The organism is Citrobacter sp. CtB7.12, assembly GCF_001297795.1.
Lineage (GTDB): Bacteria > Pseudomonadota > Gammaproteobacteria > Enterobacterales > Enterobacteriaceae > Citrobacter_A > Citrobacter_A amalonaticus.
The window spans coordinates 230,687-288,357 of sequence record NZ_LIFT01000004.1 but is presented as its reverse complement, the minus strand read 5'-3'; the positions used below and the strand labels follow the sequence as shown (position 1 = coordinate 288,357).

51 protein-coding genes and 1 riboswitch (2 of these 52 running past the window's edge) are annotated in these 57,671 nt (G+C 54.5%); of the genes, 20 read left to right on the top strand and 31 right to left on the bottom strand.

The window, feature by feature from the left end; genetic code table 11:
• Window positions 1-361, bottom strand: the 5' portion of a protein-coding gene (locus AOY24_RS08035) for a recombinase family protein (RefSeq protein WP_072185379.1). It extends 1,202 nt beyond the left edge of the window; only the first 361 of its 1,563 coding nucleotides appear in the window; it begins with the start codon at window positions 359-361; the stop codon falls past the left edge of the window.
• Between the two features lie 40 nt (window positions 362-401).
• Between AOY24_RS08035 and ppdD the strand changes: the two genes are divergently transcribed.
• From ppdD to hofC, 3 genes are read left to right on the top strand one after another with little or no spacing between them, the layout of a single operon-like run.
• Window positions 402-803: a prepilin peptidase-dependent pilin gene (gene ppdD / locus AOY24_RS08030; protein ID WP_044329319.1), complete on the top strand. Its 402-nt coding sequence runs from the start codon at window positions 402-404 to the stop codon at window positions 801-803.
• Window positions 804-812: 9 nt separating this feature from the next.
• Window positions 813-2,198: a type II secretion system protein GspE gene (gene gspE / locus AOY24_RS08025; protein ID WP_054176451.1), complete on the top strand. Its 1,386-nt coding sequence runs from the start codon at window positions 813-815 to the stop codon at window positions 2,196-2,198.
• Window positions 2,188-3,390: a protein transport protein HofC gene (gene hofC / locus AOY24_RS08020; RefSeq protein ID WP_042997923.1), complete on the top strand. Its 1,203-nt coding sequence runs from the start codon at window positions 2,188-2,190 to the stop codon at window positions 3,388-3,390. Before gspE ends, hofC begins: the two co-directional genes overlap by 11 nt.
• Window positions 3,391-3,446: 56 nt before the next feature.
• Here the strand turns inward: hofC and AOY24_RS08015 are convergent, their stop codons facing one another.
• Entirely contained in the window at window positions 3,447-4,490 is a 1,044-nt protein-coding gene (locus AOY24_RS08015; RefSeq protein WP_042997924.1) for a GMP reductase, read from the bottom strand.
• Window positions 4,491-4,715: 225 nt separating this feature from the next.
• Here AOY24_RS08015 and coaE point away from each other — a divergent pair, with 225 nt between their 5' ends.
• Genes coaE through yacG form a run of 3 tightly spaced genes read left to right on the top strand, consistent with a single transcriptional unit; the run spans window position 4,716 to window position 6,283 of the window.
• Window positions 4,716-5,336, top strand: coding sequence for a dephospho-CoA kinase (gene coaE / locus AOY24_RS08010; protein WP_044267409.1), 621 nt, complete (start codon window positions 4,716-4,718; stop codon window positions 5,334-5,336).
• Window positions 5,336-6,079, top strand: a complete 744-nt coding sequence (gene zapD / locus AOY24_RS08005) for a cell division protein ZapD (RefSeq protein WP_042997926.1) — start codon at window positions 5,336-5,338, stop codon at window positions 6,077-6,079. Before coaE ends, zapD begins: the two co-directional genes overlap by 1 nt.
• A gap of 9 nt (window positions 6,080-6,088) precedes the next feature.
• Entirely contained in the window at window positions 6,089-6,283 is a 195-nt protein-coding gene (gene yacG, locus AOY24_RS08000; protein WP_042997927.1) for a DNA gyrase inhibitor YacG, read from the top strand.
• Between the two features lie 69 nt (window positions 6,284-6,352).
• Here the strand turns inward: yacG and mutT are convergent, their stop codons facing one another.
• The 23 genes from mutT to leuO form a co-directional block, all read right to left on the bottom strand.
• Entirely contained in the window at window positions 6,353-6,745 is a 393-nt protein-coding gene (mutT, locus tag AOY24_RS07995; RefSeq protein WP_044255459.1) for an 8-oxo-dGTP diphosphatase MutT, read from the bottom strand.
• Window positions 6,746-6,808: 63 nt separating this feature from the next.
• Complete coding sequence (secA, locus tag AOY24_RS07990; RefSeq protein ID WP_042997929.1) at window positions 6,809-9,514, bottom strand: preprotein translocase subunit SecA; 2,706 nt, start codon at window positions 9,512-9,514, stop codon at window positions 6,809-6,811.
• A 63-nt stretch (window positions 9,515-9,577) separates the two neighbouring features.
• Complete coding sequence (gene secM / locus AOY24_RS07985; RefSeq protein WP_042997930.1) at window positions 9,578-10,084, bottom strand: secA translation cis-regulator SecM; 507 nt, start codon at window positions 10,082-10,084, stop codon at window positions 9,578-9,580.
• A gap of 276 nt (window positions 10,085-10,360) precedes the next feature.
• The gene (lpxC, locus tag AOY24_RS07980) at window positions 10,361-11,278 is read right to left on the bottom strand and encodes a UDP-3-O-acyl-N-acetylglucosamine deacetylase (protein ID WP_000595473.1); all 918 of its coding nucleotides are present in this window, start codon (window positions 11,276-11,278) and stop codon (window positions 10,361-10,363) included.
• 100 nt (window positions 11,279-11,378) lie between these two features.
• Window positions 11,379-12,530, bottom strand: a complete 1,152-nt coding sequence (gene ftsZ, locus AOY24_RS07975) for a cell division protein FtsZ (protein ID WP_004857884.1) — start codon at window positions 12,528-12,530, stop codon at window positions 11,379-11,381.
• Between the two features lie 61 nt (window positions 12,531-12,591).
• The gene (gene ftsA / locus AOY24_RS07970; RefSeq protein ID WP_003018755.1) at window positions 12,592-13,854 is read right to left on the bottom strand and encodes a cell division protein FtsA; all 1,263 of its coding nucleotides are present in this window, start codon (window positions 13,852-13,854) and stop codon (window positions 12,592-12,594) included.
• Entirely contained in the window at window positions 13,851-14,681 is an 831-nt protein-coding gene (gene ftsQ / locus AOY24_RS07965) for a cell division protein FtsQ (RefSeq protein WP_042997932.1), read from the bottom strand. Before ftsQ ends, ftsA begins: the two co-directional genes overlap by 4 nt.
• Before the next feature lies 1 nt (window position 14,682).
• Window positions 14,683-15,603, bottom strand: a complete 921-nt coding sequence (locus AOY24_RS07960) for a D-alanine--D-alanine ligase (protein ID WP_054176450.1) — start codon at window positions 15,601-15,603, stop codon at window positions 14,683-14,685.
• Window positions 15,596-17,071, bottom strand: a complete 1,476-nt coding sequence (gene murC / locus AOY24_RS07955; protein WP_042997934.1) for a UDP-N-acetylmuramate--L-alanine ligase — start codon at window positions 17,069-17,071, stop codon at window positions 15,596-15,598. Before murC ends, AOY24_RS07960 begins: the two co-directional genes overlap by 8 nt.
• Before the next feature lie 52 nt (window positions 17,072-17,123).
• The gene (gene murG, locus AOY24_RS07950; protein ID WP_042997935.1) at window positions 17,124-18,191 is read right to left on the bottom strand and encodes an undecaprenyldiphospho-muramoylpentapeptide beta-N-acetylglucosaminyltransferase; all 1,068 of its coding nucleotides are present in this window, start codon (window positions 18,189-18,191) and stop codon (window positions 17,124-17,126) included.
• A complete protein-coding gene (gene ftsW / locus AOY24_RS07945) occupies window positions 18,188-19,432 on the bottom strand; it encodes a cell division protein FtsW (RefSeq protein ID WP_042997936.1) in 1,245 nt (414 codons plus the stop codon). Before ftsW ends, murG begins: the two co-directional genes overlap by 4 nt.
• The gene (murD, locus tag AOY24_RS07940) at window positions 19,432-20,748 is read right to left on the bottom strand and encodes a UDP-N-acetylmuramoyl-L-alanine--D-glutamate ligase (protein WP_042997937.1); all 1,317 of its coding nucleotides are present in this window, start codon (window positions 20,746-20,748) and stop codon (window positions 19,432-19,434) included. The genes ftsW and murD overlap by 1 nt, the downstream gene beginning before the upstream one ends.
• Before the next feature lie 2 nt (window positions 20,749-20,750).
• Complete coding sequence (gene mraY, locus AOY24_RS07935; RefSeq protein WP_042997938.1) at window positions 20,751-21,833, bottom strand: phospho-N-acetylmuramoyl-pentapeptide-transferase; 1,083 nt, start codon at window positions 21,831-21,833, stop codon at window positions 20,751-20,753.
• A complete protein-coding gene (gene murF, locus AOY24_RS07930) occupies window positions 21,827-23,185 on the bottom strand; it encodes a UDP-N-acetylmuramoyl-tripeptide--D-alanyl-D-alanine ligase (RefSeq protein ID WP_054176449.1) in 1,359 nt (452 codons plus the stop codon). Before murF ends, mraY begins: the two co-directional genes overlap by 7 nt.
• A complete protein-coding gene (murE, locus tag AOY24_RS07925) occupies window positions 23,182-24,669 on the bottom strand; it encodes a UDP-N-acetylmuramoyl-L-alanyl-D-glutamate--2,6-diaminopimelate ligase (protein ID WP_054176448.1) in 1,488 nt (495 codons plus the stop codon). The genes murF and murE overlap by 4 nt, the downstream gene beginning before the upstream one ends.
• Entirely contained in the window at window positions 24,656-26,422 is a 1,767-nt protein-coding gene (ftsI, locus tag AOY24_RS07920; protein ID WP_042997941.1) for a peptidoglycan glycosyltransferase FtsI, read from the bottom strand. The genes murE and ftsI overlap by 14 nt, the downstream gene beginning before the upstream one ends.
• 15 nt (window positions 26,423-26,437) lie before the next feature.
• Window positions 26,438-26,803 (bottom strand): cell division protein FtsL, encoded by a 366-nt coding sequence (gene ftsL / locus AOY24_RS07915; RefSeq protein ID WP_012904474.1) that lies wholly within the window; start codon window positions 26,801-26,803, stop codon window positions 26,438-26,440.
• Window positions 26,800-27,741, bottom strand: a complete 942-nt coding sequence (gene rsmH / locus AOY24_RS07910; RefSeq protein ID WP_044255494.1) for a 16S rRNA (cytosine(1402)-N(4))-methyltransferase RsmH — start codon at window positions 27,739-27,741, stop codon at window positions 26,800-26,802. The genes ftsL and rsmH overlap by 4 nt, the downstream gene beginning before the upstream one ends.
• A gap of 1 nt (window position 27,742) precedes the next feature.
• A complete protein-coding gene (gene mraZ, locus AOY24_RS07905; RefSeq protein WP_044255498.1) occupies window positions 27,743-28,201 on the bottom strand; it encodes a division/cell wall cluster transcriptional repressor MraZ in 459 nt (152 codons plus the stop codon).
• 611 nt (window positions 28,202-28,812) lie between these two features.
• Window positions 28,813-29,817, bottom strand: a complete 1,005-nt coding sequence (cra, locus tag AOY24_RS07900) for a catabolite repressor/activator (protein WP_042997944.1) — start codon at window positions 29,815-29,817, stop codon at window positions 28,813-28,815.
• 180 nt (window positions 29,818-29,997) lie between these two features.
• A complete protein-coding gene (ilvN, locus tag AOY24_RS07895) occupies window positions 29,998-30,489 on the bottom strand; it encodes an acetolactate synthase small subunit (RefSeq protein ID WP_042997945.1) in 492 nt (163 codons plus the stop codon).
• A gap of 2 nt (window positions 30,490-30,491) precedes the next feature.
• Window positions 30,492-32,216, bottom strand: coding sequence for an acetolactate synthase 3 large subunit (gene ilvI, locus AOY24_RS07890; RefSeq protein ID WP_061070525.1), 1,725 nt, complete (start codon window positions 32,214-32,216; stop codon window positions 30,492-30,494).
• 318 nt (window positions 32,217-32,534) lie between these two features.
• Window positions 32,535-33,485 carry a transcriptional regulator LeuO gene (gene leuO / locus AOY24_RS07885; protein WP_042997947.1) on the bottom strand — a complete coding sequence of 317 codons (951 nt, stop codon included), beginning with the start codon at window positions 33,483-33,485 and terminating at the stop codon, window positions 32,535-32,537.
• 658 nt (window positions 33,486-34,143) lie between these two features.
• Between leuO and leuL the strand changes: the two genes are divergently transcribed.
• From leuL to leuD, 5 genes are all read left to right on the top strand, one after another.
• On the top strand, window positions 34,144-34,230 hold the full coding sequence (gene leuL, locus AOY24_RS24830) for a leu operon leader peptide (RefSeq protein ID WP_042323878.1): 87 nt from the start codon (window positions 34,144-34,146) through the stop codon (window positions 34,228-34,230).
• Between the two features lie 89 nt (window positions 34,231-34,319).
• On the top strand, window positions 34,320-35,891 hold the full coding sequence (gene leuA / locus AOY24_RS07880; RefSeq protein WP_044255506.1) for a 2-isopropylmalate synthase: 1,572 nt from the start codon (window positions 34,320-34,322) through the stop codon (window positions 35,889-35,891).
• Window positions 35,891-36,982 (top strand): 3-isopropylmalate dehydrogenase, encoded by a 1,092-nt coding sequence (gene leuB / locus AOY24_RS07875; RefSeq protein WP_054176447.1) that lies wholly within the window; start codon window positions 35,891-35,893, stop codon window positions 36,980-36,982. Before leuA ends, leuB begins: the two co-directional genes overlap by 1 nt.
• 2 nt (window positions 36,983-36,984) lie before the next feature.
• On the top strand, window positions 36,985-38,385 hold the full coding sequence (gene leuC / locus AOY24_RS07870; RefSeq protein ID WP_042997950.1) for a 3-isopropylmalate dehydratase large subunit: 1,401 nt from the start codon (window positions 36,985-36,987) through the stop codon (window positions 38,383-38,385).
• A gap of 10 nt (window positions 38,386-38,395) precedes the next feature.
• Window positions 38,396-39,001, top strand: a complete 606-nt coding sequence (gene leuD, locus AOY24_RS07865) for a 3-isopropylmalate dehydratase small subunit (RefSeq protein WP_044255511.1) — start codon at window positions 38,396-38,398, stop codon at window positions 38,999-39,001.
• A gap of 88 nt (window positions 39,002-39,089) precedes the next feature.
• Here leuD and AOY24_RS07860 read toward each other — a convergent pair whose 3' ends face one another.
• Both AOY24_RS07860 and sgrT read right to left on the bottom strand, forming a co-directional pair.
• Window positions 39,090-40,268 carry a sugar efflux transporter gene (locus AOY24_RS07860; protein WP_042997952.1) on the bottom strand — a complete coding sequence of 393 codons (1,179 nt, stop codon included), beginning with the start codon at window positions 40,266-40,268 and terminating at the stop codon, window positions 39,090-39,092.
• 109 nt (window positions 40,269-40,377) lie between these two features.
• Window positions 40,378-40,500, bottom strand: coding sequence for a glucose uptake inhibitor SgrT (gene sgrT, locus AOY24_RS07855; protein WP_042323887.1), 123 nt, complete (start codon window positions 40,498-40,500; stop codon window positions 40,378-40,380).
• A gap of 95 nt (window positions 40,501-40,595) precedes the next feature.
• On the opposite strand from sgrT, the gene sgrR reads away from it, so the two are divergent.
• The 4 genes from sgrR (at window position 40,596) to thiQ (ending at window position 45,788) form a co-directional block, all read left to right on the top strand.
• Window positions 40,596-42,251, top strand: a complete 1,656-nt coding sequence (gene sgrR, locus AOY24_RS07850) for an HTH-type transcriptional regulator SgrR (RefSeq protein WP_044255516.1) — start codon at window positions 40,596-40,598, stop codon at window positions 42,249-42,251.
• Between the two features lie 33 nt (window positions 42,252-42,284).
• Window positions 42,285-42,504: riboswitch (TPP riboswitch) on the top strand.
• A 32-nt stretch (window positions 42,505-42,536) separates the two neighbouring features.
• Window positions 42,537-43,520, top strand: coding sequence for a thiamine ABC transporter substrate binding subunit (gene thiB, locus AOY24_RS07845; protein WP_042997954.1), 984 nt, complete (start codon window positions 42,537-42,539; stop codon window positions 43,518-43,520).
• A complete protein-coding gene (gene thiP, locus AOY24_RS07840; RefSeq protein WP_042997955.1) occupies window positions 43,496-45,106 on the top strand; it encodes a thiamine/thiamine pyrophosphate ABC transporter permease ThiP in 1,611 nt (536 codons plus the stop codon). Before thiB ends, thiP begins: the two co-directional genes overlap by 25 nt.
• The gene (thiQ, locus tag AOY24_RS07835; protein ID WP_044255522.1) at window positions 45,090-45,788 is read left to right on the top strand and encodes a thiamine ABC transporter ATP-binding protein ThiQ; all 699 of its coding nucleotides are present in this window, start codon (window positions 45,090-45,092) and stop codon (window positions 45,786-45,788) included. The genes thiP and thiQ overlap by 17 nt, the downstream gene beginning before the upstream one ends.
• Window positions 45,789-45,828: 40 nt before the next feature.
• Here the strand turns inward: thiQ and AOY24_RS07830 are convergent, their stop codons facing one another.
• From AOY24_RS07830 to araC, 4 genes are all read right to left on the bottom strand, one after another.
• A complete protein-coding gene (locus AOY24_RS07830; protein WP_042997957.1) occupies window positions 45,829-46,596 on the bottom strand; it encodes a DedA family protein in 768 nt (255 codons plus the stop codon).
• A 164-nt stretch (window positions 46,597-46,760) separates the two neighbouring features.
• Window positions 46,761-47,183 (bottom strand): hypothetical protein, encoded by a 423-nt coding sequence (locus AOY24_RS07825; protein ID WP_046401625.1) that lies wholly within the window; start codon window positions 47,181-47,183, stop codon window positions 46,761-46,763.
• 2 nt (window positions 47,184-47,185) lie between these two features.
• Window positions 47,186-48,037: a hypothetical protein gene (locus AOY24_RS07820; RefSeq protein ID WP_054176446.1), complete on the bottom strand. Its 852-nt coding sequence runs from the start codon at window positions 48,035-48,037 to the stop codon at window positions 47,186-47,188.
• Between the two features lie 97 nt (window positions 48,038-48,134).
• Window positions 48,135-48,980 (bottom strand): arabinose operon transcriptional regulator AraC, encoded by an 846-nt coding sequence (araC, locus tag AOY24_RS07815; RefSeq protein ID WP_044255526.1) that lies wholly within the window; start codon window positions 48,978-48,980, stop codon window positions 48,135-48,137.
• Between the two features lie 340 nt (window positions 48,981-49,320).
• Between araC and araB the strand changes: the two genes are divergently transcribed.
• From araB to rapA, 5 genes are all read left to right on the top strand, one after another.
• Window positions 49,321-51,030 carry a ribulokinase gene (araB, locus tag AOY24_RS07810; protein ID WP_054176445.1) on the top strand — a complete coding sequence of 570 codons (1,710 nt, stop codon included), beginning with the start codon at window positions 49,321-49,323 and terminating at the stop codon, window positions 51,028-51,030.
• A 10-nt stretch (window positions 51,031-51,040) separates the two neighbouring features.
• Window positions 51,041-52,543, top strand: coding sequence for an L-arabinose isomerase (gene araA / locus AOY24_RS07805; RefSeq protein ID WP_042997960.1), 1,503 nt, complete (start codon window positions 51,041-51,043; stop codon window positions 52,541-52,543).
• 96 nt (window positions 52,544-52,639) lie between these two features.
• Entirely contained in the window at window positions 52,640-53,335 is a 696-nt protein-coding gene (gene araD, locus AOY24_RS07800) for an L-ribulose-5-phosphate 4-epimerase (RefSeq protein WP_044255532.1), read from the top strand.
• A gap of 84 nt (window positions 53,336-53,419) precedes the next feature.
• The gene (gene polB / locus AOY24_RS07795; protein ID WP_054176444.1) at window positions 53,420-55,771 is read left to right on the top strand and encodes a DNA polymerase II; all 2,352 of its coding nucleotides are present in this window, start codon (window positions 53,420-53,422) and stop codon (window positions 55,769-55,771) included.
• Window positions 55,772-55,905: 134 nt separating this feature from the next.
• Window positions 55,906-57,671 carry the 5' portion of an RNA polymerase-associated protein RapA gene (rapA, locus tag AOY24_RS07790; RefSeq protein WP_054176443.1) on the top strand. The gene runs 1,141 nt beyond the window's last position, so the window shows 1,766 of its 2,907 coding nt (coding positions 1-1,766); the start codon lies at window positions 55,906-55,908; its stop codon lies off the right edge, out of view.

The window sequence follows — 57,671 nt, the reverse complement described above, 5'->3', positions numbered from 1 at the left end:
GGATATCGCATCCTGCATTAATCAGACTCAAGAACAACCCTGCTGCTCGGTTCGGTGCGGCTCTACTAAAACGGTCAAGGTTTTCAATGACTAATACGGAATTAGTGATCTTCTTCTGTAACACATCATCTATAAAGGTTTTCAGTACAGAACCATCTTCGATATTTTTTCCGCTATACGCAGACACACCTTCAGCATACAACCAACTTATGTCCCCCAACTCATAGCCACGGTTATGTTGAGAATCATCGTATGCAGCAACGTAATCTCGCAGCATTTCTTGCTGTCTCGACATACCATAGCCATCTTTAGCTTGTCCTCTCGAACTGACGCGAGCATAGCAATACACCGCTTTTTTCATTTAATTTTCCTAAGATCACAACAGTAATAAGCAGTATATCATGGTGGTGATCGGCATTATTGCCATCCTCAGCGCCATCGGCATTCCGGCCTATCAGAACTATCTGCGCAAAGCGGCGCTAACGGATATGCTGCAAACCTTTGTCCCCTACCGCACTGCTGTAGAACTCTGCGCCCTGGAGCATGGTGGCACAGACACCTGCGACGCAAGCGTCAACGGGATTCCCTCTCCCACAACAACGCGCTATGTCTCAGGAATGAGCGTCGAAAATGGAGTGGTTTCGCTTACTGGCCAGGAAAGTCTGAACGGGCTTAGCGTCATCATGACCCCTGGGTGGGACAAAGCAGAAGGCATTACGGGCTGGACGCGTAACTGCAACATCCAGAATGACAGCGCGTTAAAACAGGCCTGCGAAGACGTCTTTCGCTTCGATAGCCATTAAGGAAGCGCCATGAACACGACGCAACTCAGCGCGCTGTGCCAGCGCTACCAGGGGATATTACTTGATGCCAATAACGATGTGGTACACATTGCCGTCGAAGATGCCCCTTCTCATGAACTGCTGGACGCCCTGCATTTTGCCACGACTCGCCGCATTGAGATTGCCTGCTGGACGCGCCAGCAAATGGAGCAACACCAGCATCACGCCTCACCCGCGCTGCCGTCCGTGGTGCCTGAGAGCAGCGTCAGCGCGGCGGTTTTACTGGATAACACATTACAAAGTGCGCTGGCGAAACGGGCCTCAGATATCCACATAGAGCCTGCAGAGCATCACGTCCGTCTCCGCTTACGCGTGGACGGCGTGCTACATAGCTTACCCAATATCGCCAAAGAGACCGGTATCGCCCTGACAGCACGTTTGAAAGTGTTAAGCCATCTGGATATCGCGGAACACCGCTTGCCGCAGGACGGGCAATTTACCATTGAGTTGAACGGCGCTGCCGTCTCGTTTCGTATCGCCACCCTTCCCTGTCGTTATGGCGAAAAGGTAGTGCTACGGTTGCTGCATCAGGTAAATCAGGCACTGGATGCCTGCACGCTGGGTATGCACGACACGCAACTCTCTACCTTCCTCCACGCCCTGCAACAACCTCAGGGGCTGATCCTCGTCACTGGCCCCACGGGTAGCGGTAAAACGGTAACGCTTTATAGCGCGCTGCAAACGCGAAACGCACCGGAGGTGAATCTGTGCAGTGTTGAGGATCCGGTGGAGATTCCCCTCGACGGTATCAATCAGACGCAGATCCATCCCCGTGCCGGGCTGACCTTTCAGGGCGTCTTGCGGGCACTGCTACGCCAGGATCCGGATGTCATCATGGTAGGTGAGATCCGCGACGGCGAAACCGCAGAAATTGCTATTAAGGCCGCACAGACCGGGCATCTGGTGCTTTCCACGCTGCATACCAACTCAACCTGCGAAGCGCTGGTACGCTTACAGCAGATGGGGGTGGCGCGCTGGATGCTCTCTTCCGCGTTAACCTTAGTGGTCGCGCAACGGCTGGTCAGAAAACTGTGTCCGCACTGTCGACGGCTGAGTGACGATCCCCTTCGCTTACCGCCCGCATGGTACCCAACGCCGCTACCCCGCTGGCAGGCGGTTGGCTGCGAACACTGCTATCACGGCTTCTATGGTCGTGCAGCGTTGTTTGAATTACTTGCGATCACCGCTGAACTGCGTCATCAGATTGCCAACGACGCCTCAGCCGCAACGCTGGAAGCCCATGCAAAACAGGCAGGAATGAGCACGCTCTTTGAAAGCGGATGCCGCGCCGTCGATCAAGGGCTGACGACGTTTGAGGAACTGGTGCGCATTCTGGGTATGCCAGATGATCACTAAAAAGCTGTGGTACTGGCAGGGAATGAATCACGATGGCCTGCCCGGAGAGGGAACCCGTTGGGCGGAAAACCGACTCGTGTTGATGCAGGAACTTGAACAGCATCAGATAATACCTTTGCGCGTGAAATCCTTACGCGTAAAGCGTGCGCTCTGGCGCCATGACAAATCCACGGAAGTGATTCACCAGCTCGCTACGCTGCTAAAAGCGGGGCTAACGTTGTCTGAAGGGCTGGAATTGCTTGCCGGACAGCAACCAAGCAAGCAGTGGCAAGCCCTGTTAGGGAGCCTTGCAAACGAACTGGAACACGGTACGCCGCTCTCCAGCGCGCTGGCGCAGTGGCCTGACGTGTTTCCACCGCTGTATCAGGCGATGATACGCACCGGAGAGTTAACCGGGAAACTGGATGAATGCTGCTTTGAACTCGCCCGGCAGCAGAAGGCGCAAAAACAGTTAACCGATAAGGTCAAAAAAGCACTGCGCTACCCCATCATTATTTTAACGATGGCGGTCATGGTGGTGGTGGCGATGCTCCACTTTGTCCTGCCTGAATTTGCCGCCATTTACCGGACCTTTAACACGCCGCTACCTGCTCTCACTCAGGGGATCATCGCGTTTGCCGACTGGAGTCATCGCTGGAGTGGGCTGATTGTCCTGATGCTCGTCATGCTAATTGCAACCAACAGCCTGCTGAGCCGAAAGCCCGGCTGGCAAATGCTGCGCCAGAGAGGATTACTCCGCATGCCCGTGATGGGCCAGTTGATAAGGGGTCAGAAGCTCACACAAATTTTTACCATCCTCGCGCTAACGCAGACGGCGGGGATCGCATTTTTACCCGCGCTTGAGAGTGTGAAAGAGACGATTCAGTGCCCTTACTGGGCACTGCGCCTGGCCCAGGTACAGCACGATATCAGTACCGGCGTGCCCGTCTGGCAGGCACTCAAAAATGCGGAAGAATTTAGCCCATTATGTCTGCAACTGGTCAGGACCGGAGAAGCCTCTGGCTCGCTGGATATCATGTTGCGCAGCCTTGCCCGTCATCATGATGAACATACTCAGGCGATGGCTGACAACCTGGCGGCACTACTGGAACCCGCGCTGCTGGTGATTACAGGGCTTATCATCGGCACACTGGTCGTGGCGATGTATTTACCGATTTTCCATCTGGGCGATGCGATGAGTGGCGTGGGATAACGAAGGAAGTCGACAGCAGAACTGGCGCTCAATGCAGCGCCAGTTCCTGAGGAGGGTTACAGGCTATTGAAAACGCGGTTTTCTTGTTCCTGAACCCGGATAAACGTCGTACGTTTGGTCAGCTCTTTCAAACGAGAGGCACCGACGTAGGTACAGGCTGAACGCAGGCCGCCGAGAATATCACGCGCGGTGTTCTCCACCGGGCCACGCAGCGGCAGCTTGACGGTTTTCCCTTCCGCAGCGCGATACTGCGCAACGCCGCCGACATGACGGGTCATGGCGGATTCAGAGCTCATGCCGTAGAACAGCATGAATTTTTCGCCGTTTTCTTCAACGATTTTACCGCCACTCTCTTCGTGACCGGCCAGCATACCGCCAAGCATCACGAAATCAGCGCCGCCACCGAATGCTTTCGCCACATCACCAGGCATGGTACAACCGCCATCGCTGACAATCATTCCACCCAGACCGTGCGCCGCATCAGCACACTCGATCACCGCAGACAGTTGCGGATAACCAACACCGGTTTTCACACGCGTAGTGCAGACAGAGCCCGGACCAATACCAACTTTAACGATATCCGCGCCAGACAGAACCAGTTCCTCACACATTTCGCCCGTGACCACGTTACCGGCGCAGATGGTTTTGGTCGGCCAGGCTTCACGCGCTTTCGACACGAACTGAACAAAGTGTTCGGAGTAGCCATTGGCAACATCGATGCAGACAAAGTTCAGTGCCGGATCCAACGCCAGAATCTGTTTGGTCTTCTCGAAATCCGCATCGGACGTACCAGTAGAGACCATGACGTGCTTGAGTACATCGGCTGATGCCGAGCTCACAAAAGCCGTCCAGTCTTCAACGGTGTAATGCTTATGAACGGCGGTCAGCACATCGAAAGAGGCAAGAGCCGTTGCCATCGCAAATGTCCCGACGGTATCCATGTTGGCAGCAATAATAGGTACGCCGGACCAGGTCTGACCTGAATGTTTAAAGGTGAATTGACGTTCCAGCTCAACATCGGAACGACTTTTAAGGGTAGAACGCTTAGGGCGGATAAGAACGTCTTTAAAACCTAACTTCAGATCTTCTTCAATACGCATGTGCGGATTCCTGGGGTTAAGGGCTATTAGTATGAGAGCGCAACTCCAGTGACGCTATCATACGCACTAATCAATGCCGCGCAAGACTGCGAAATTCTCTTTTTTTACGCTACAATCCCATAAATTTACCTGGCGAATAGCGGGCACGCCCAGAGTCATCATCGCCAGTGTACGTTCAACTTTCAACCAATTGATTATCATAATGAATTCCCGGGAACCGAGCTTATGAGGTATACAGTAGCCTTAACTGGCGGCATTGGCAGTGGTAAAAGCACCGTTGCGAATGCCTTTGCTGACCTCGGAATTCAGATAATTGACGCCGATATTATTGCCCGCCAGGTGGTCGAACCGGGCAAGCCTGCGCTGGATGCGATTGCGGCGCATTTTGGCCCTGAACTGATTGCCGCAGACGGCACGCTGCATCGTCGACTGCTTCGCGAACGGATTTTTGCTGATCCGCAAGAGAAGGCCTGGCTCAGTGCCTTGCTTCATCCGCTCATCCAGCAGGAGACCCAACGTCAGTTGCAACAGGCGACGTCTGCATATGTGCTGTGGGTGGTGCCATTACTGGTTGAAAACGGCCTTTATCGCCAGGCCAATCGCGTGCTCGTGGTGGATGTCACCCCCGAGACGCAGCTTGCCCGGACCATGCAGCGCGATGACGTTACGCGCGCACACGTTGAACAGATTCTCGCTGCTCAGGCGACGCGTGAAGCACGCCTTGCCGTGGCAGACGATGTTATTGATAATAATGGCGCACCAGATTCCATCATGTCGGATGTCGCCCGCCTGCACGCACGTTATCTCCAGCTTGCGTCGCAGTTTGTCTCACAGGAAAAACCGTAATGCACACCCAGGTCCTTTTTGAACACCCTCTCAATGAGAAGATGCGCACGTGGTTGCGCATTGAGTTTTTGGTTCAACAACTCTCTGCACGCTTACCGATTGCAGAGAGTTCAGATGCTCTGCATTTCTTTCGCAATGCCGGAGATTTGTTGGACGTATTCGAACGTGGTGAAGTGCGTACAGAATTACTGAAAGAGCTTGAGCGCCAGCAGCGTAAACTTCAGGCATGGACAGAAGTCCCGGGCGTCGACCAGAGCCGTATTGATGCTCTGCGCCAGCAGTTAAAAACGGCCGGCAGTATTTTGATTTCCGCGCCGCGCATGGGACAATTTTTACGTGAGGATCGGCTGATTGCCCTGGTCCGCCAGCGTCTGAGTATTCCCGGCGGTTGTTGCAGCTTTGATTTACCGACGCTGCATATCTGGCTGCATATGCCACAGGCACAGCGCGATGCGCAGGTCGATAGCTGGCTTGCCAGCCTGCACCCGCTGACTCAGGCGCTGACTCTGATCCTTGATTTAATTCGTAACTCGGCACCGTTTCGTAAACAAACCAGCCTGAACGGCTTTTATCAGGACAACGGGGAAGACGCAGACTTACTGCGCCTGCAGTTGCCGTTGGGTTTACAGCTTTATCCGCAAATTTCCGGCCACAAGAGCCGTTTTGCGATCCGTTTTATGCCGCTCGATAGCGACAATGGCGTGGTGCCTGAGCGCCTCGATTTCGAACTGGCCTGCTGTTAAGGAGTTAAGATGTCTGAGACGATCACCGTAAATTGCCCCACCTGTGGCAAAACGGTTGTATGGGGTGAAGTCAGTCCATTCCGTCCGTTTTGTTCCAAACGTTGTCAGTTGATCGATTTAGGTGAATGGGCCGCTGAAGAGAAACGCATTGCCAGCAGCAGCGATCTTTCCGACAGCGACGACTGGAGCGAAACGAAAGAGTAAACAGAGTCGGTCTGGGGGATCATACGCCCCCACCGCGCGTTACCGGATGTCGGCGTCGCCTCATCCGGCCTACAGGTTTTGTTTTAACTTCGCAATCACGGGCGCATTCGCCGGAGGGAAATCCTCCGCCTGCAACATCCCGGCGGCAATCCATTTTCCAGGCTGCCCCTCTTTTCCCCACGGTTCACCTTTCCAGCTTTCCACCAGCCAGAACCACAGCGTGATATGCCTGTCCGGAAACTGATACTCCAGCTTCTCGAAAAGCGTGGCACCTACCGGCGTAATGCCCACCTCTTCCTGTAGCTCGCGGCTCAGCGCCTGCTCCGGCGTCTCTCCCGCCTCAATCTTTCCGCCTGGAAATTCCAGTTTATTCGCCATATGCGCGTCGGCCGCACGCTGGGTGATAAAGATTTCGTTATACGGATTACGAATAATCCCGACCGCGATGTTCAGTTTTTTCATATTGTCGTACCCATAAAAAAGGCGCAGTTTCCTGCGCCTTCAGACATCGTTATTATGCAGATCTTAGCTCAGACGGCCGTGGCACTGTTTGTATTTTTTACCAGAACCACACGGGCACGGATCGTTACGACCTACTTTACGCTCGCCCGTTTGTGCCGCCAGATCGGCCGCCGCAGCGCTGTCGTCGTCCTGATGGCTGAGCTGTTGCATCTGCGCTAAACGCTCCGCCTCTTCACGACGCTGCTGCTCCATGGCTTCAACTTCTTCCGGCATGCGAACCTGAACTTTGCTCAGCGTACTGATCACTTCGTATTTCAGTGATTCCAGCATAGAGGCAAACATCGAGAAGGATTCGCGCTTATATTCCTGCTTCGGATCTTTCTGCGCATAGCCACGCAGATGGATGCCCTGACGCAGGTAATCCATCGCCGCCAGGTGCTCTTTCCACAGGGAATCAAGCGTTTGCAGCATGACGCCTTTTTCGAAGTGACGCATCATCTCTGCGCCAACCACTTCTTCTTTGCGCTGATACACGTCGATGGCCTGCGCCAGAATACGCTCACGCAGTGTCTCTTCATGCAGTTCTGGTTCTTTATCCAGCCATTCTGCGATCGGCATCTCCAGATCGAAGTCATTTTTCAGGCGTTCCTGCAGACCCGGGATATCCCACATTTCTTCCAGAGACTGCGGCGGAATGTAAGCATCAATCGTGGCTTTGAACACGTCTTCACGAATGCTGTTGATAGTTTCACTAACGTCGCTTACATCCAACAGTTCGTTACGCTGGGTATAGATCGCACGACGCTGATCGTTGGCAACATCATCGTATTCCAGCAGTTGCTTACGAATATCGAAGTTGCGGCTTTCCACTTTACGCTGCGCGTTAGCAATCGCTTTGGTGACCCACGGGTGCTCAATGGCCTCGCCCGGTTTCATCCCCAGTTTACGCATCATGCCGGACACGCGGTCAGAGGCAAAAATACGCATCAACGCATCTTCCATTGACAGGTAGAAACGCGAAGAACCCGCATCACCCTGACGACCGGAACGACCACGCAACTGGTTATCGATACGGCGAGATTCATGACGCTCAGTACCGATGATGTGCAGACCACCGGACGCCAGCACCGCTTCGTGGCGAACCTGCCAGTCGGCTTTAATCTGTGCAATCTGTTCTGGCGTTGGGTTTTCCAGCGCGGCCACTTCAGCCTGCCAGCTACCGCCCAGCACAATATCGGTACCACGACCAGCCATGTTGGTGGCGATGGTCACCGCCGCCGGGTAGCCCGCCTGCGCGACGATGGCCGCTTCGTTGGCGTGGAATTTTGCGTTCAGAACGTTGTGCTTGATGCCCGCTTTGGTCAGTTCGTTAGAAACCACTTCGGATTTCTCAATGGAGATAGTCCCCACCAGTACCGGCTGACCATTGGCGGTACGCTCTTTAATATCTTCAATAATGGCCTGAATTTTTTCCGCTTCGGTCATGTAGACCAGATCCGGCATATCTTTACGGATCATCGGACGGTTGGTCGGCACCACTACGGTATCCAGTTTATAGATTGAGCTAAATTCGAACGCTTCGGTATCTGCCGTACCGGTCATACCGGCCAGTTTTTCATACAGACGGAAGTAGTTCTGGAAGGTGATCGAGGCCAGCGTCTGGTTCTCGTTCTGGATATCCACGCCCTCTTTCGCTTCAACAGCCTGGTGCAGACCATCAGACCAGCGACGGCCCTGCATGGTACGACCGGTGTGTTCGTCAACGATGATAACTTCGCCGTCTTTTACGATGTAGTCAACGTCGCGGGTGAACAGCGCGTGCGCGCGCAGCGCTGCGGTCACGTGGTGCATCAGCATAATGTTGCCCGGAGAGTACAGAGACTCGCCTTCATCCATGATGCCTTCTTTCACCAGCAGTTCTTCAATCAGTACCAGACCACGTTCAGTCAGGTTAACCTGGCGCGCTTTTTCATCCACAGAGAAGTGACCTTCACCCTGGAAGCTGTCAGAATCTTCTTTTTCCTGACGAATCAGGTGCGGGATGATTTTGTTCACTTTCTTGTACATTTCCGAGCTGTCTTCAGCCGGGCCGGAAATGATCAGCGGCGTACGCGCCTCATCGATGAGGATGGAGTCGACCTCATCCACCAGCGCATAGTGCAGTTTACGCTGTACGCGTTCTTCAGGGCTGAACGCCATGTTGTCACGCAGGTAGTCAAAGCCATATTCGTTATTGGTGCCATAAGTAATGTCGGCGGCGTAGGCTTCGCGCTTGGCTGGCGCAGGCATACCCGGCAGGTTGATCCCGACGGTCATACCGAGGAATTCGAACAGCGGACGGTTGTTTTCGGCGTCACGCTGCGCCAGATAGTCGTTCACGGTAACCACGTGAACACCTTTGCCGCTTAGTGCGTTCAGGTAAGCTGGCAGCGTTGCAGTCAGGGTTTTACCTTCACCGGTACGCATTTCCGCGATGCAGCGATCGTTAAGGACCATCCCACCGAGCAACTGAACGTCGAAGTGACGCATGCCGAAAACGCGCTTACTGGCTTCACGTACGACAGCAAACGCTTCCGGGATCAGACTCTCCACGCTTTCGCCTTTTTCCAGACGCGCACGGAATTCACCGGTTTTCGCTTTCAGTTCGTCATCGGAGAGTTTTTCCATCTCCGGTTCCATGGCATTGATCACTGCAACCGCTTTACGCATACGACGTAACGTACGATCGTTACGGCTACCGAATACTTTCGTTAATAATTTGATTAGCATATTGAAATCTCAAACGCCCCGCGATGTGGGGTCATAATAATGTATTGAAGTTTATTGGGTTTTTTAGCTGAGGCGTTGAGGGCCGGCACGGATCCCCTGCGCCTGGCTGATCCAGGCGGGAACGGTGAATACGGCCTGAGGCGTAAAATGGGCATACGTTACGCGCGACACACTTGCCGGAGGCGTACCTTCCTGCGTCAGCATCGCGCTGAGCGTGTTCAGTAAGGCTAAATGGTGTGCCTGAAGCGGTAACGGTTCTTCAGCAACGGGCAGCGCCTGCGGTGCCATTGCGAAGGAAAGATGACGGATGACCGTACGAATAGCATGCTGATGCCAGTAATCGACGGTGAAATTGGGGCGACGATTGCTCGCTTCCAGCAGCGCCAGTTGGCTGAAATTAACTCTAACGCGCTGTTCATGGCTACTGGCTGTCGCCTTTGCCGGCGTTGTTGGCTCAACGGTATTTCCGAGCGCGGGCAAGCCAAAACTTGCCGCGACCATCCCAAATAAGAGATGCGGCCAGAAGTAGCGTCTACCTAACTGTCGCCAGCGCGTCAGTATTCCACTCACGTTATTGCCATCCCAATCGTGTTATTCAAAACGTTTTTTGCGCACAAATCTTATCATTAATGCGCAGGCACTACAGCAGTATTGATGAGAAGTTACAGGCAAAAGTGCTTAAGAAAGCAGCGTTCGCACGGCATCGCGATTCAGTACGCGAAAGAACACAACCGAAAGGCACTTTTGCCAACAGGCAGGGAAGAAAATGTCAAAAAAAACGACTGGCTTACCTGGCCGGAGAGAGTGCCAGATTAACCAGTCGAATTTATGCGACAACCTGTGTCGTTATGCCAGTACGGTAGAAGGCGCTTTGAAAGCCAACGGCAGTTCTGCGTCGTCCTGGAAGGTCACATATTCCCAGGCTTCCTGTTTTGCCAGAACAGCCTGTAGCAGTTTGTTATTCAGCGCATGTCCGGATTTGTACGCGGTAAATGCACCGATAATGTTGTGACCACACATGAACAGGTCGCCAATGGCGTCGAGCATTTTGTGACGAACGAATTCATCTTCAAAACGCAGGCCGTCTTCGTTCAGTACGCGATAATCGTCAACAACGATGGCACAATCGAAGCTGCCGCCCAGGCACAAGCCACGGGACTGCAGATATTCGATATCACGCATGAAACCGAAAGTACGCGCGCGGCTGATCTGGCGCATGAACGCATCAGCAGAGAAATTCATCGCATAGCGCTGAGTGCTGGAGTCGATCGCCGGATGGTTAAAGTCGATGGTGAAATCCAACGTAAAACCATTGTACGGTCTGAACTCAGCCCACTTGTCGCCATCTTCGACCCGAACGGTCTCTTTGATGCGAACAAATTTCTTGGCACTGTTCAGTTCTTCAATACCGGCATCAAGCAGCAGGTAGACGAACGGAGCAGCACTGCCATCCATGATCGGGATTTCCGGAGCATCGACTTCGATAACAATGTTATCGATACCCAAACCCGCCAGAGCAGCGTTAAGGTGCTCAACGGTTGAAATCCGTACATCATGCTCATTAACCAGACATGTACAGAGCATGGTATCACGCACAGATTTGGCATCGGCCGGGAAATCTACCGGTGGATTCAAGTCGGTGCGACGATAGATGACCCCGGTGTTGGCCGGCGCAGGGCGTAATGTCAGGGTGACTTTCTTGCCGGTATGTAAACCGACACCAGTCGCCTGAACGATACGTTTAAGTGTCCTTTGTTTGATCATCGTATAATCTCGCCAAATTACCTATCCAACCGAAGTGTACTATACATTCGGTGGGCCAGTTTAGCACAAAGAGCCTCGAATCCCAAATTCCAGCCAATTCTTAATCGGCTTGCTTGCGCAGGAACGCAGGGATATCCAGATAATCCGGCTCTTTCGCGGTTTGCGGCGTATTATCGTTCACCACTTTCGCGACCGGTTTCTGCTCTTGCGTCAACGGCGCCATGCCATGCTGCTGGTAACGATCCATCACCGGCTGCTGCACCTGTTTGTTGGTGACCAGGGTGATTTCAGGACGCTTGTCCATACCGATACCGGTAGCAACAACGGTCACGCGCAGCTCGTCGTTCATATCCGGGTCCAGAGAGGTACCAATCACCACGGTCGCGTTATCCGATGCAAAGGCACGGATGGTGTTACCCACGGTTTCGAACTCATCCAGACGCAGGTCGAAGCCCGCCGTGATGTTGACCAGTACGCCACGCGCGCCAGACAGATCGATATCTTCCAGCAGCGGAGAAGAGATCGCCATTTCAGCAGCTTCTTCTGCACGGTCTTCACCGCTCGCCACACCAGAGCCCATCATCGCGTAGCCCATTTCGGACATTACGGTGCGCACGTCAGCAAAGTCGACGTTCATCAGGCCCGGACGGGTAATCAGTTCCGCGATGCCCTGAACAGCGCCTTTCAGCACGTCGTTCGCCGCGCCAAACGCGTCGAGCAGGGAGATACCACGACCCAGCACTTTCAGCAGTTTGTCGTTCGGGATGGTGATCAGCGAGTCCACATGCTTGGACAGCTCAGTGATCCCCTGCTCCGCGAAAGCCATACGCTTTTTGCCTTCAAAATTGAAAGGCTTGGTCACGACCGCAACGGTCAGGATCCCTAAATCTTTAGCTACTTCAGCAACCACTGGCGCTGCACCGGTACCGGTACCGCCGCCCATGCCTGCTGCGATAAACACCATGTCTGCACCGTCAAGCGCTGCACGCAGAGCTTCACGATCTTCGTCTGCTGCATTGCGACCGACTTCCGGGTTCGCACCCGCACCCAGACCTTTGGTAATACCACTACCGATCTGAATAGTCTGGCCAACCGCCGTCTTGCGCAACGCCTGAGCGTCGGTATTTACCGCGAAGAATTCAACACCCTCAATGCGCTCGCGCACCATGTGTTCAACGGCGTTACCGCCGCCGCCACCGACGCCGATGACTTTAATCACCGCGTCGTTGGTCAGTTCCATAGGTTCAAACATAGTTTCTCTCTCCGTTGTGCCTGTCGCCTGAGGCCGTAATTTTCGCCGGCCTCATAAAAAATTAAAACTCTTTTCGCAGCCAGCTATTAAGACGTTTAATCCAAGAGCCAACTGAAGCCGTAACACGCTTTTCTACTTCAGCTTCACCACTTAAGTGGGACTCTTTCCCGTAGTGAAGCAGCCCCACCGCCGTTGAGTAATACGGCTCCTGAGCGTAATCCGTCAGACCGGTAATATTCAGCGGCGCGCCGATACGCACTTGCGTATGGAACACGCGCTGGGCACAGGCGGCAAGACCTTCAATTTGCGCCGCGCCACCGGTCAGTACAATCCCCGCCGCCAGATGATGTTTCACACCCTGCTGGCGAAGCTGTTCCTGTAATTGCAATATCTCTTCGTTGACCAGGTTGAGCAGTTCGGTATAACGCGGCTCAATCACCTCTGCCAGCGTCTGTCGTTGCAGACTGCGCGGCGGACGCCCGCCCACGCTTGGCACTTCAACGCTTTCGTCTTTCCCGACGATGGATCCCAGCGCGCAGCCGTGGCGAACTTTAATCGCTTCGGCGTCGCTCGGCGGCGTACCGAAGGCATACGCGATGTCGCTGGTGACCACATTCCCTGCATAAGGGATCACTTTGGTGTGGCGCAACGCCCCGCCAGTATAAACGGCGATGTCCATTGTACCACCACCAATATCGACGACGCAGACGCCCAGTTCACGTTCATCTTCCGTCAAGACGGAATAACTGGCCGCCAGTCCGGCGAATATCAGTTGGTCAACTTTCAGGCCACAACGTTCCACAGCTTTAACAATGTTCTTCGCCATATCGTTGTGGCAGGTGATCAAATGCACTTTTGCCTGCATACGAACACCGGAAAGACCGACCGGGTTTTTAATCCCTTCCTGATAGTCAATCGCATATTCCTGCGGGATGACGTGCAACACACGGTGCTCATCGCGAACGCGCACTGATTTCGCGGTATGCACAACGTTTTCCACGTCTTCCTGCGTCACTTCTTCTTCTGAAATCGGCACCATGCCGATTTCATTCTGACAGCTAATGTGTTTGCCCGAAAGCGCCAGATAGACCGAGGAGATTTGGCAATCTGCCATCAGTTCTGCCTGGTCAATGGCGCGCTGTACGCATTTCACCACGGATTCGAGGTCGTTCACCCCGCCTTTATCCATCCCCCGTGATGGGCAACTGCCCACGCCAATGATATTGACCATACCGTCGGGCAGAACTTCCCCTACTAAAGCGGCGACCTTCGCGGTGCCAATCTCCAGTCCAACTACCAGTTTTCTGTCCGTCGCCTTGATCATTGTTGTTCTGCCTGTACCTGATTCTGTTGCTGATTAGATTCCTCAGGAGGCAAGGGAACCCACCCTACTGCCGCTCCTGAGTCATAACGCAAATCAACGTAGCTAATCCGTTTGCCATCGGTTTGCGCCTGCTGCTGTAAAACCGGATACAGTTCTACAAAGCGAGCCAAACGTTTCATCGTGTCACCCCTGCCAAGATTGAGCTTAATATCGTTATTAAGCGTCAACTGCCAGGAACGACGAGCGGTCATTGCCGCCTCCTTCAGGGTAAACCGGTCCTTCGCCAACACCTGCGACATGTCACGATACCCCTGCAACACTTCACTCGCGCTGCCTTCGGGGCCAGATAACATGGGTAAAACCTGCTTGCTGGTGCGATCGGCCGGCACGCTGAAGGCATTTCCTTCGGCGTCCACCATATGCTGATCATTCCAACGCGCAATCGGCACATATTCAACCAGATGAATCTTCAATTCATCGGGCCATTGCTTTCTGACGCTGGCCTGCTTGATCCACGGCAAGCGTTCGATCTGACTCTGGATGATATTCACGTCCTGGGTCATAAAGGTGCCGGGCGCACCCAGCGCCAGAATCGACTGGCGAATATCATCATTCTTCGTGTAATGGCGCTCACCGGTTAACACCAGCTTTGACAGCGGCAAACGCTGTGCATCTTCCATCCACCCCAACACCACCCAGCCGCTGACCAGCACGGTACACAGCACCGTCAACAGGAAGAAAATACCTGCAAGACGCGTTCCATTATTGCGACGTGAGGAAGAAACCTCTTCATCACTGTTTCGCGTGTTCAGCGCAGCCTGCGACATATCAGTCCGCCAACTCCAGAATTCGTACCACCAACTGCGAGAAACTCATCCCCGCCTGACGCGCCGCCATCGGCACCAGGCTGTGGCTGGTCATACCCGGAGAGGTATTCGCTTCCAGCAGATAAAACTGGCCATCGTTATCCAGCATGACGTCAATGCGACCCCAGCCTTTACAGCCCAGGGTTGTCCATGCTTTCAGCACGACTGCCTGTAAAATATCTTCTTGCTCGCTTTCCAGACCTGCAGGGCAGAAATACTGTGTCTCATCAGACAGATACTTCGCCTCATAATCATAGAAGGTTCCGGCAGGTTGGATACGAATTGCGGGTAAAATTTCTTCACCCAGTATCGCGACCGTAAATTCCGGACCGCTGAGCCATTTCTCGATCAGAACTTCTTCATCATGCTGAAATGCCAGCGTTAATGCATCCTGTAAAGCGTCATATTCTGACACTTTCGACATTCCCACACTGGATCCTTCACGGCTGGGCTTCACAATCAGCGGTAAACCCAGCACAGAAATTTGCTTAACCAGTTCTTCATCAAGACCTTTTTCAAACTGAGATCGCGTCAGCGCGACCCATGGCGCGACAGGTAATCCCGCCCCCTGCCACAGCAGCTTGCTGCGCAGTTTATCCATGGAGATCGCCGATGCCATCACGCCGCTGCCGGTATAAGGCAAACCAACCAGCTCCAGCAGTCCCTGTAAGGTTCCGTCTTCCCCACCACGGCCATGCAGGGCGATAAAGACTTTCTGAAAGCCCATTGATTTCAGCAGCGTCACGTCGACCTCTTTCGGGTCGACCGGATGTGCATCCACGCCGCCTTCCCGTAATCCGGCCAACACTGCTGCGCCGGAATTCAGCGACACATCACGTTCAGCAGAGGTACCGCCCAGCAGGACCGCGATTTTATCAGCCATGTTGTTCGTCCTCCTGAATTTGCGGCTTCAGTTTGATTTCGGCTAAGGAACGCGCGATTTTGCCGATATTTCCCGCGCCCTGTACCAGAATCAAATCGTTGCCGGTTAATACCGGTGCCAGCATTTCTGCGACCTGCGCCGGATCGGAAACCAGAATCGGGTCGATTTTACCGCGACCACGAATAGTGCGGCACAGCGAACGGCTGTCCGCTCCTGGAATCGGCGCTTCACCCGCTGCGTAGACATCCAGCATCAGCAACGCATCAACCTGGGTCAGCACGTTGGCAAAGTCGTCATACAGATCACGCGTACGCGTGAAACGGTGTGGCTGAAACAGCATCACCAGATTTTTGTCCGGCCATCCCGCCCGCGCCGCTTTAATGGTCGCATCCACTTCCGTCGGGTGATGCCCGTAATCATCCACCAGCATTGCCGTACCGGCTTTACCGTTCACCGGCTCGAGCGGGTACTCACCGAGGAAGTCGAAGCGCCGCCCGGTCCCCTGGAAGCTTTCCAACGCACGCAGGATCGCATCGTCTGCAATACCTTCTTCCGTCGCAACTGCCACGGCCGCCGCCGCGTTCAGGGCGTTATGGCGACCTGGCGCATTCAACGTGACGCGCAGGTCTTGCATCCCCTGGCGCAGCAGGGTGAAGTGCCCTTGCGGGCCCACCTGCTGATAATCTTCGACGCGAACGTCTGCGTCATCGCTAAAGCCATAAGTAGTGGTCTGACGGCCCACGCGCGGCAAGAGCTCGCGGATCACCGGATCGTCAACACACATCACCGCACGACCATAAAACGGCAGGTTGTGCAGGAAATTAATAAACGTCTGCTTTAAATTTTCGAAATCGCCATGGTAGGTATCCATGTGGTCGGCTTCGATGTTGGTGACAATCGCCACCATCGGCTGCAGATGAAGGAATGACGCGTCGCTCTCATCCGCTTCCGCAATTAAGTAACGGCTATGGCCCAGACGCGCATGCACGCCTGCCGCTTTCACCAGACCCCCGTTAACGAAAGTGGGATCCAGTCCTGCTTCCGCGTAAATACTGGAGACCATCGCGGTGGTGGTCGTTTTACCGTGCGTCCCGGCAATCGCGATGCCATGACGAAAACGCATCAGCTCCGCCAGCATCTCCGCGCGGCGGATCACTGGGATGCGCGCTTCATGCGCCGCCACAATCTCCGGGTTATCAGCCGAGATGGCGCTGGAGACCACAACCACACTCGCATCTCGCACGTTTTCCGGGCGATGGTTGAAATAAATCGTTGCTCCCAGGTTCGTCAACTGCTGCGTCACCGGGTTAGGCGCTAAATCTGAACCACTGATCTGATACCCTTCATTGGCCAGAACTTCGGCAATACCGCCCATCCCGGCACCACCGATGCCGACAAAGTGGATGTGCCGAACGCGACGCATTTCGGGCACGATAGAACGCAGTTTTGCCAGTTGTTGTGTATTCATTCTTTACGCCATTCACTTCTCAATTCAGGCGATGCAAAAGGCACCGCTACAATTACGCCCGGGCAGCCCGGATCACTTCATTTGCGACACGCTCGGTGGCATCCGGAATGGATGCAGCGCGGGCACGTTCTGCCATGGTTAACAAACTTTCTCGCGACCACCCGGACAGGGTGCTGGCGACGGCATCCACAGTAAACTGCGGCTGCTCGAGAATTTTGGCTGCGCCCGCTTTTTCCAGCGGCAGCGCATTCCAGTACTGCTGTCGGTCTTTATGTTGAAACGGCACAAACAGCGCCGGTAAACCGGCGGCGGCAATCTCACTTACCGTCAATGCGCCAGAACGACAGACCACCACATCGGCCCACGCGTAGGCGGCCGCCATGTCATCAATAAATTCCGTTACCTTATGCTGGGGTTGCCCCACGTCGGCATAGGCCTGTTCTACGGTCTGCTGCGCGCCTTTCCCGCTCTGATGCCAGATAGTCACCGCATCACCCAGTCTGGCGGCAACCTGCGGCAGGGTCTGGTTCAGCACGCGAGCGCCCTGCGATCCGCCGACCACCAGCACACGAATCGGACCTTCGCGTCCGGCAAGACGATCCTGCGGCAACGGCAGCGCCAGCACGTCTGTACGTACCGGGTTCCCGACCACTTCCGCATTCGGAAACGCGCCAGGAAACGCCTGCATGACCTTGGTAGCAATTCTCGCCAGCCATTTATTCGTTAACCCGGCGATACCATTTTGCTCGTGCAACACGACTGGAATGCCCAGTGACCACGCGGCCAGACCGCCGGGACCGGAAACATACCCGCCCATCCCCAGCACCACATCGGGGTTAAAACTTTTCATGATTGCGCGCGCCTGACGCCATGCGTTGAAAATACGCAAAGGGGCGGCCAACAGCGCTTTCACGCCTTTTCCGCGCAATCCGGAGATACGGATGAAGTCAATATCGATGCCATGCTTAGGGACTAAATCCGCTTCCATACGATCTGCGGTACCCAGCCAGCGAACTTCCCAGCCCTGGGACATTAAATGGTGCGCGACCGCCAGTCCCGGGAACACGTGCCCGCCGGTACCGCCCGCCATCACCATTAACCGCTTCGCTTGACCACTCATCGTGAACCTCGTGTAAACGCCTGTGCTTTTTCCAGGCGCGTTTCATAATCAATTCGCAACAAAAACATGATGGCCGTCGACATAATCAGCAAACTCGAGCCACCATAACTGATGAGCGGCAGCGTCAGACCTTTAGTTGGCAGCATGCCTGCCGCCGCACCGACGTTCACCAGAGCCTGAAAACTAAACCAGATACCGATGGAACAGGCCAAAAATCCGGAAAAACGGTGGTCGATCTCCAGCGCTTTGCGGCCAATCGACATCGCGCGAAAAGCGACGAAGAATACCATTAAAAGCGCCAATACCACACCGATATAACCCAGTTCTTCCCCAATGATGGCGAAGATAAAGTCCGTATGCGCTTCCGGCAGATACTCCAGTTTCTGTACCGAGTTGCCCAGCCCCTGTCCCCACATTTCACCGCGACCGAATGCCATCAGTGACTGGGTAAGCTGGTATCCGCTACCAAACGGATCTTCCCACGGGTTCCAGAACGAGGTTACGCGGCGAATACGATACGGTTCGGCGAGAATCAGCAGTACGACCGCAGAAATCCCCATGCCGATAATGGCAATGAACTGCCACAACTTTGCCCCAGCCAGAAACAGCATCGCCAGCGTGGTCACGAACAGCACGACCACCGTACCGAGGTCAGGTTGCGCCAGCAACAGGATCGCCAGTACCAGAATCACGCCCATCGGCTTTAAAAAGCCGCGCAGGTTATTACGAACTTCGTCAACCTTGCGCACCAGGTAGTTCGCCAGATAGCAGAACAGCGACAGCTTGGTAAATTCCGCAGGCTGAATACGCAGAGGACCTAATGCAATCCAACGCGATGCTCCGTTCACCGAACTCCCTACTACCAGCACGATCAACAGCATGATGATCGAGGCGATCAGCATCGTGGTACTGTATTTCTGCCAGAACTCCATCGGCAGACGCAGCGTGATCATCGCCAGACAAAATGCCAGAAAAATATAGAGCGCATCACGCTTGGCAAACAGAAACGGATCGCCCGCCAGACGCTGCCCAACGGGCATGGATGCCGACGTCACCATGATGAAACCGATCGCCGCAAGGCCTAACGTCAGCCATAGCAGCACGCGATCGTACATGATCAGACTGTCAGAATCTTTGTCCCGTGAGGCCATCACCCAGCCTTTAAGCGCCGCAAAGATCCATCCCAGGATGCCAAATCCCGGCAGGCGCGGCAGTCTCAGGCGAGGGAGAGATAAACGCATCAACCCAGCTCCTTTGCCAGACGGGTAAAGACATCACCCCGTTGCTCAAAATTCTTAAACTGATCGAGGCTGGCGCAGGCCGGAGACAACAGCACCATATCGCCTGACTTCACGCGCGGCGCCAGCAGGCGCATCGCCTCTTCCATCGTCTCGGTTTGTTCCGCAATTTCCGGGCGCAGCGCCGCCAGTTGCGCGCCATCGCGACCAAAACAGTACAACCGCACGCGATCGCCTTCCAGATAACGACTCAGCGAAGAGAAGTCCGCCGATTTACCATCGCCGCCCAGCAACAGATGCAGCGTGCCATCAACATGCAGGCCGTTCAGCGCCGCTTCGGTGCTGCCGACGTTGGTCGCTTTCGAGTCGTTAATCCAGCGCACACCGTTATGATCCAGCGCTAACTGGAACCGATGCGCCAGACCGGTGAACGTCGTCAGCGCTTTCAGGCTGCTGGCGCGCGGTAAACCTGCCGCATCCGCCAGCGCCAGCGCCGCCAGGGCGTTGGTGTAGTTATGCTGGCCGGAAAGCTTCATCTCTTTCACGTTCAGCACTTTCTCACCCTTCACCCGCAGCCAGGTCTCGCCCTGCTGACGGTTAAGGTGATAATCGCCCATGTTGACGCCAAAGCTCACACAACGCGCATCGGCTCCACGAATCGGCATCGTCAACGCATCATCGGCATTGACCACACAGACTTTTGCATTCTCGTAAACGCGCAGTTTTGCCGCGCGATACTGTTGTAAACCAAACGGATACCGGTCCATGTGATCTTCAGTAACGTTCAGAATAGTAGCCGCGGCCGCCTGCAGGCTGAACGTGGTTTCCAGCTGGAAGCTGGAGAGTTCAAGGACATACAGTTCGCGTTCTGCATCCAGCAGCATCAAGGCGGGAAGGCCAATGTTGCCGCCAACGCCGACGTTCACACCTGCCGCTTTCGCCATTTCACCTACCAGCGTCGTGACGGTGCTTTTCCCGTTCGAACCGGTGATCGCCACAATCGGTGCCTGCGCTTCACGGCAAAACAACTCGATATCGCCAACAATCTCAACACCCGCATCAGCCGCTGCGCTCAGTGACGGATGCGCGAGGGCGATACCAGGGCTTGCCACAATCAGATCCGCCGCCAGCAGCCAGTCGTCATTCAGACTGCCGACATGACGCTCTACTGCCTCCGGTAACTTATCCAGTCCCGGCGGTGTCGCACGGGTATCCATCACGCGAGGGGTTACGCCACGAGCGAGGAAAAAGTCCACGCAAGAGAGTCCGGTTAATCCCAAACCGATAATGACGACGTTTTTACCCTGGTAATCAGCCATGATTAACGTACCTTCAGCGTTGCCAGGCCAATCAGGACCAGCATCAGCGAAATAATCCAGAAGCGCACAATCACGCGCGGTTCCGGCCAGCCTTTCAGTTCATAGTGGTGATGAATCGGTGCCATGCGGAAGATACGCTGACCGCGCAACTTGAAGGAACCGACCTGCAATATCACCGACAAGGTCTCCACGACAAATACCCCACCCATGATCACCAGCAGGAACTCCTGACGTAGCAGCACGGCGATAATGCCAAGCGCGCCACCCAGCGCCAGCGATCCGACGTCGCCCATGAAGACCTGCGCCGGATAGGTGTTAAACCACAGAAATCCTAAGCCCGCGCCGACAATCGCCGTACAGACGATTACCAGTTCGCCGGCATGACGTAAGTACGGAATATGCAGATAGTTGGCAAAATTCATGTTACCGGTCGCCCACGCCACCAGCGCGAATCCCCCCGCGACGAAGACGGTTGGCATAATCGCCAGACCATCCAGACCGTCAGTCAGGTTCACCGCATTACCGGTGCCGACAATCACGAAATACGCCAGCAGAACGTAGAACAGCCCCAACTGCGGCATGACGTCTTTGAAGAACGGCACCACCAGCTCTGTCGCTGGCGTGTCTTTCCCGGCGAGGTACAGTGCGAAAGCAACACCCAGCGCAATGACCGACATCCAGAAGTATTTCCAGCGCGCAATCAGGCCTTTGGTGTCTTTGCGGACCACTTTGCGGTAGTCATCGACGAAGCCGATAATGCCGTAACCAATCAACACCACCAATACGCACCAGACGTACGGGTTTGACGGGTAGGCCCACAGCAGAACGGAAATAACGATCGCCGTCAGGATCATGATCCCACCCATCGTCGGCGTGCCGCGCTTGCTGAAGTGGGACTCCGGACCATCGTTACGTACAACCTGACCGAAGGAGAGTTTTTGCAGACGGGCGATCATGCGCGGGCCCATCCACAATGAGATGAACAGTGCGGTCAGCAGGCTGACAATGGCGCGAAACGTCAGATAGGAAAAGACGTTAAAGCCGGAATAATATTTGACCAAATGTTCGGCCAGCCAAACTAGCATGATCCTTTCTCCTGTAATGCGCGTACGACCTCTTCCATGGCGGCACTACGTGAACCTTTCACCAAAATGGTAATTATCTGTTGCTCTGCAATCAGCGTCTGCAGACGCGCGATCAGCGCGGCTTTATCCGCAAAATGTTCGCCGACGCCACTCGCATCGCTGATAGCCTTGCTCAGTTTCCCTGAACTCAATACGCAGTCGATGCCTGCCGCTTTCGCCGCCTCACCGACCTGCACGTGGCAGGCTTCGCTTTCTGCGCCCAGTTCGGCCATATCGCCGACAACCAGCACACGGTAACCCGGCATTTCGGACAGCACCTGTACCGCGGCGGTCATTGACCCGACGTTGGCGTTATACGAATCATCAAGCAGCAGTTGGTTTTCCGCTAACTGGACAGGGAACAGACGGCCCGGTACCGCTTTTAAATTTGCCAGACCGGTTTTGATCGCCTCCAGCGTCGCGCCAACAGCCATCGACAACGCTGCCGCCGCCAGGGCATTGGCGATATTGTGACGTCCGGGCAATGGCAGCAGTACATCAATGCTTCCGCCAGGCGTTTGCAGTAAAAATTCGGTGCCATGTGACGTCACATGGACATTGGTGGCAGTGAAATCGCTGTTGGTAGCATTCGGTGAAAAACGCCAGACTTTTCGATCGCCGATAATGTTCTGCCAGTTCAACCAGTCATTGTTATCGGCATTCATAATGGCAATGCCGTTTTCAGGCAGACCGGTAAAAATTTCGCCCTTCGCCTTCGCCACTCCCGCCAGCGAACCGAAGCCTTCCAGATGCGCCGCCGCCAGGTTGTTGACCAGTGCCGCTTCCGGACGCGTCAGGCTGACGGTCCAGGCGATTTCGCCCTGGTGGTTGGCACCTAACTCAATGACCGCATAGTCATATTCCTGGGTTAAGCGCAGCAGCGTCATCGGTACGCCAATGTCGTTATTCAGGTTGCCTGCGGTATAGAGCGTATTGCCACACTGGCTGAGAATCGCCGCCGTCATCTCTTTCACAGAGGTTTTACCGGACGAGCCGGTTAACGCCACCACGCGTGCCGGAACCTGAGCGCGAACCCACGCAGCCAGCTCACCGAAGGCCAGACGGGTGTCTTGCACAACCACCTGTGGCAAATCAACCGCCAGCGGACGGCTAACCAAGAGCGCGCCCGCCCCCCCCTCTTTTGCCTGTTCGGCAAAATCGTGAGCATCAAAACGTTCGCCTTTGAGCGCCACAAACAGGCAGCCCGGCGTCAGCTTACGCGTATCGGTGGTGACGGCATCAAGGGACAGATCGCCCCCTTTCAGTTCGCCGCCGAGAATACCGGCGAGTTGGCTGAGCGTTACGCGAATCATGCGATCACCCCCAGCAGGCGCGCCGCAGTTACGCGGTCGGAATAGTCGAGACGCTGCGTACCGACAATCTGGTAATCCTCGTGCCCTTTACCTGCCACCAGCACGACATCGTTATCTTTCGCCTGCATAATGGCGTTGGTCACCGCTTCGGCACGGCCTTCCATCACTTTTGCACGACCAGCATCCAGCATACCTGCCAGAATGTCGTCGATAATGGCGCGCGGCTCTTCAGTACGCGGGTTGTCGTCCGTTACGACCACAACATCAGCGAACTCTTCGGCAATCGCCCCCATCAGTGGGCGCTTCCCTTTGTCACGATCGCCGCCGCAGCCAAAGACGCACCAGAGTTGCCCGGTGCAGTGCAGACGCGCCGCCTGTAGCGCTTTTTCCAGCGCATCAGGGGTATGGGCATAATCAACAACCACGGTGGTTTTACCCGGCGCGCTAAAGACTTCCATACGCCCGCAAACGGGTTGCAGACGCGCAGCAGTTTTCAGCAAGTCAGCCAGTGGATAGCCCAGCGCCAGCAGTGTGGCCAGCGCCAGCAACAGATTACTGACGTTAAACGCGCCCATCAGACGGCTTTCAATTTCACCCTCGCCCCAGCTTGAGGCAAAACGAATGGTCGCGCCGCTGTCGTGATAATTCACCTCGACGGCCTTCAGCCACCGGCCATGACAGTTAGGGTTGATATGATCTTCCATTGAGACGGCCACGGCATCCGGCAGTTTCGCCAGCCAACGGCGACCGACTTCATCATCCGCGTTGATAATTGCCTGCCCACAACGGTGCGTGGAGAAAAGTAGCCATTTCGCGGCTTCGTAATGCTCCATATCGCCATGATAATCCAGATGGTCACGGCTTAAATTGGTAAACACCGAGGCGGCAAATTTCAGCGCCGCGACGCGATGCTGCACCAGACCGTGGGAAGAGACTTCCATCGCGCATAAGGTCGCGCCCTGCTCGACCAGCCCCGACAGCACCTGCTGAACGTCTACGGCCGAGCCGGTGGTATTTTCCGTTGGGATCACTTTACCGAGCAGGCCGTTGCCTACCGTGCCCATCACTGCGCTAGTTTCGCCGAGCAGTTGGCTCCACTGCGCCAGCAGTTGGGTCGTGGTGGTTTTACCGTTCGTGCCGGTGACGCCGACCAGACGCATGTTTTCAGATGGCTCGTGATAGAAGCGGCCCGCCAGCGCAGATAAACGCTCGTTAAGCTGGCTGAGATAGATAACCGGTACGCCGTGCATTTCACGCACTTCACCGTCGGTTGCCTCGTCTTTTGCCTCTGCAATAATGGCAGCCACACCTTGCGCTATCGCCTGCGGGATATATCGACGCCCGTCCGCCTGATGACCTTTCACTGCCACAAAGAGATCGCCCGCCGCAGCCACACGGCTGTCGAGTGTCATCTCTCGCAGTTCTCGCGCAGGTAAACCTGATACCCACGGAGCAAGAAGGTCGCGCAAATTACGATCTGCCACCTGTTCCCTCGCCTTGATTAATTACGAATTCACTTTTTTCGCCCGTTGCCAGCGCATCCGGTTCGATGTTCATGGTGCGCAGAACGCCGCCCATGATGGCACCGAATACCGGCGCGGAAACGGCGCCGCCGTAGTATTTACCCGCCTGCGGATCGTTGATAACAACAACCAGCGCGAAGCGCGGCTGACTCGCAGGCGCAACGCCTGCGGTATAAGCAATGTATTTGTTGATATAGCGGCCATCCGGACCAACTTTCTTCGCGGTACCGGTTTTAATGGCGATGCGATAACCTTTAATCGCCGCCTTCACCCCACCGCCGCCCGGCAACGCCACGCTTTCCATCATGTGCACAACGGTACGTACGGTCGATTCCGGGAAAATGCGCTCGCCGGGAACCGGGGGATCCACTTTGGTAATCGACAGCGGACGATAAACGCCATAGCTGCCAATCGTTGCGTAGACTCGCGCTAACTGTAACGGGGTTACCATTAGCCCGTAGCCGAAAGAGAAGGTGGCCCTCTCTATGTCAGACCACCGTTGTTTTTGAGGATATAAGCCACTGCGTTCTCCGACCAACCCCAAATTGGTCGCCTTTCCTAGCCCAAAACGTGAGTAAGTATCCACTAACGCTGAGGACGGCATCGCTAACGCCAGCTTAGAAACACCGACGTTACTCGACTTCTGTAAAACCCCGGTCAGGGTCAATTCGCTGTAGCGCGCCACGTCTTTGATTTCGTGGCCGTTAATTCGGTAGGGAACGGTATTTAGCACGCTGTTTTCCCGCACCACGCCGCGCTGGAGCGCGGTCATCACCACCATCGGTTTGACGGTAGAACCCGGCTCGAAAACGTCGGTAATGGTACGGTTACGCATCGCGTCTTTTGGCGTGCCGCTCAGGTTGTTCGGGTTGTAGGACGGGCTGTTCGCCATTGCCAGCACTTCGCCGGTACTCACATCAACCAGCACCGCGCTCCCGGATTCTGCCTTGTTAAACGCCACCGCATTGTTCAGTTCGCGATACACCAGCGCCTGTAGGCGCTCATCAATGCTCAGCGCGAGGTTATGCGCCGCCTGGCTGTCGGTAGAAGAGATATCTTCAATGACGCGACCGTAGCGGTCTTTACGCACAATACGCTCGCCCGGTTGACCGGTGAGCCATTTGTCAAAACTCTTCTCAACGCCTTCAATCCCCTGGCTATCCACGTTGGTAAAACCAATAAGGTGAGCGGTCACTTCGCCGGAAGGATAGTAACGACGGGACTCTTCGCGCAGATAAATACCCGGCAGCTTTAGCTTTTTGATGTAATCCGCCATATCCGGGTTTAACTGACGCGCCAGATAGATAAAACGCCCTTTTGGGTTGGCGTTGATCCGGGCAGACAGTTGGTCGAGGGGAATATTCAGGGCAGTGGAGAGCGCTCTCCAGCGGTCGCCAACGGTAATGCCCCCGGCTTCATGCACCTCTTTTGGATCGGCCCAGATAGCTTTCACCGGTACGCTGACGGCCAGCGGACGGCCCGAACGGTCGGTTATCATACCGCGCGACGTTGCCACTTCCTGTACGCGAAGCGAACGCATGTCGCCCTGACGGACCAGCATGTCCGGCGCGATAATCTGCAGCCAGGCGACGCGGCCCAGCAAGAAACCCAGCGCCAGTAAAATGCAGCCGCACAGCAACGCAAAACGCCAACTGATAAAGTTGGCCTGTTCTTCCTGACGTTTTGGTTTTAGCGTTTTTGCCGCTGCTTTCATGCGTCGCGTTTTTCCTTATTTTTGCACTACGATATTTTCTTGTGAGGGATCAACATGCTGCATTTGCAGCTTCTCCGTTGCGATCCGTTCAACCCGGCTATGATCGCCGAGGGCATTCTCCTCAAGAATCAGGTTGCGCCACTCGATATCCAGCGCATCGCGCTCCAGAACCAGTTGTTCGCGTTGCGCAGTCAGTAATCGTGTGTGGTGCGCGGTTGTTACCACCGTCACCGCCGTCACAATGATGCAAATGAACAGGCAGAGTGGCAGCTTCCCAAATCGCAAAAGATCGTCACCGATCACGCCAGGCAAAGCATGGCGCTCGTTGCTTCCAATCGATCCCTTAACTTTGCTGAGGGCCTCTGTCACTCTGCTGATCATGCGTTCGTCCTCTCTGCAATACGCAGAACTGAACTACGGGCACGAGGATTCTCTGCAACCTCTTCTTCACCCGGCATCAACTTGCCTAATGCTCTTAGCTCACGACCGCCCAGTTTTTTGAGCTGCTCTTCCGTCATCGGTAATCCTGCCGGAACCTGCGGACCACGGCTTTGCTCACGCATAAAGCGTTTCACAATGCGGTCTTCCAGCGAGTGGAAACTGATGACAGAAAGCCGCCCCCCCGGGGCCAGCACGCTGAGCGAGCTTTTTAGCGCCTGCTCTATCTCCTCCAGTTCACTGTTCACCCAGATGCGCACCGCCTGGAAGGTACGGGTCGCGGGATGTTTGAATTTGTCTTTCACCGGCGTTGCCGCCGCGACCACTTCCGCCAGTTCTTTCGTGCGGGTCATGGGCTGTTCGCGGTTGCGCTCAACGATGGCGCGGGCAATACGTTTGGCAAAACGCTCTTCGCCAAAGGTTTTCAGCACCCAGGCGATATCGGCTTCTTCTGCGGTTTGCAGCCATTCAGCAGCCGACTGGCCGCGAGTGGGATCCATGCGCATATCCAGCGGGCCGTCACGCATGAAAGAAAAACCGCGCTCAGCGTCGTCAAGCTGCGGTGAAGAGACGCCAAGATCGAGAAGAATCCCGTCGATCTTGCCGGTCAGTTCGCGCTCGCCAACATAGTCAGCCAGCGCGGAGAAAGGTCCATGAATGATGGAGAAGCGAGGATCATTGATGGTCTGGGCGACGGCGATCGCCTGCGGATCGCGATCGATTGCCAGCAGACGTCCCTCTTCGCCAAGCTGCGAGAGAATGAGACGCGAGTGACCACCGCGACCAAATGTTCCATCAATGTAGATGCCATCAGGACGAATATTGAGACCGTTTACGGCCTCGTCCAGCAGCACCGTGGTGTGTTTAAAATTTTCCATCATCTTATAGAGACAAGTCCTGCAGGCGCTCCGACAACGTCCCGGTCGCACTCTGCTCAGCGTCGATATCTTCCTTGACCTGTTGATACCAGGTCGTTTCATCCCACAGTTCAAACTTATTGAACTGTCCAACCAGCATCACTTCTTTTGTCAGCCCGGCATGTTGCCGCAGGACAGGCGCCACCAACAATCGCCCGGCACTGTCCATCTGACATTCACTGGCATGCCCCAACAGTAAACGCTGCACACGGCGTTCTACCGGGTTCATGCTCGACAGACGCGATAATTTTTGCTCGATAATTTCCCATTCAGGCAGGGGGTAAAGCAGCAGGCACGGGTGATGGATGTCAATGGTACAAACCATTTGACCGGTAGCACTCTCGATCAGTTGATCCCGGTAACGGGTAGGCACAGATAAGCGCCCTTTACTGTCGAGATTGACTAACGTTGCTCCCCGGAACATGCCAGTCTCCCCCCCTCATTACCACTTTGCCCCACAAATTCCCACTCAAAGGAGTTTACGGAGCGGAGGAAAAGCTTGTCAAGCGAGTCACAACGCTTACCTGAGTAAAAAACCCAATGTTTACGGCTAATATCAGCGTTGATTAAATTCTGTCCAACGAACGAAGCAAATTAACGTCATGAATATTTGTAAGAAAAAATCCCAAAACTCATCACCGCTTTAAAACGAACAATTATTCTCAGGAGGGAATATAAAGTGTCAGTTTGCGACGCGAGCGGCATTTTAGGACATATTGCATCATGAATACAGTCCCTGTTTATGGCTGCAAACACCGCGCACCAACAAGCCCGCCGAGACATTCGCGCTGCGGCGACAAAAAGTGTTTGTTAATTCGGCAATTCACGACAAGCATGTAACAAAATAATACATATCTAACCTGCCGTTACGTCTCAATAACCTGAAACCGCCTCTGTTTCGTTTAAATACGGATTATTTCGGTAAAGTTGAGAAAATTATAAGGAATAATCTTAATTATGGTGAGGGTATTGTGGAGAGGGGAGCGTTAAGTTGCGCCAGAAAAATTGTCTTCTGGCGCAGAATTCAAAAATTGACTAGCTGCGGCTTAATACGCCACGACGATAGAGATTACGTTTAATGCGCGTTAAACCAGGTTTTGGTTTACGCGGCTCATCCAGACTCGCCAGGACAATTTCCAGCACGCGCTCTGCAACATCACGATGGCGCTGCGCCACGGCCAGAACCGGGCACTGTAAGAAATCCAGCAGTTCGTTGTCGCCAAAGGTCGCAATCGCCAGGTCGGAAGGCAGCTTACCATCACGACGCAACGTCACATCCATCACCCCCTGCAACAGGGCAAATGAGGTGGTAAACAGCGCCTGCGGCATCGGATGCGTCTCCAGCCATTTTTCAAATAGCTGTGCCGCCGCGTCACGCTCATAGCTGTTGGCATACAGAAAATTCACTTCACGCGGATCGTCTTTCCAGGCCGCACGGAACCCCTGCTCGCGCAGGAAGCTCACAGACAACTCCGGCAGCGCGCCCAGATAGAGCACGGTGTCAGCCGGGAACTTACGCAACTCTGCGGCCAGCATTTCGGCATCGTCCTGATCGGCACCCACGACACTGGTAAAATGTTCACGATCTAATGCACGATCCAGCGCCACAATTGGGAAGGTATCATTGGCCCAGCGTTGATAGAACGGGTGTTCCGGCGGCAACGATGTGGAGACAATGATCGCATCAACCTGACGCTGTAAAAGATGTTCAATGCAACGCATTTCGTTATCAGGCTGATCTTCCGAACAGGCAATCAGCAGTTGATAACCACGCTGGCGCGCCTGGCGTTCAAGATAATTCGCAATACGGGTATAGCTCGTGTTCTCCAGATCCGGGATCACCAGACCGATAGAACGTGTGCGTCCAGCACGCAGCCCGGCAGCCACAGCATTCGGGTGGTAATTATGCTCACGCACCACCGCCATGACTTTTTCGACAGTCTTGTCGCTCACGCGGTATTGCTTTGCTTTTCCGTTAATTACGTAGCTTGCAGTCGTTCGCGATACACCAGCCAGCCGAGCGATTTCATCCAGTTTCACAATTGCCCCTTGCGTAAAATGTACAAACCATAACCATTGTAACGGCATGGGTTAAAATCGGTAACATCTAAGCGCAGAATAGTTACTGCGGCAACCGCTTTTATTCCGGGTTACCACGGATTTCGCAAAAAAATGCCCAACGGAGGACGTTGGGCATATGAATTAACGAAAAGAGAATGATTAGCGCATTATTTTGTCGCCGCGCGATAGTCCCACCACACCGGAACGCGCAACCTCAACGATTTTCGCCACTTCGCGCAGCGTTGCCAGAAAAGCGTCCAGCTTATCGCTGGTCCCCGCCAACTGAACGGTATAGAGGTTTGGCGTGACATCAATAATCTGCCCACGAAAAATCTCCGTGTTGCGTTTCACCTCTTCCCGACCATAGCCGCTGGCCTGAATCTTCACGAGCATGATTTCGCGCTCGACGTGCGCGCCGTGCCCAAGTTCACTGACCCGCAACACATCCACCAGCTTGTGCAGTTGCTTTTCAATTTGCTCCAGTACTTTCTCGTCGCCTACCGTCTGGATGGTCATACGAGAGAGCGTCGGATCGTCCGTCGGCGCGACGGTCAGGCTCTCAATGTTGTAACCCCGCTGAGCAAAAAGGCCGATCACGCGCGACAGCGCACCGGATTCGTTCTCCAGCAGTACTGATAATATCCGGCGCATAATCAGGTCCTCTCCGTTTTACTTAACCACATTTCATCCATCCCGCCGCCGCGAATCTGCATCGGGTAGACGTGTTCGCTGCCATCGACGGTAACATCAACAAACACCAGACGACCGTTTTTCACTTGCGCCAGCGCTTCACTCAATTGACTTTCCAGTTGATCAGGACGAGAAATCTGAATGCCGACATGTCCGTAGGCTTCCGCCAGGCGAACAAAATCAGGCAGCGACTGCATATACGATTGAGAGTGACGACCCGAGTAGATCATGTCCTGCCACTGCTTCACCATGCCCAGATAACGGTTGTTCAGGTTTAGCACCAGAACCGGCAGTTTATACTGCAGCGCGGTCGACAACTCCTGAATGTTCATCTGAATACTGCCGTCACCGGTCACACAGACCACCGTTTCCTCCGGCAGCGCCATTTTTACCCCCAGTGCCGCAGGCAGGCCGAAACCCATCGTACCGAGACCACCAGAGTTGATCCAACGGCGCGGTTTATCGAAGGGGTAATAAAGGGCGGCAAACATCTGATGCTGACCCACATCCGACGTCACATACGCACCGCCATTGGTCAGACGCCAGATAGCCTCAATGACCGCCTGCGGTTTGATACTTTCGCTGTGCGTGTCATATTTCAGGCACTGACGCGCGCGCCAGCGTTCAATCTGTTGCCACCAGTCACGAATATCATCCAGCGGCTGCTGAGCGGATTCCTGCGGCAATAATTCCAGTAACTGCTCCAGCACCTGACGTGCATCCCCGACAATCGGGATATCCGCTGTCACCGTCTTGGAAATGGATGTCGGGTCGATATCAATATGCAACACCGTTGCATTCGGGCAATACTTGGCCAGATTATTCGTTGTGCGATCGTCAAAACGTACCCCAACGGCAAAAATCACATCGGCGTTATGCATCGTCATGTTGGCTTCATAAGTGCCATGCATGCCCAGCATCCCGAGCGACTGACGGTGCGTTGCGGGAAATGCCCCAAGCCCCATCAGCGAAGAGACCACCGGCAGGTTAAGCGTTTCGATGGTCTGACGCAGCTGCTCGTGGCACCCCGCCGTCACCGCCCCGCCGCCGACATAGACAACCGGTTTTTTTGCCGCAACCAGCGTTTGCAGAGCGCGCTTAATCTGCCCTTTATGGCCCGCCGTGGTCGGGTTATACGACCGCATGCTGACTGATTCTGGCCAGGAATAAGGCAGTTTTTTGCCGGGATTAAGAATATCCTTCGGCAAATCCACCACCACCGGACCCGGACGACCGCTCGCCGCCAGCCAGAAGGCCTTTTTCAGCACCTGTGGAATATCTTCCGTCTGCTTCACCAGAAAACTGTGTTTCACCACCGGGCGGGAGATCCCCACCATGTCGCACTCCTGAAAGGCGTCGTAGCCAATCAACGAGGTCGCGACCTGACCGGAAAGAATCACTAACGGAATAGAATCCATATACGCCGTTGCAATTCCAGTAATCGCATTGGTGGCGCCTGGGCCGGAAGTTACCAGCACCACGCCCACTTCCCCCGTTGCCCGCGCCAGGCCATCGGCCATATGCACGGCCGCCTGTTCATGGCGGACGAGCACATGATCGATCCCACCGACCGTATGCAACGCATCATAAATATCGAGGACGGCGCCCCCGGGATAACCGAATACCTGCTTAACGCCCTGATCGATAAGCGATCGGACGACCATTTCGGCTCCAGACAACATCTCCATGGCTTGCCTCACTGAATGACGATTAATGATGTGTAAAACACCTTAACCGCTCCCCAGGACGCAGGCAATTCAGAGAAAGGGGGAAAGACGCCGGAAAATAAGCATAAAAGAGAGGTAAGCGACGAAGAAACGGTGAATTAAACTAAATTTTTCTCAGGTAATGAGAATTAATCGGTTGAAAATGCGCGCATACAGCGAATCATCAATTTTTACGCGAATGAAAGAAAGATAGCCAGACTCAATTCAGAATAAAATGCCAATAAATAAAAAACAGACAGGATAAACCGGATGTCTGCACCCGGTTTATCTCATTCATGCCTAACGCTTGCAGACGGAAGCTAACAGTTCTTCCATCCATTGGTGCCCTTTGTCCCGACCCGCAGCTTCATGCCATGACAGATAACAAGTTCTGCTATTCAATTTTAAAGGTAACGGTAATATTTGTAGATCCAGAGAGGGTGCAAACTCTTCAGCTAACCAGCGAGGGGCAATAGCCACCAGATGCGTTTGCGAAACAACATTAAGCACACTGATTAATGCCATCCCCTGATAGGCTACACACGATTGCGAATCAACCGAGTCATACCAGGGCCGACTAAACGAGTCAAAACGGTCAAGTGAAACGACCGCATGCTGTTCATTATAAACATCGCTTTCCACCAATGGTCCGTTAATGCGTGGATGCTTACGACTGGCGACCAGTACCATTTCGTCATTAAACAATGGAATACTTGTAAATTCAGGACGACGGAATTCTTCATAACTAATAACGAACTCAGTTTCCTGATAACGTAATTGGTGTTCAGTATCCTTATTTAAAGAGGACTTAAATACAACATGAATATTAGGGGCGATTTTTTCAATACGATTATAAATTAAAGAGGTCAGAATATTATCCAGCGGACTGCAAACGCAAAGATGAAACACGCGCTCACTGCTGCCAGGTTCAAATCCTGAACCGGGCAATTCATTCTGCACTAATTGCAGCGCCTGGCGGACGGAACCGAAAAGCTGGAAGGCCCGCGCGGTGGGTTGAATACCGCGACCGTAGCGCACAAAAAGTTCGTCATTAAACATCACTTTAAGACGCGCCACGGCGTTACTTACGGCTGGCTGCGACATGCCGAGAGCATGCGCGGCACGGGTAATATTCTGCTCCTGCATTACCGCATCAAATACAGTCAATAGATTAAGATCAACCATACGAAGTTGCGGTTTATCCATCTCTAAATGATGGGGATTAGGTTTATCAACGGTTACTTCTGGCATACTTAACTCCACTGTCACGCTTAACTCCCTTTTTGCTTGCCGGAATGCAGAGAAATAATCTCAGAAAATATGATTTACCATGCATATAAAATAAGAAAAAGGGCAGAGATAAAATTTCGGAAAACATAAAGGTGCGGGAAGATCGCCGTAAAAACCCCGCATCAGCACGATGTGGAATCCTTCCCCGCACGATAAATCATAAATTTCAATGACGGGAGCAATATAAACATAAGCGACGCCAATAAACAATCATGAGCTTTATGAATAAAATGCTGGCATTCAATTAAATTTTTATATTACTCACGCGTTAATTCTTAACATTAGCTTATCAATTGCCATATTCACCCCCATTATTAATTTATTATTAACTACCATAAAATCTTCAAAATCATATGGATAACTAATTTATTGCGTTCGTGACTTATCAGACTGCCGTGACAGCATTTGAAAAAAAGCGTGCTTAAATATGTCAAACGATGAAAAGTGTAAACCCTCCGCCGTTTTTTCATCGGCAATAACAGAAAAAGTTCAGCACAATTAGCTAAATCCGCCCCTCCCTTTTCTTCTGACTGGTGCGGTGTTTTCAGCGGTGGGGTTGACATCAGTCATCGTATCCAGTACCACTAAAAGCATATCGCATTCGCCTGGAGTTGATTTAATGATTCGTATCGCTCGCTTTAACGGTCTACTACTACTAAACGCATCTTCGTTGCGCGGTAGACTGGTGAGCGGCATTCAGCATTAAGTCGTATCCAGTAAGATAAAAAACCCGCGCCGTTGCGCGGGTTTTTTTATGCTCGAAGCAAGGCGCCCTAAAGACTAAGGACCTAAAACATGAGCCAGCAAGTCATTATTTTCGATACCACTTTACGCGACGGTGAACAGGCGTTACAGGCAAGCCTGAGTGTGAAAGAGAAGCTGCAGATTGCGCTGGCCCTTGAGCGTATGGGTGTTGACGTGATGGAAGTCGGCTTTCCGGTCTCCTCTCCCGGCGACTTCGAATCCGTACAAACTATCGCTCGTCAGGTCAAGAACAGCCGGGTTTGCGCATTAGCCCGCTGTGTGGAAAAAGATATCGACGTCGCGGCTGAGTCGCTGAAGGTTGCTGAAGCCTTCCGTATTCATACCTTTATCGCCACCTCACCGATGCATATCGCTACTAAACTGCGCAGCACGCTGGACGAGGTGATTGAGCGCGCGGTCTATATGGTGAAACGCGCACGTAATTACACCGACGATGTTGAATTCTCTTGTGAAGATGCTGGCCGTACGCCGATCGCCGATCTGGCCCGCGTTGTGGAAGCCGCCATTAATGCTGGCGCTAAAACCATCAACATTCCGGACACCGTCGGTTACACCATGCCCTTCGAGTTTGCGGGCATTATCTCCGGTCTGTATGAGCGCGTACCAAACATCGATAAAGCGATCATTTCCGTCCACACCCATGACGACTTAGGTCTGGGCGTCGGCAACGCGCTGGCTGCGGTTCACGCTGGCGCACGTCAGGTAGAAGGCGCGATGAACGGCATTGGCGAGCGTGCCGGTAACTGTTCGCTGGAAGAGGTGATCATGGCGATTAAAGTTCGCCAGGACATCCTGAACGTCAACACTCGCATTAACCATCAGGAGATCTGGCGTACCAGTCAGTTGGTCAGCCAGATCTGCAACATGCCGATCCCGGCGAACAAAGCGATTGTCGGCAGCGGTGCGTTTGCCCACTCCTCAGGGATCCACCAGGACGGCGTGCTGAAGAACCGTGAAAACTACGAAATCATGACGCCGGAATCCATCGGTCTGAATCAGGTGCAGTTGAATCTGACCTCCCGTTCCGGGCGCGCAGCGGTAAAACACCGTATGGATGAGATGGGTTATAAAGAGAGTGAATACAGCCTGGACAATCTGTACGACGCCTTCCTGAAGCTGGCCGACAAGAAAGGTCAGGTGTTTGATTACGATCTGGAAGCGCTGGCGTTTATTGGCAAGCAACAGGAAGAGCCAGAGCACTTCCGCCTGGATTATTTCAGCGTCCAGTCGGGCTCTAACGATATCGCCACTGCCTCCGTCAAGCTGGCCTGCGGCAGTGACGTGAAAGCCGAAGCGGCTAACGGTAACGGCCCGGTCGATGCCATTTACCAGGCGATCAACCGCATTACCGATTACGACATTGAACTGGTGAAATATAGCCTGTCCGCCAAAGGGCATGGCAAAGACGCACTGGGTCAGGTCGATATCGTCGCCAACTATAACGGGCGTCGTTTCCACGGCGTCGGTCTGGCGACAGACATTGTTGAATCTTCCGCGAAAGCGATGGTGCACGTGCTGAACAACATCTGGCGTGCGGCAGAAGTCGAAAAAGAGTTGCAACGTAAAGCTCAGAACAACGAGAACAACAAGGAAACCGTGTGATGTCGAAGAACTACCATATTGCTGTTTTGCCGGGCGACGGTATTGGTCCGGAAGTGATGACGCAAGCCCTGAAAGTCCTGGACGCTATTCGCCATCGTTTTGAGATGCGCATTACCACCAGCCATTATGATGTCGGCGGCGCGGCGATCGACAACCACGGTCAACCGCTGCCGAAGGCGACGGTGGAAGGCTGCGAACAGGCCGACGCCGTTCTGTTTGGCTCCGTCGGCGGCCCGAAATGGGAACATCTGCCGGCGGACAGCCAGCCGGAACGCGGCGCGCTGCTGCCGCTGCGCAAGCACTTCAAACTGTTCAGCAACCTGCGTCCGGCAAAACTGTATCAGGGACTGGAAGCTTTCTGCCCTCTGCGCGCCGACATCGCCGCGAATGGCTTCGACATTTTGTGCGTCCGTGAACTGACCGGCGGGATCTACTTCGGTCAGCCAAAAGGTCGCGAAGGCAGCGGCCAGCATGAAAAAGCGTTCGATACCGAGGTCTATCACCGCTTTGAAATTGAACGTATCGCGCGCATTGCGTTTGAATCTGCGCGTAAACGCCGCCGTAAAGTGACCTCCATCGACAAAGCTAACGTTCTGCAAACGTCTATTTTGTGGCGCGAAATCGTCAATGAAATTGCCAAAGAATATCCGGACGTTGAGCTGGCGCACATGTACATCGACAACGCCACTATGCAGTTGATTAAAGACCCGTCCCAGTTTGACGTGCTGCTGTGCTCCAACCTGTTTGGCGACATTCTGTCTGATGAATGCGCGATGATCACCGGCTCGATGGGGATGTTGCCCTCCGCCAGTCTGAACGAGCAGGGTTTTGGTTTGTATGAACCGGCGGGCGGCTCCGCACCAGATATTGCCGGCAAGAATATTGCTAACCCGATTGCGCAAATTTTGTCGCTGGCGCTGCTGCTGCGCTACAGCCTGGATGCCGATGACGCGGCATCCGCCATTGAACGTGCGGTTAACCGCGCATTAGAAGAAGGTATCCGCACCGGTGATTTAGCCCGTGGCGCGGCTGCCGTCGGTACCGATGAGATGGGCGACATCATTGCTCGTTATGTCGCACAAGGGGTGTAATCATGGCTAAAACGTTATACGAAAAATTGTTTGATGCGCACGTCGTCTATGAAGCGCAAAACGAAACCCCGCTGCTGTATATCGACCGACATCTGGTGCATGAAGTGACCTCTCCGCAGGCGTTCGACGGCCTGCGTGCGCATGGTCGCCCGGTTCGCCAGCCGGGTAAAACCTTTGCCACGATGGATCACAACGTCTCCACGCAGACCAAAGATATCAATGCGTCCGGCGAGATGGCGCGTATCCAGATGCAGGAACTGATTAAGAACTGTAACGAATTTGGCGTTGAGCTGTACGATCTGAACCACCCGTATCAGGGCATCGTTCACGTGATGGGGCCCGAACAAGGCGTCACCTTGCCGGGAATGACCATCGTCTGCGGCGACTCGCATACCGCGACCCACGGCGCCTTTGGCGCGCTGGCGTTCGGTATCGGCACCTCCGAAGTCGAGCACGTGCTGGCTACCCAGACCCTGAAGCAGGGCCGCGCCAAAACCATGAAGATTGAAGTCAAAGGCACCGCAGCGCCGGGAATCACCGCCAAAGACATCGTACTGGCGATTATCGGTAAAACCGGTAGCGCCGGCGGTACCGGTCATGTCGTTGAGTTTTGTGGCGATGCCATCCGAGCCCTGAGCATGGAAGGCCGCATGACCCTGTGCAACATGGCGATTGAAATGGGTGCCAAAGCCGGATTAGTCGCCCCGGATGAAACCACCTTTAACTACGTCAAAGGTCGTCTGCACGCGCCGAAAGGTAAAGATTTTGATGACGCAGTCGCGTACTGGAAAACGTTGCAAACCGACGCCGACGCACGCTTTGATACGGTTGTCACCTTACAAGCTGAAGAGATTGCTCCTCAGGTGACCTGGGGAACCAATCCGGGCCAGGTGATCTCCGTGACGGACAACATTCCCGATCCGGCGTCGTTTACCGATCCGGTTGAGCGCGCCAGTGCTGAAAAAGCGCTGGCCTATATGGGCCTGAAACCGGGTGTACCGTTAACGGAAGTGGCGATCGATAAAGTGTTCATCGGCTCGTGCACTAACTCGCGTATTGAAGATTTGCGCGCCGCCGCAGAGGTCGCCAAAGGTCGTAAAGTCGCGCCGGGCGTCCAGGCGCTGGTGGTTCCAGGATCCGGTCCGGTCAAAGCACAGGCAGAAGCGGAAGGGTTAGATAAGATCTTTATCGAAGCCGGATTCGAATGGCGTCTGCCGGGGTGCTCCATGTGTCTGGCGATGAATAACGATCGCCTGAATCCGGGCGAACGCTGCGCGTCAACCAGCAACCGTAACTTTGAAGGGCGTCAGGGCCGCGGTGGGCGTACCCATCTGGTCAGCCCGGCGATGGCCGCGGCTGCCGCCGTTACCGGTCATTTTGCCGACATTCGCAGCATCAAATAAGGAGACTCCCATGGCAGAGAAATTTACCCAACATAACGGCCTGGTTGTCCCGCTGGATGCCGCCAACGTCGATACTGACGCCATCATTCCTAAGCAGTTTTTGCAGAAGGTTACCCGCACCGGTTTTGGCGCGCACCTGTTCAATGACTGGCGTTTTCTGGATGAAAAAGGTCAGCAGCCGAATCCGGAGTTCGTCCTGAACTTCCCTGAATACCAGGGCGCCTCGATTCTGCTGGCGCGTGAAAACTTCGGCTGCGGCTCTTCTCGTGAGCACGCGCCGTGGGCGTTGACGGACTACGGCTTCAAAGTGGTGATTGCGCCGAGCTTCGCGGACATCTTCTACGGCAACAGCTTTAACAACCAACTGCTGCCCGTGAAGTTAAGTGATGAAGAAGTCGACGAGTTGTTTACGCTGGTACAGGCGAATCCGGGTATTCACTTCGAAGTGGATCTGGAAGCGCAGGTCGTGAAAGCAGGCGAGAAAACGTATCACTTTAACATCGACGCCTTCCGCCGCCACTGCATGCTGAACGGTCTGGACAGCATCGGGTTGACGCTGCAACACGAAGACGCGATCGCCGCCTACGAAGAGAAACAACCGGCGTTTATGCGCTAAGCCCGCCATGCCGGAAGCACTGCGCTTATCCGGCCTACGGATTTCTGTAGGTCGGATAAGGCGTTAGCCGCCATCCGTCAATCATAATTCAAACGTCTTTCACCCGCCCGGTCATCACCAGCGTAACCAACGAAATCGCCGCAATTACCCAGTATACCGCGAAGTGACCATAGCTCTGAGCAACCGCGCCCTGGATCACCCCCGCCAGAATTACGCCGGTCGAAATACTGTTGGTAAATAGCGTCGTCGCCGATCCGGCCCTGCCCGGCATCAGATCCTGAAACCAGAGCATGCCAATACCGGCAATGATCCCGATAAACGCCGCATTAAACAGTTGCAATATCAGCAGCGCCTGATGGCTGTGGAAGAAAATCAGCCCGAGATAAAACAGCACGCCCGCGGTGACGGCAATAAGCATCATCCGGCGCTTACCGAAGCGTTTTACGTAAAAGCCGGCAAGGATCATGATCGGAATTTCCAGTCCTGCGGCGGTGCCCATCAGGATCCCGGCAAGCTTATCCGGCAGTCCAAGCTCCGCGCTAATCCATAGCGGCATATCGATGATATACATGGTGTTGCAGGTCCACATCAGCGTGGAAGCGATAAACAACATGCGTACGTTTTTATCCTGCCAGCCACCAGTCTGGATCACCGGCGCATCCGCCGGTTGTTCAACGCGGGCGACAGACGGCAGCATAAAGGCAATCAGGATGAAACTGAGCGCAAAAATCGCGGCGGCAATCGAAAACATCACGGTAAAACCGTAATTCAGCGCCAGCATAAAGGCCATCGGCGGACCAATCACCCACGCCAGTGAAAGCTGCGCACGCATCACAGAGCTGAACATCACCACTTCTCGCGCCGAGCTGTCGGCATATTCCCGCGCCAGCGCGAACAATTGCGGCATCGCGGTATTTGCCAGCGACGCCAGCAGTACGCCGCAGGTGATCAGCGTCAGGTAGTGGCGATTAAAGGCAAACAGCAGCGCATTACCGATGGCCATCAGGCAACAAAACAGAATCAGCTTGCGCCGGTCTCCCTGGCTGTCCGAGCGTTTTGCCAGCGCAAGACTTACGCCAATCCCGGCGATGGCGTTAACGGTGTAAAACAGCCCCACCCAGAACGGCTGCGCCCCGACCTCGCGACTGAGAAACAGGCTCAGCGTCGGCGCCTGTAGCGCCCCCGCCACGCCCATCATAAATGCGACGAGCATAAACGCCGCGTAAACACCGTTGAGACGTCGTCCCATCGTCATTAACCAGAGCATATCTTTCCTTAGTCAGCGCAGCCGAAACGAAAAAAGCCAGCAGATAATACCTGCTGGCGCGGTGATTAACACCAATACTCAGTCACACATGATGTCTGCTACTCCAGGGTCAGGCTGTCACCTCCCACTGCATCAGTTCTTCCAGCATCTTTAAGCGCTGCGGCGCGCTCAGGCAAGCCAACCAGGACAACCCTTCTGTCGCGGCAAAGTACTTCTGATAAAACTGGCGCATATAGATGACCCCGTCATAGTGCTTCATCGGAATGTATTATTGGCCTAATATAGGGATAATAAAATTGCTGAGTTTTCCGCAGGAGTTCCCCTTTTATGTCTTCTGGCCGTCTGCAACAACAGTTCATCCGCTTGTGGCAATGCTGCGACGGCAAAACACAGGACACCACGCTCAACGAACTGGCGGATCTGCTGAGCTGCTCGCGCCGTCATATGCGCACGCTGCTCAATACCATGCAGGAGCGCGGCTGGCTGACGTGGGAGGCGGAAGTGGGACGCGGAAAACGTTCACGCTTAACCTTCCTGTATACCGGACTGGCGCTCCAGCAACAGCGCGCGGAAGATCTGCTGGAGCAGGATCGCATCGATCAACTGGTGCAACTGGTCGGCGACAAAACGGCCGTGCGGCAGATGCTGGTTTCCCATCTGGGCCGCAGCTTCCGTCAGGGCCGTCACATCCTGCGCGTACTTTACTATCGTCCCATGCAAAATCTGCTGCCCGGCAGCGCACTGCGTCGCTCAGAAACCCACATTGCCCGCCAAATCTTCAGCGCCCTGACCCGCGTAAATGAGGAAAATGGGGAACTGGAAGCCGACATAGCCCACCACTGGCAGCAAATCTCCCCCCTGCACTGGCGCTTTTTCCTGCGTCCGGGGATCCATTTTCACCACGGTCGTGAACTGGAAATGGACGATGTGGTGTCGTCACTGACACGCATTAACGTCTTACCGCTCTATTCGCACATCAGCGAGATCGTTTCACCCACGCCCTGGACGCTGGACATTCATCTTTCGCAACCCGATCGCTGGCTGCCGTGGCTGCTGGGCCAGGTCCCGGCGATGATCCTGCCGCGCGAATGGGAAACCCTGAGCAATTTTTCCAGCCATCCGATTGGCACCGGCCCATACGCGGTGATACGGAATACTCGTAATCAGCTGAAAATTCATGCATTTGATGATTTCTTCGGTTATCGGGCCCTGATTGATGAAGTGAACGTCTGGGTTCTGCCGGATATAGGCGACGAGCCAAACGGCGGCCTGACGCTGAAAGGTCCCACGGAAGATGAGAAGGCTATCGAAAGCCGCCTGGAAGAGGGATGCTATTATCTGTTGTTCGACGCCCGCACCCATCGCGGCGCCAATCAGGAGGTTCGGGAGTGGGTCAGTCGCGTACTGTCACCAAGTAACCTGCTTTACTATGCCGATGAACAGTATCAACGTCACTGGTTCCCGGCCTATGGCTTACTGCCCCGCTGGCATCACGCGCGACCGGGTCACGGCGAGAAACCTGCCGGGCTGGAGACGCTCACGCTGACCTATTATCACGAACACATCGAACATCAGGTGATTGCACAGATCATGAGTCAGCTTCTGGCTGAACATCAGGTGAAGCTAGAGATTCAGGAGATCGACTACGATCAATGGCATGCCGGGGAAATTGAAAGCGACATCTGGCTTAACAGCGCCAACTTCACCCTGCCGCTCGACTTCTCTTTGTTCGCGCATCTGTGTGAAGTCCCGCTGTTACAGCACTGCATTCCGCTGGACTGGGAAGCCGACGCCGCGCGCTGGCGCACCGGCGAAATGAATCTGGCCATGTGGTGTCAGCAATTGCTTGCCAGCAAAGCCATTGTCCCGCTGATCCACCACTGGCTGATTATTCAGGGCCAGCGCAGTATGCGCGGCCTGCGCATGAACACCCTCGGCTGGTTCGACTTTAAATCCGCGTGGTTTGCGCCGCCGGATCCATGATTGCCGCAACGCGGCAAAATCACTACACTAACGCCGTTCTCAACGGGGTGCTAATAAACATACACAAAATCATTCAAGCTGCAGCAAGGCGGCAAGCGAGTGAATCCCAAGGAGCATAGAACACTATGTGACTGGGGTGAGCGGACGCAGCCAACACAGAGGCTGCTTGAATGATGAAGCGTATGGGCTGAGATAATACCCGTCGAACCTGATCCGGATAACGCCGGCGAAGGGATTTGAGGCTACTGCTCAAAATCCTTTGCCACCCATCTTTTGAGGTGCAAAGTGTTGAAAAAATGTCTTCCCCTTTTACTCCTGTGCGCAGCGCCTGCCTTCGCAAAACCGGTTCTCACCGTCTACACCTACGACTCGTTCGCCGCAGACTGGGGCCCTGGCCCGGCGGTGAAAAAAGCCTTTGAAGCCGACTGCAACTGTGAACTGAAGCTGGTGGCGCTGGAAGATGGCGTGTCGTTACTTAATCGCCTGCGAATGGAAGGGAAAAACAGCAAGGCCGACGTGGTGCTGGGACTGGATAACAACCTGCTGGAAGCGGCGACGCAAACCCAATTGTTCGCGAAAAGCGGTGTCGCCAGCGAGGCGGTCAATGTCCCAGGCGGCTGGAAGAATGACACCTTCGTCCCGTTTGATTACGGCTACTTCGCTTTCGTATATGACAAAAACAAACTGAAAAACCCACCGAAAAGCCTGAAGGAGCTGGTCGAGAGCGATCAGAAATGGCGGGTGATTTATCAGGATCCGCGCACCAGTACGCCAGGACTTGGGCTGATGCTGTGGATGCAGAAAGTGTATGGCGATAAAACACCGCAGGCGTGGCAGAAGCTGGCGGCCAAAACCGTCACTGTCACCAAAGGCTGGAGCGAAGCTTATGGCCTGTTCCTGAAAGGTGAAAGCGATCTGGTGCTGAGCTACACCACCTCTCCGGCGTATCACATCATCGAAGAGAAAAAAGAGAACTACGTGGCGGCCAACTTTAGCGAAGGCCATTACCTGCAGGTGGAGGTCGCCGCGCGTACTGCAGCCAGTAAGCAGCCTGAGCTGGCAGAAAAGTTCCTCAAATTCATGGTGTCACCCGCGTTCCAGAATGCTATCCCGACCGGCAACTGGATGTATCCGGTGGCAAATGTCACCCTGCCTGCCGGGTTCGAACAACTAACTAAACCCGCAACGACCCTGGAATTCACGTCAGCGGAAGTGGCGGCACAACGCCAGGCATGGATTAGCGAATGGCAACGCGCCGTCAGCCGTTAATTGCCGGCTGGCTGATCCCTGGCCTTTGTGCCGCCACGTTGATGGTGACGGTGGCGCTGGCCGCATTTCTGGCATTGTGGTTCAACGCGCCGCAGGCGGCGTGGTCCTCGCTGTGGCAGGACAGCTACCTGTGGCACGTGGTGCGTTTTTCCTTCTGGCAGGCCTTCCTGTCGGCGGTGCTTTCTGTTGTTCCAGCCATCTTCCTTGCCCGTGCACTGTACCGACGCCGTTTTCCGGGGCGTCTGGCCCTGCTGCGCCTGTGCGCCATGACGCTGATCCTCCCGGTGCTGGTTGCGGTGTTTGGTATTCTCAGCGTCTATGGACGCCAGGGGTGGCTGGCTTCGCTCTGGCACGTGCTTGGACTGGAGTGGACCTTCTCGCCTTACGGGTTGCAGGGCATCCTGCTGGCTCACATCTTTTTTAATCTGCCGATGGCAAGCCGTCTGTTGTTGCAATCACTGGAGAATATCCCTGGCGAGCAGCGTCAGCTTGCCGCCCAACTGGGTATCCGCGGCTGGCAGTTCTTCCGCTTTGTCGAGTGGCCATGGCTGCGTCGCCAAATCCCACCGGTCGCTGCGCTGATTTTTATGCTCTGTTTTGCCAGTTTCGCCACCGTGCTGTCGCTGGGCGGCGGGCCGCAGGCGACCACCATTGAGCTGGCGATTTATCAGGCGCTGAATTTCGACTACGATCCTGCCCGTGCCGCCATGCTGGCGCTGATCCAGATGGTGTGCTGTCTGGCGCTGGTGCTCCTCAGTCAACGATTGAGTAAAGCTATTGCTCCCGGCACAACCCTGGTTCAGGGATGGCGCGATCCGGACGATCGGCTGCACAGCCGTTTAACCGATGCCCTGCTGATCGTCCTCGCGCTGCTGCTGTTGCTTCCACCGTTATTGGCGGTGATGGTCGACGGGGTGAATCGCCATCTGCTGGACGTGCTCGCGCAGCCCATTTTGTGGCAGGCGGTGTGGACTTCGCTGCGTATTGCGCTGGCAGCGGGTCTGCTGTGCGTGATCCTGACGATGATGCTGCTGTGGAGCAGCCGCGAACTGCGCGCCCGTCAGCAGTTGTTGGCAGGACAAGCGCTTGAGCTAAGCGGGATGCTTATTCTGGCGATGCCAGGCATTGTGCTGGCCACCGGCTTCTTCCTGTTGCTCAATAACAGCATCGGCCTGCCGGAGTCCGCTGACGGCATCGTGATTTTCACCAATGCGCTGATGGCCATTCCCTACGCGTTGAAAGTGCTGGAAAACCCGATGCGCGATATTACCGCCCGCTACACCATGCTGTGTCAGTCGCTGGGGATTGAAGGCTGGCAGCGGCTAAAAGTGGTAGAACTGCGGGCATTGAAGCGTCCGCTGGCGCAGGCGCTGGCCTTTGCCTGTGTGCTGTCTATCGGCGATTTTGGCGTGGTGGCGCTGTTCGGCAACGATGATTTCCGCACCCTGCCGTTTTATCTGTATCAGCAAATTGGCTCTTACCGCAGTCAGGACGGTGCCGTCACTGCGCTCTTATTGCTGATCCTGTGCTTTATTTTATTTACCGTTATTGAGACGTTACCGGGGCGAAATGTTAAGACTGACTGATATCACCTGGCTCTACCACCATTTGCCCATGCGCTTTACGCTGTCTGTGGCGCGCGGTGAACAGGTGGCGATTCTGGGGCCAAGCGGCGCAGGGAAAAGTACGTTACTGAGTCTGATTGCCGGTTTTCTCACGCCTGCCCGCGGCACCCTGTTGATCGAAGGGGAAGACCACACCACCACGCCGCCATCACGTCGCCCGGTTTCGATGTTGTTTCAGGAGAACAATCTGTTCAGCCATCTAAACGTTGAGCAAAACATCGGTCTGGGGTTGGATCCAGGACTGAAATTAAGCGCCGAACAGAAAGAGAAGCGCCTGCATATCGCGCAACAAATGGGGATCGAGACGCTGATGGCCCGCCTGCCCGGAGAGCTTTCCGGCGGTCAACGCCAGCGTGTGGCACTGGCGCGCTGTCTGGTGCGCGAACAGCCGATCCTGCTGCTTGACGAGCCCTTTTCAGCCCTCGATCCCGCGCTACGTCAGGAGATGCTGACCCTGGTAAGCGATATCTGCCATGCCCGGCAACTGACGCTACTGATGGTGTCGCACAGTGTCGAAGATGCGGCGCGCATCGCCCCGCGCTCAGTGGTCGTGGCCGACGGTCGCATCGCGTGGCAGGGCGAAACGGATGAGTTGCTGAGCGGTAAAGCCAGCGCCTCAGCGCTGTTGGGGATTAAAAAATAATGGATTGCCGGATGGCGCTTACGCTTATCCTGCAGGAATATCAGTAGCCCACCACTTTTTGCAGAATATCGAGATACATCGGCATCAGCGGGTGGCGAAGCAACGTCACCAGCGCAACAATCCCCATCCCCAGCACGATCGGCGCCAGCCAGAGCAGACGTCTTTTTGGCAGGTAATGCGTTAAGCGGTCCGTCGCGGCTTTTCCACTACGCCACAGGCGCCAGCACAGCCAGCCACCGAACCACAGCAGGATGGCTGTCGCCAGCAGCAGCCACTTAAACTCGCCACTTTGCATACCCGCCGGAATATCAATTGCCGCACCAGCCAGAATCCCCGGCAGAAAATAAAATGGCGGCCAGAGCAGGCAGCCAATAATGTTGGGCGTGATGAATTTCGCCACCGGCAGATCGAGCATTCCGGCGACCATCGGCACCAGCGGGCGCGTTGGACCAACAAAGCGTCCCACCAGAATCGTGAACATACTGTGCTGATGCAGTGCGTGCTCGGTTTTATCGAGCAGCGCTTTGTTCTTTTTCATGAACGACCAGCGGTGCAGCGGTTTTTTGAAGCGCCAGCCCAGCCAGAACGAGATCCAGTCGCCAAGCAGACAGCCGATAATTCCCGCCAGCCATGCATGCCAGAAGTTGAGTTCCCCGCTGCCTATCAGGGCGCCCAGCCCGGCCATCAATACCGTTCCCGGTAAAATCAACCCCACCAGCGCCAGCGATTCCAGGAAGGCCACCAGCGCCACAGCAATCAAAGCGTACATGGCGGACTGGAGAATAAAGTGTTCCAGCAATGCTTGCATAATGCGTCCGTCAGTTTTACGAAACAGGGATTCTGCAAACCCATCCCTGCGACGTCAAGCGACCAATCATCTGAATAGTTACAGGTTATGACATCTTCACGGGCACATCATTCACTTTTTCTTCACAACCGCACGACGGCATGCTGTAAGGCCAGGCATTTGAGTCATCTCACTGTTTCGTAGTATTCCAGTTCAAGGGCATCCCTTTTTTGGTGTACACAATACCGTTGGTAGTTATCAGCGTAATCACGCTGATCGTGATACACCCACAAACAATTATATTTCACAGAAGGACTTAATTGCTGCAAAAAATCTAATAAACATGTTTTTTTAGCAATAATATCATTAATATTGCTCCACTTTATGACAACATAGGTATGTTGATCATCCAGGTCATAATAATGTTCATATTCAACTTCTTTTGATAGTTGTGGTACCTTTTTCAGAATATCAGGGGTATATAACCAGTAAGAAATAATGTCATCACGTCTGTAATGATGATCCCCTGACATCAGAGCAAAACAACCAAAGAAGACGATAAAAGGGAACAGAAGCAATGACAATAATAGTAAAATCCATTTTTTCATGTTCACCATTGCCTCTGTGGTGAGTGAGAGTGAAGAAGAAAAAAAAGTGGACGTTCAAAGGGAGAGTCAGCATAATTTGTCGTATCAGATACTGACACTGAACCATAAAGCTCATGGTTTATCCTGTCTTTGTTCTTAAAAAAACCATTGACAGGACTATTATGAAACTGATTATATAATACACCGGGAAATGAACCATCCAGAGGTTTTATATAACTTAACCATTCTGGAAGAAGTTTTTTGATAGGTTCACCATATTTAAATGGTGATATCGTCGAAAATAGTTTGGGCGAAAACTCTTTATTCTTAAAAGTACCTATCGGATCATGAGCATCCCATATTTGTATGGCTGTTTCATAGGATACGGGGTTCGCCAGCCAAAGTGGATCTGGACCAGTGCCAAAAACACGATAAAAACCAACTAAATCAGAAAGTAAGTCCTCAACGCTAAAACCACTATCGGTATACCAGTTGAAGAGAATTGAGTCTTGCCATGCTTCAAATCTTTTTGCAGTTCCATACATAATGGTTAAGGCAACCTTTGCCTTAAGGGCAGGAGAAAGGCATGAGCGAACCATAACCTGCGTATGTACACCAGTATGAAAATTCAGGTCAACACCAAATAATCTTCTCCTTACTTCCATTTCCTGGTAATAATTTACTGGGAAGTACCAGTCATTGAATTTTTCATAGTATTTAGCAAAATTTTCTTGTTCCAGTTTTCTCTTTAACACTCTGGCATCATTCCCTTGCGCATGACCTAAATCAATCCATCCCAATTCCTCAGTATAAACAAGCCCATTATTTTTTGTTGTGGCAAACATACCATCAGTAATATCCATACGCTTACTCATCTGATACTTCCTTATATGAAAATTTTTATAGCAGATGAAGTTTTACAGAACAAATACAATGTTCTTATTTTTTATAGCGAACGATACACGAAATATATTATTCACAACCGGCACGGAACTCGCTCGGACTGGCGCCAGTACATTTTTTAAAGACGCGGGAGAAATAGAGCTGGTCGTCGAACCCGACATTGCGTCCAACGGTAGCAATCGGCATGCGTGTTGTACTGAGCAGCAGCTTCGCCTGGCTGATCCGCTGATCCTCACGCCAGCTCAACACGCTGATACCCAACTGTTGACGGAACAGGTGCGACAGGCGCGATGGCGACAGGCAGACATGCTGAGCAACGCTGGCAATATCGAAGTGGCTGTCCGCCAGATGATCGCTGATGTACTGACAGGCATCGCGCACGCGGTTATCCATCGGCGGATGCAGCGAAGCGTTGATCGCCTCCATGCGCCTCAGCAGTAACTGCTCCAGCAGGTTGATCGCCAGCAGTTCAGAGTAGCGCCCTTCCCCCTGTCCGGCGTGGATAATTTGGCCGAATAGCTCATTAAAGTGCGGCTGATGCGCTTCGTCCGGACGGAAAAAACCGGTCTGCGCAAAAATGGACGGCCAGGTGAGCCACTCCTGCCAGTAGGCGCGGGGACGAAAGTAAACCCACTGGTGATACCACTCGCTGGCATCCGGATGGCGTCCGTAGTGATGAATTTCACCCGGCGGGAACAACAAAATGTCACCGGGTCGGCAGACAAACTCCCGTCCCTGATTTTTAATCACCCCTTCCCCCCGAATCGTGAGGTTAAGGATATAGCCTTTCATCCCCAACGGCCTGTCGATAAAAAAATCCAGATATCCGTTGGCGTCTATCGGCGTTAAACCGGCGACCAGATGCGCGTTAAACGAGTACCCTGGCAGGAGAGGGTCATTTTGCGGTTCAGCCATAATTTCACGACTCCCGAGGTTCAGTGAGGAAACAAATTGTCCATATTACGCAGGACAGTATGGTTTGCGTCCTGCCTTGTTGCCGCACCATCACGGGCGGCCCCATCAACCCCGCTTGTGAAAAGCATTATGTCACGACTCAGTACGATGACTGCCACAAAAACGGGTAACAAAAGTGTCTATAACCAGAGCAGAAATGTCCACATTGATTATTTGCACGGCGTCACACTTTGCGATGCCATAGCATTTTAATCCATAAGATTAGCGGATCCTACCTGACGGTTTTTATCCCCACTCACTACTGTTTCTCCATACCCGTATTTCTGGATGGAGCAAGAGGATGGCAATTGCAATTGGCCTCGATTTTGGCAGTGATTCTGTGCGCGCGCTGGCTGTGGAATGCGCCACCGGCGAAGAAATCGCCACCAGCGTTGAGTGGTACCCGCGCTGGCAGGAAGGACGTTTTTGTGACGCCCCGAACAACCGGTTCCGCCATCACCCCCGCGACTACATGGAGTCGATGGAAGCCGCACTGAAAAGCGTATTGGCGGAACTCAGCGTGGCGCAACGTGCCGAGGTCGTTGGGATTGGCGTCGACAGTACGGGCTCAACGCCAGCGCCGATTGACGCCGATGGCAACGTGCTGGCACTCCGGGAAGAGTTCGCGGAAAACCCAAACGCGATGTTCGTCCTGTGGAAAGACCACACGTCAGTGGAAGAAGCCGAAGCCATTACCCGTCTGTGCCATACGCCGGGCAACGTCGATTACTCCCGTTACATCGGCGGCATTTACTCCAGCGAATGGTTCTGGGCCAAGATCCTTCATGTCACCCGCGAAGACCGCGCAGTTGCCCAGGCTGCCGTCTCGTGGGTTGAGCTGTGCGACTGGGTGCCAGCCCTCCTTTCTGGTACTACGCGCCCGCAGGATATCCGCCGGGGTCGTTGCAGCGCCGGGCACAAATCATTATGGCATGAAAGCTGGGGCGGTCTGCCGCCTGCCAGTTTCTTCGACGAGCTCGATCCGCTGATTAACCAGCATTTGCAATACCCCCTGTTCACCGACACGTTCACTGCCGATCTGCCAGTTGGTACGCTGTGCGCCGAGTGGGCGCAGCGCCTTGGTCTGCCGGAGAACGTCGTCATCTCTGGCGGCGCGTTCGACTGCCACATGGGTGCCGTCGGCGCGGGCGCACAGCCCAATGCGCTGGTGAAAGTCATTGGAACCTCCACCTGCGACATCCTGATTGCGGACAAACAGAGCGTCGGCGAGCGCGCCGTGAAAGGCATTTGTGGGCAAGTCGATGGCAGTGTGGTCCCCTGTTTTATCGGTCTGGAGGCCGGACAGTCTGCCTTTGGCGATATCTACGCGTGGTTTGGTCGCATTCTCGGCTGGCCGCTGGAGCAACTCGCCGCGCAGCATCCGGAACTGAAAGCGCAGATCAGCGCCAGCCAAAAACAACTGCTGCCCGCGCTGACCGACGCCTGGGCGAAAAACCCATCGCTGGATCACCTGCCGGTGGTGCTTGACTGGTTTAACGGCCGCCGCACGCCGAACGCAAACCAACGTCTGAAAGGGGTGGTGACCGATCTGAATCTGGCCACGGATGCCCCGGCGCTGTTCGGCGGTCTGATAGCCGCAACCGCCTTTGGCGCAAGAGCCATTATGGAATGCTTTACCGAACAAGGTATTGCGGTTAACAACGTCATGGCGCTGGGCGGCATCGCCAGGAAAAACAAGGTCATTATGCAGGCCTGCTGCGATGTCCTGAACCGTCCACTACAAATCGTCGCCTCCGATCAGTGCTGTGCGCTGGGCGCAGCCATCTTCGCCGCCGTGGCTGCCGGGGTGCATGCCGATATTCCTGCGGCGCAGCAGAAAATGGCCAGCGCGGTGGAAAACACGCTGCAACCTCGCCCCGACCAGGCACAACGTTTCGAACAGCTTTATCGCCGCTACCAGCAGTGGGCGGTAAGCGCTGAGCAACATTATCTTCCGACTGCCACCCCGGTTAATACTGCGCCGGCTGACCAGGCAACCCTGACTCACTAAGGACACGACAATGACTATTTTTGATAACTATGAAGTGTGGTTTGTAATTGGCAGCCAGCATTTGTACGGCCCTGAGACGCTGCGTCAGGTTACTCAGCACGCGGAGCACGTCGTCAAAGCGCTGAATACCGAAGCGAAACTACCCTGCAAGCTGGTGTTAAAACCACTGGGGACCACACCGGATGAAATCACCGCCATTTGCCGTGACGCGAACTATGACGATCGTTGTGCGGGTCTGGTGGTCTGGCTGCATACCTTCTCTCCAGCCAAAATGTGGATCAACGGCCTGACTATCCTCAATAAACCGCTGCTGCAATTCCACACCCAGTTCAATGCGGCCCTTCCGTGGGACAGCATCGACATGGACTTTATGAACCTCAACCAGACTGCGCACGGCGGTCGTGAGTTCGGCTTTATCGGCGCACGCATGCGCCAGCAACATGCGGTAGTCACCGGTCACTGGCAGGATCAACAGGCTCATGCCCGTATCGGTTCCTGGATGCGTCATGCGGTGTCGAAACAGGATACCCGTCATCTGAAAGTGTGCCGCTTTGGCGACAACATGCGTGAAGTGGCGGTTACCGATGGCGATAAAGTCGCCGCGCAGATCAAGTTCGGCTTCTCGGTCAACACCTGGGCAGTGGGCGATCTGGTGCAGGTGGTGAATTCCATCAGCGACGGCGACATCAATGCCCTGATTGACGAATACGAAAATAGCTACACCCTGACCGCCGCCACTCAGGTTCACGGTGAAAAACGCCAGAACGTGCTGGAAGCGGCGCGTATTGAACTGGGTATGAAGCGCTTTCTGGAGCAGGGCGGCTTCCACGCCTTCACGACCACCTTTGAAGATTTGCACGGTCTGAAACAGCTTCCGGGTCTGGCCGTACAACGCCTGATGCAGCAGGGCTATGGCTTTGCTGGCGAAGGCGACTGGAAAACTGCCGCTCTGCTTCGCATCATGAAAGTGATGTCAACCGGTCTGCAGGGCGGCACCTCCTTTATGGAGGATTACACCTATCACTTCGAGAAAGGCAACGATCTGGTGCTCGGCTCCCACATGCTGGAAGTGTGTCCGTCGATCGCGGTGGACGAAAAACCGATCCTTGATGTTCAGCATCTCGGCATTGGCGGTAAAGACGATCCTGCCCGTCTGATCTTCAATACGCAGACCGGTCCGGCGATCGTGGCCAGCCTGATCGACCTAGGCGATCGCTATCGTCTGCTGGTCAACTGCATCGACACCGTGAAAACCCCGCATGCGCTACCGAAACTGCCGGTCGCCAACGCGCTGTGGAAAGCCCAACCGGACCTGCCGACCGCGTCTGAAGCGTGGATCCTGGCCGGTGGCGCGCACCATACCGTCTTCAGCCATGCGCTGGATCTCAACGACATGCGTCAGTTCGCCGAAATGCACGATATCGAAATCACCGTGATTGATAACGATACCCGCCTGCCCGCCTTCAAGGACGCGCTGCGCTGGAACGACATGTATTACGGCTTTAAACGTTAAGCAAATGGTTGCCTGATGGCGCTTTGCTGAATCAGGCCTACATCTCTGTGTAGGCCTGATAACGCGTTTACACCGTCATCAGGCAGGGAGAAAAACATGCTAGAAGATCTCAAACGCCAGGTACTGGCAGCGAATCTGGCGCTGCCAAAGCACAACCTGGTCACGCTCACCTGGGGGAACGTCAGTGCCGTCGATCGCGACCACGGCGTCTTTGTCATTAAACCTTCCGGCGTGGATTACAGCGTGATGACCGCTGACGATATGGTGGTTGTCAGCATCGCGACGGGTGAAGTGATTGAAGGTCAGAAAAAGCCCTCGTCCGATACGCCGACGCATCGTCTGCTGTACCAGGCTTTTCCCACCATTGGTGGTATTGTGCATACCCATTCGCGCCACGCGACCATCTGGGCGCAGGCCGGACAGTCCATTCCGGCAACGGGCACCACGCATGCCGACTATTTCTACGGCCCCATCCCTTGCACCCGCAAAATGACCAGCCACGAGATCAACGGCGAGTATGAATGGGAAACCGGCAAGGTGATCGTCGAAACCTTTAAGATGCATGGAATAGACGCCGCGCAAATGCCAGGCGTACTGGTGCATTCACACGGTCCCTTTGCGTGGGGGAAAAATGCCGAAGACGCGGTGCATAACGCCATCGTCTTAGAAGAGGTTGCCTACATGGGCATTTTCTGCCGCCAGCTCGCGCCACAGTTACCCGAGATGCAGCAAACGTTGCTGGATAAGCATTACCTGCGCAAGCACGGAGCGAAAGCCTATTACGGGCAGTAGCAGCGCCGATAACTGTATAAAACCCCAGCACAACACGTTGAACCAGGCTATAATCATGCCTGGTTTTTTTGATGGATAAACAGCGTGGCGCAGGCAGGTTTTATCTTAACCCGGCACTGGCGGGATACGTCGCAGGGAACTGAAGTCTCCTTCTGGCTGGCAACAGACAGCGGGCCTTTGCAGGTCACGCTTGCGCCGCAGGAGTCCGTTGCGTTTATCCCTACCGCGCTAACCGCCCGCGTCACGTCGTTATTAAGCAGTGAAAATGGTTATCGTCTGACGCCGCTCAACCTCAAAGATTTTCATCGTCAGCCGGTTTCGGGTCTTTACTGCCGTTCGCATCGCCAGTTGATGCGACTGGAAAAGCTGTTGCGTGAGAATGGCGTGACGGTTTATGAAGGCGATGTCCGCCCGCCTGAACGCTATCTGATGGAACGCTTTATCACCTCGCCAGTGTGGGTCGAAGGTGAGACGCGCAACGGTGCGATCGTCAATGCGCGATTAAAGCCCCATCCCGACTATCGTCCACCGCTCAAATGGTTGTCTCTGGACATTGAAACCACCCGCCACGGCGAGTTGTACTGCATTGGGCTTGAAGGCTGCGGGCAGCGCATTGTCTATATGCTCGGCCCCGAAAATGGCGATTCCTCAGCGCTCGATTTCCAGCTTGAGTACGTCAACAGCCGCCCACAACTGTTGGAAAAGCTTAACGAGTGGGTTGCCCGCTACGATCCCGACCTCATCATCGGCTGGAATCTGGTGCAGTTCGACCTGCGCGTGTTGCAAAAACATGCTGAACGCTACCGTATCCCGCTGCGTTTTGGCCGCGATAACAGCGAACTCGAGTGGCGTGAGCACGGTTTTAAAAATGGCGTTTTTTTCGCCCAGGCGAAAGGGCGGCTGATCGTTGACGGCATTGAGGCGCTGAAGTCTGCCTTCTGGAATTTCTCGTCGTTTTCGCTGGAGACCGTTTCGCAAGAACTGCTGGGGGAAGGTAAATCGATCGATAATCCCTGGGATCGCATGGATGAGATCGACAGACGTTTTGCCGAAGATAAACCCGCGCTCGCCACCTACAATCTGAAAGATTGCGAGCTGGTGACACGAGTCTTTCATAAAACCGAGATCGTGCCGTTCCTGTTAGAACGATCCACGGTTAACGGATTACCTGTCGATCGTCACGGCGGTTCGGTCGCCGCGTTTGGCCATCTCTATTTTCCACGTATGCATCGCGCCGGTTACGTTGCGCCGAACCTTGGTGAAGTGCCGCCCCACGCCAGCCCCGGCGGTTACGTGATGGATTCGCGTCCCGGCTTGTATGATTCGGTGCTGGTGCTGGATTACAAAAGCCTGTACCCCTCGATCATTCGCACCTTTTTGATCGACCCAGTCGGACTGGTGGAAGGGATGGCGCACCCGGATCCCGAACACAGCACCGAAGGATTTCTCGACGCCTGGTTCTCGCGGGAAAAACACTGCCTGCCAGAGATCGTGACGTCGATCTGGCAGGGGCGTGACGACACCAAACGGCACGGTAATAAACCGCTTTCTCAGGCGCTGAAGATCATCATGAATGCCTTTTACGGTGTACTCGGCACAACGGCCTGCCGCTTTTTCGATCCGCGCCTGGCGTCGTCGATCACCATGCGCGGTCACGCGATCATGCGTCAGACCAAAGCGCTCATTGAAGCCCAGGGCTATGACGTGATTTATGGCGACACCGACTCCACCTTCGTCTGGCTGAAGCGCGCCCACACAGAAGAGGAAGCGGCGAAAATTGGTCGCGCGTTAGTAGCACACGTCAACGCCTGGTGGACGCAATCGCTTCAGGAGAAGAACCTTACCAGCGCGCTGGAACTGGAGTATGAAACGCATTTCTGCCGCTTTCTGATGCCCACCATTCGTGGCGCGGATACCGGCAGCAAAAAACGCTACGCGGGTTTGATTCAGGAAGGAGAAAACCAGCGGATGGTGTTTAAAGGGCTGGAAACCGTGCGTACCGACTGGACACCGCTGGCGCAGCAGTTCCAGCAAGAATTGTATCTGCGCATATTTCGTCACGAACCGTATCAGGATTACGTACGTGAAACCATTGATCGGCTGATGGCGGGCGAACTGGACGAGCGTCTGGTCTATCGCAAGCGTCTGCGTCGACCATTAAGCGAGTACCAGCGCAACGTTCCGCCACACGTACGCGCCGCCAGACTGGCTGATGAAGAAAACCTGAAGCGGGGACGCCCGGCGCAGTACCAGAACCGCGGCACCATTCACTATGTCTGGACCCTGAACGGCCCAGAGCCAAAGGATTATCAACACTCGCCGCTGGATTACGAGCATTACCTGACGCGACAGCTCCAGCCCGTCGCGGAAGGAATTCTTCCCTTCATTGATGATAACTTTGCTACACTACTGACAGGCCAATTAGGGTTATTTTGACGCGTGACGAATCCATCGCCATCCATTACCATAGCGCCCTTTCCATTCCTGGACCCCATTTACCGTTCTGCCATAGCATCTCCCTGGCAGAGGGTGGTTATTGCCTGCAATTAAAGATATAGAGCCGAACAAATATGCCTTTTACACTTGGTCAACGCTGGATCAGCGATACAGAAAGCGAACTGGGACTTGGAACCGTTGTCGCCATGGATGCGCGCACCGTCACTTTGCTTTTCCCCTCCACCGGTGAAAACCGTCTGTATGCGCGCAGTGACTCCCCCGTGACCCGCGTGATGTTCAACCCTGGCGATACCATTACCAGCCATGAAGGCTGGCAGCTGCAAATCGATGAAGTAAAAGAAGAAAATGGTTTGCTTGCCTACATTGGCACCCGTCTTGATACCGAAGAAACCAGCGTCACGCTGCGTGAAGTCCTGCTCGACAGCAAACTGGCGTTCAGCAAACCGCAGGATCGCTTGTTTGCTGGTCAGATTGACCGCATGGATCGGTTTGCGCTGCGCTACCGCGCACGTAAATTTCAAAGTGAACAGTACCGCATGCCATGGAGCGGTCTGCGCGGCCAGCGCACCAGCCTGATCCCTCATCAGCTCAACATCGCCCACGATGTGGGTCGCCGTCATGCGCCGCGCGTACTGCTGGCAGATGAAGTGGGTCTGGGCAAAACCATTGAAGCCGGGATGATCCTGCATCAACAACTGCTTTCTGGCGCGGCAGAACGCGTGCTGATTATTGTGCCAGAAACCTTGCAGCATCAGTGGCTGGTCGAAATGCTGCGCCGTTTCAATCTGCGTTTCGCCCTGTTTGACGACGAACGCTACGCCGAAGCGCAGCACGATGCGTTTAACCCGTTCGAAACCGAACAACTGGTGATCTGTTCTCTGGACTTCGCCCGCCGTAACAAGCAGCGTCTGGAACACCTGTGCGATGCCGAGTGGGATCTGCTGGTTGTCGATGAAGCCCACCACCTCGTCTGGAGCGAAGAGGCGCCGAGCCGTGAATATGTGGCGATAGAACAACTGGCGGAACGCGTGCCAGGCGTACTGTTGCTGACCGCCACCCCGGAACAACTGGGTATGGAAAGCCACTTTGCGCGTCTGCGCCTGCTGGATCCCAACCGTTTCCACGATTTCGCACAGTTTGTTGAAGAGCAGAAAAATTATCGCCCGGTTGCCGACGCCGTCGCTATGCTGCTGGCCGGTAACAAGCTCAGCAATGAAGAGCTCAACATGCTGGGCGAACTGATTGGCGAGCAGGATATTGAACCGCTGCTGCAAACGGCAAACAGCGACCGCGACGGTGCGCAGAACGCACGTCAGGAGCTGGTTTCCATGCTGATGGACCGCCACGGCACCAGCCGCGTGCTGTTCCGTAACACCCGTAACGGCGTAAAAGGCTTCCCGAAACGCGAACTGCACACCATTAAGCTGCCGCTGCCGACGCAGTATCAGACTGCCATTAAAGTGTCCGGCATCATGGGTGCCCGCAAAAACGCCGAAGACAGAGCGCGCGATATGCTCTATCCGGAACAGATTTATCAGGAATTTGAAGGGGATACCTGCACCTGGTGGAACTTCGACCCACGCGTTGAGTGGCTGATGGGCTACCTGACCAGCCATCGCTCACAGAAAGTGCTGGTGATCTGTGCGAAGGCGGCTACCGCCCTGCAGCTGGAGCAAGTGCTGCGCGAGCGCGAAGGTATCCGCGCGGCGGTCTTCCACGAAGGGATGTCGATTATCGAACGTGACCGCGCCGCCGCCTGGTTCGGCGAAGAGGACAGCGGTGCACAGGTGCTGCTGTGTTCAGAAATTGGCTCGGAAGGTCGTAACTTCCAGTTTGCCAGCAACCTGGTGATGTTCGACCTGCCATTTAACCCGGACCT

Coding starts and splice junctions, on each gene's coding strand:
- ppdD (WP_044329319.1), top strand. CDS start 402: ATGGTGGTGATCGGCATTATTGCCATCCTCAGCGCCATCGGCATTCCG.
- gspE (WP_054176451.1), top strand. CDS start 813: ATGAACACGACGCAACTCAGCGCGCTGTGCCAGCGCTACCAGGGGATA.
- hofC (WP_042997923.1), top strand. CDS start 2,188: ATGATCACTAAAAAGCTGTGGTACTGGCAGGGAATGAATCACGATGGC.
- AOY24_RS08015 (WP_042997924.1), bottom strand. CDS start 4,490: ATGCGTATTGAAGAAGATCTGAAGTTAGGTTTTAAAGACGTTCTTATC.
- coaE (WP_044267409.1), top strand. CDS start 4,716: ATGAGGTATACAGTAGCCTTAACTGGCGGCATTGGCAGTGGTAAAAGC.
- zapD (WP_042997926.1), top strand. CDS start 5,336: ATGCACACCCAGGTCCTTTTTGAACACCCTCTCAATGAGAAGATGCGC.
- yacG (WP_042997927.1), top strand. CDS start 6,089: ATGTCTGAGACGATCACCGTAAATTGCCCCACCTGTGGCAAAACGGTT.
- mutT (WP_044255459.1), bottom strand. CDS start 6,745: ATGAAAAAACTGAACATCGCGGTCGGGATTATTCGTAATCCGTATAAC.
- secA (WP_042997929.1), bottom strand. CDS start 9,514: ATGCTAATCAAATTATTAACGAAAGTATTCGGTAGCCGTAACGATCGT.
- lpxC (WP_000595473.1), bottom strand. CDS start 11,278: ATGATCAAACAAAGGACACTTAAACGTATCGTTCAGGCGACTGGTGTC.
- ftsZ (WP_004857884.1), bottom strand. CDS start 12,530: ATGTTTGAACCTATGGAACTGACCAACGACGCGGTGATTAAAGTCATC.
- ftsA (WP_003018755.1), bottom strand. CDS start 13,854: ATGATCAAGGCGACGGACAGAAAACTGGTAGTTGGACTGGAGATTGGC.
- ftsQ (WP_042997932.1), bottom strand. CDS start 14,681: ATGTCGCAGGCTGCGCTGAACACGCGAAACAGTGATGAAGAGGTTTCT.
- AOY24_RS07960 (WP_054176450.1), bottom strand. CDS start 15,603: ATGGCTGATAAAATCGCGGTCCTGCTGGGCGGTACCTCTGCTGAACGT.
- murC (WP_042997934.1), bottom strand. CDS start 17,071: ATGAATACACAACAACTGGCAAAACTGCGTTCTATCGTGCCCGAAATG.
- murG (WP_042997935.1), bottom strand. CDS start 18,191: ATGAGTGGTCAAGCGAAGCGGTTAATGGTGATGGCGGGCGGTACCGGC.
- ftsW (WP_042997936.1), bottom strand. CDS start 19,432: ATGCGTTTATCTCTCCCTCGCCTGAGACTGCCGCGCCTGCCGGGATTT.
- murD (WP_042997937.1), bottom strand. CDS start 20,748: ATGGCTGATTACCAGGGTAAAAACGTCGTCATTATCGGTTTGGGATTA.
- mraY (WP_042997938.1), bottom strand. CDS start 21,833: ATGCTAGTTTGGCTGGCCGAACATTTGGTCAAATATTATTCCGGCTTT.
- murF (WP_054176449.1), bottom strand. CDS start 23,185: ATGATTCGCGTAACGCTCAGCCAACTCGCCGGTATTCTCGGCGGCGAA.
- ftsI (WP_042997941.1), bottom strand. CDS start 26,422: ATGAAAGCAGCGGCAAAAACGCTAAAACCAAAACGTCAGGAAGAACAG.
- ftsL (WP_012904474.1), bottom strand. CDS start 26,803: ATGATCAGCAGAGTGACAGAGGCCCTCAGCAAAGTTAAGGGATCGATT.
- rsmH (WP_044255494.1), bottom strand. CDS start 27,741: ATGATGGAAAATTTTAAACACACCACGGTGCTGCTGGACGAGGCCGTA.
- mraZ (WP_044255498.1), bottom strand. CDS start 28,201: ATGTTCCGGGGAGCAACGTTAGTCAATCTCGACAGTAAAGGGCGCTTA.
- ilvN (WP_042997945.1), bottom strand. CDS start 30,489: ATGCGCCGGATATTATCAGTACTGCTGGAGAACGAATCCGGTGCGCTG.
- ilvI (WP_061070525.1), bottom strand. CDS start 32,216: ATGGAGATGTTGTCTGGAGCCGAAATGGTCGTCCGATCGCTTATCGAT.
- leuO (WP_042997947.1), bottom strand. CDS start 33,485: ATGCCAGAAGTAACCGTTGATAAACCTAATCCCCATCATTTAGAGATG.
- leuL (WP_042323878.1), top strand. CDS start 34,144: ATGATTCGTATCGCTCGCTTTAACGGTCTACTACTACTAAACGCATCT.
- leuA (WP_044255506.1), top strand. CDS start 34,320: ATGAGCCAGCAAGTCATTATTTTCGATACCACTTTACGCGACGGTGAA.
- leuB (WP_054176447.1), top strand. CDS start 35,891: ATGTCGAAGAACTACCATATTGCTGTTTTGCCGGGCGACGGTATTGGT.
- leuC (WP_042997950.1), top strand. CDS start 36,985: ATGGCTAAAACGTTATACGAAAAATTGTTTGATGCGCACGTCGTCTAT.
- leuD (WP_044255511.1), top strand. CDS start 38,396: ATGGCAGAGAAATTTACCCAACATAACGGCCTGGTTGTCCCGCTGGAT.
- AOY24_RS07860 (WP_042997952.1), bottom strand. CDS start 40,268: ATGCTCTGGTTAATGACGATGGGACGACGTCTCAACGGTGTTTACGCG.
- sgrT (WP_042323887.1), bottom strand. CDS start 40,500: ATGCGCCAGTTTTATCAGAAGTACTTTGCCGCGACAGAAGGGTTGTCC.
- sgrR (WP_044255516.1), top strand. CDS start 40,596: ATGTCTTCTGGCCGTCTGCAACAACAGTTCATCCGCTTGTGGCAATGC.
- thiP (WP_042997955.1), top strand. CDS start 43,496: ATGGCAACGCGCCGTCAGCCGTTAATTGCCGGCTGGCTGATCCCTGGC.
- thiQ (WP_044255522.1), top strand. CDS start 45,090: ATGTTAAGACTGACTGATATCACCTGGCTCTACCACCATTTGCCCATG.
- AOY24_RS07830 (WP_042997957.1), bottom strand. CDS start 46,596: ATGCAAGCATTGCTGGAACACTTTATTCTCCAGTCCGCCATGTACGCT.
- AOY24_RS07825 (WP_046401625.1), bottom strand. CDS start 47,183: ATGAAAAAATGGATTTTACTATTATTGTCATTGCTTCTGTTCCCTTTT.
- AOY24_RS07820 (WP_054176446.1), bottom strand. CDS start 48,037: ATGAGTAAGCGTATGGATATTACTGATGGTATGTTTGCCACAACAAAA.
- araC (WP_044255526.1), bottom strand. CDS start 48,980: ATGGCTGAACCGCAAAATGACCCTCTCCTGCCAGGGTACTCGTTTAAC.
- araB (WP_054176445.1), top strand. CDS start 49,321: ATGGCAATTGCAATTGGCCTCGATTTTGGCAGTGATTCTGTGCGCGCG.
- araA (WP_042997960.1), top strand. CDS start 51,041: ATGACTATTTTTGATAACTATGAAGTGTGGTTTGTAATTGGCAGCCAG.
- araD (WP_044255532.1), top strand. CDS start 52,640: ATGCTAGAAGATCTCAAACGCCAGGTACTGGCAGCGAATCTGGCGCTG.